Origin of the sequence: Pseudoalteromonas sp. SG45-2, from assembly GCF_014164115.1 — a bacterium.
GTDB lineage: Bacteria > Pseudomonadota > Gammaproteobacteria > Enterobacterales > Alteromonadaceae > Pseudoalteromonas > Pseudoalteromonas distincta.
Genome location: NZ_JACJEO010000015.1, coordinates 1 through 57,671, shown reverse-complemented (window position 1 = coordinate 57,671; position 57,671 = coordinate 1). Strand labels below are relative to the sequence as shown.

Genomic DNA, 57,671 nt, shown 5'->3' with positions numbered 1-57,671 from the left:
TTTATAAAATCGGTATTCGATTCAACCCTAGGTGCTTTATACCGAGCGGCGAGAGAGGGGCTAAGTGGCTTAGATTAATTCTAATCTAGCCCTCAATCTCGCTCTAACAAAATAGCACCACTTTGGTTTTCGCCTAAGTGGTCGTTTTTGTTATAAATAGGGCATTTACTCATAGATAAGCACCCACAGCCAATACATCCATCAACGCGATCGCGCAAACGCTGCATATATGCTATTCGCTCGTCCAGCTGTGCTTGCCATTGCTTTGAAAGGGCTGCCCAGTCTTTTTGCGTAGGTGTGCGCTGATCAGGTAATGTTGCCAGTGTTTGTTTAATTTCATCAAGGGTTATTCCCATTGCTTGTGCGGCTTTTATTACCGCTATACGGCGCAGTACATCTTTTTTATAGCGGCGTTGATTGCCGCCATTTCGCCAGCTACGTATTAGTCCTTTGGTTTCATAAAAATGCAGGGTTGATACTTTTACGCCGCTACGCTTTGCTACATAACCCACGGTTAGGTTGGCCTCAGTTAGTTTTTTTTGATCTATTGGCATTATTTTTAATTTCCGATTGACCTCAATATAACTTGAGGTTTTAAGCTTCTTTCAACATTAAAAAAGGAGCTAACTAAATGCAACAAAAACTTGAGCGTAGCACTGTTATTATTTATTCAAGCGCACGCAAAAATGGTAATACACAGGCGCACGTTAATGGATTTGCAGAGCAAAATGCTGTGCGTGTAATTTGCCTGGATGATTATAAAATTGCGCCATACTGCTATAACAAAAACTATAAAAATGATGATTTTTACACTGTGTTTGAATCGCTTTTAAAGTATGACCATTGGGTGTTTGCCTCGCCCGTTTATTGGTATAGCACCACGGTACAAATGAAATTATTTATCGATAGAATAACCGACTATATGGACGATGAAGTATTAAAACCTAAGCTTCGTAATTTACGCAGTAAGCATTTTTCAGTGCTTTCTAATGCGTCATCAAGTGAAGCCCCCGCCTGTTTTGTAGAGCAGTTTAAAAATACGTTTAGTTATTTAGGTATGCAGTTTATTAACCACAGCCATAAAAGTACCCAAAAGGTTGCTTAAATTGCAGCCTTTTTTGGTTGTCTCTGGTAGTTTAGTAATAATCTTAAAAAACACAGGATTGTTTTATGAAATATTTACTATTGTTAGTGCTGCTTTTTAGCCCTTTAATATATGCAACAGAGCAACCAATTAAGGGGTATGGTAATTATTACAATGTCCCCGAGCATGATGAAATTAATGACGCTACGGTATTTAAAATAGCATTTGATGTTGCTGATGGCGCTAAAGAAGGCGCGCAAAATAATTCAATAAATTCGCTAGCGCGTTTTATTAACATGCATGTGGCGCATGGCGTAAAGCCTGAAAACATACAACTTGCATTAGTTGTGCACGGTAGCGCAAGTGTTGATGTGTTAGCTAATAGCGAATATAAAAAACGCTTTAACGCTGACAATAAAAACCAAGCGTTAATTGATCAGCTACTAGCAAACAACACTAAAGTGTATGTTTGCGGGCAATCTGCTACTCACTTTAAAGTAACGCCAGCGCTTTTAATTGAGGGTGTAAAAATGTCGCTTTCGGCTATGACCGCTCACGGACAACTTCAACAACAAGGCTATACGCTCAATCCATTTTAATGACTCAAATAATAAAAAATATTCTCTGCTTTGGGGATTCAAATACATGGGGCTTAAACCCTGTAACGGGTAAACGTTTTGATGAAAATACCCGTTGGACATCACTTTTAAATAAAAACTTAGGGTGTGGTTTTAACGTAATAGAGGCAGGGCAACCTAATCGCACGTTAGTGCATAATCCCCCGTTTGACGGTGTGCTTAATGCTGTTAGCTATTTAAAACCTTATTTGGATAAGCATGATCTCGACTTTATTATTATAGCTCTTGGTACAAACGATCTTAAAAAACGTTTTAATTTAACACCTACTTTAATAGCAGATGGCTTGAATGATTTAATTAACTCAATACACATTTATTATCAGCAAGGTAGTACTTTAAAATCTCCTAAAATTATTATTGCTAGCCCACCTAAAATAAGAATTACCGAGCAGTATTCACGTATTTATGAAGAGGCTGATACTAAAGCAACAGAGCTCTCTAGTGCATTTAAAAGCGTTGCAGCTAATAATAAGTGCGCTTTTATTGATTTTAACTCGTTTATTAGCATAACAGATGGTGATGGGATTCATTTTGATGATGTCCAACATTTGGCAATAGGCTTTAAAATAGCGCAATTGGTTCAAAACTCACTCAATAATTGTTAAATCTATCTGTGTGAATTTAATGCGACTTATGCAATCATCTAATAAAGTAGTGATATAAATTAACAACTTCGAGATGCTATGAAAAAGTACCAACAAAAATCTATTATAGCCGTTCTAACCGGAGTGTTAGTTTTTATAACTGGCTGTATTATTTTACTCAATTTTGCAGCGCAGCAATTAACAGCACAAACAAAGTCAGATGCTGAGTATATTCTCACTCATGTAGAAGGTGCAATTGCAGAGCGGCGTCGAATACTTACCCCATTAAATAAGCTTGCGTTTAAACAGTGTGACAACACAACTCTTCTTGAGATGCGCCGCGCTTTATTTGACGCAAAATATGTAATTGATATAGGTTTTTTTAAAGATAATCAGCTAGTTTGTACTACGGGTGCAGGCTTATTAAGTAAACCAATTAACGACAAACAGCCTGACTTTATTCGAGATGATGAACAGGTGAGGGTCCGTTTTGAGCCAGAGCTTTATCTATTATTATTTAGTGAGCGCCCTATGGAGGTAATTATAGTCAGACAAGGGGACTATAATTTAATTATGCAGAGTACTCCCTTTACCAACATTGGCATTACTGTGCCAGATTGGGAAGTTGTTTATAAAACACCAAATACTTTGCATCATTTAGCAGGTAAAGAGGACCTCTACCTTCAAGTAAAAAACAATGTTTTCTTTCCTTACGAAACTAATTTAGTTTGCAGTTCTGCAAGTAGCCAATATTGTGTGGTAGTGCACTTACCTTGGAGTCTGTTTTTTTCTAATAACCACTTATTATTAATAATTTCGTTAATTTTAACCTGTTTAGCGGGAATATCGAGTGCGTTAATAGTTGATGCAAGAATTGCTGCACGTCGCTCTATTAATCAGCGTATTCGTAAAGGACTCAAAAAGGGATCATTTTATTGGACTTACCAGCCTATTATTTGTTTGCAAAGTGGCAAGCTGATTGGTTGCGAGGTACTTGCACGTTTTGAAGATAAGTACGGTGTTTTATTTCCAGATGAGTTTATTCCGGTTATTAGGAAAAACAATTTAACCTGGACTTTTACTGAGGCCATGATTGCCACTACAATCAAAGAGCTAACCTCTATAGAGGTATTGCCTGAAGGCTTCAAAGTGTCGCTTAATATATTTCCGTGTGATGTAGAGCTGGGTAACGTGTCGTTGCTGCCACAAATTACAGAGCTTACCAATTCACGCTTTATTATTTGTTTAGAGATAACTGAAGACGAATACCTTGATACAAGCATCGCGCATGCTCATTTTAGAACCTTGGTTGAATCGGGTTTTAGCTTATCATTAGATGACTTTGGTACGGGTTATTCGAATTTAAGAAATTTACAAAATTTGAGCTTTCATCAACTTAAAATTGATCGTACGTTTGTTCAAGATATAACAACTGAGGGCTTAAAAGCCTCTATGATCCCGAATATTATGGAACTTGTGCATAAGTTTAATTATACCTGTGTAGCAGAAGGAATTGAAACCACTGAGCAAGAAGCCATTTTAAAAACAGCGGGTGTGCATTACGGACAAGGCTGGAAGTATGGTAAACCCATGACTGCGTCTAAATTTAAAAATTATATAACTAATCAGCATTTTTAGATCTCAGCTGCCATACTAAACGTATCGGTATGAAATTTATAAATATTAGGTTTATTATGATCAAATTAACATTAAGTGCTTTTGCACTTTTACTACTTAGCGCATGTACAACACAGTACCCAAACCAGCAATTAACAGGTAAGCAGTTCCCAAGCATTAGTGGTGAAAGCTTAGAGCAAACTATGGTGACTATACCTAGTGATTTTAAAGCAGATAAAACACTACTGCTCATTGGGTACAAGCAAGACAGCCAGTTTGATATAGACCGTTGGTTAATTGGTTTAGATATGGCGGGCGTAACGCTCCCTACATACGAACTACCAACCATTGCCGGCATGGCACCACGTATGTTTAGCACATTTATAGACAGCGGTATGCGCAAAGGCATCCCTAAAGAATTATGGGGTGGGGTAATCACTATTTATAAAGATGGCGAGACAGTTCAAAAGTTTACAGGTAATCAAAGCCCAAATAACTCTCGTGTGGTACTTATAAATAGCAGCGGCGAAATTTTATATTTTTATGATCGAGGTTTTTCGGTTGATGCGTTAAATAAATTAAAAGCGAATATTGAGTAGCCTTTAAATTTATTTGTTGAGGTTAATTAAAGTGAAAGGGAGCGAATGCTCCCTTTATATTGTATTTTATTTAAAACGCGTAACTTACACTAAAGCGCGTTGTACGAGGCATAATGTAACGACCATTTGGTGCATCAGCATTACGTGGATCGCCTTCTGTAATGCCTTGCTCATCCGTTAAGTTATCTATTGCTACTTGAAGCTTGATGCCTTCCATTGGTTCTAATATTAAACCTAAATCAACTTTTTCGTAGCCATCGAGTGTTACAGTGTTTTCGTTATTGCCAAAGCGATCATCAACCGCTGAAAGTGTACCGTATAAAGTTGCATACATACCTTGTAGCTCAAAATCGTAACTTGGCGTTATACGTACTTGCCATTTTGGTTGGCGCTGCGACTGGTTACCATCGTTTGTTGGGCTCTCTGTAATTTCAGCATCTTGTAATGTCGTATTTAAATTAACAGAAAAACCAGAATCATGATTAAAGTTGTAATCAAGCTCTATACCGTATGCTTCGTTTGTTAAAATTTCTGCTGGTACGCCAGGTCGTCTTACAAATGTGTCGCCTTTAACTTCATTTACAAATACGGTTGCATAAAAGTCGGTTGATTCAGTAATTAACTTATAGCCAAGCTCGCCTTGAGTTATTTCTTTAATAAGCTTTTCGCCGCCTTCGTAAGCATCAAAGTTATCTCTAAAGTCATCAAAGTAAGGCATTTTATAACCACGGTTAACACGGGCAAACACACCCATATCATCATTAATTGAATAGTTTAACCCTGTAGTCCACGATGTTTTACTTTCATCATAGCTAACGGTTTTAGTAATAATACCGTCAAGGCCCTCATCTACACTGTATTCTACTTCGTGGTTTTCTTGACGTACGCCAACATCAAGTGTAAACGCATCAGCAAATTTGTATTCACCGGTGACATAAAACGCGTTAGTGCGCGCATCACCTGTTGAGCTTATGTCGTAGTTAAAATCACAACCATCGGTGTTTTGATTACATTCAATCCCAGCCAATGCTTCGCCACCTGATTCAAGTACATGGTATGCAGTGTTACCTAAGCTCCACCAATCTTTTGCTGAAGTACTTGCAGTGTAATATCCAAAGGTTGTTGATAGGTCGCCAAATTTTTTCGAAAAAGCTAAATCATTAGTAAATGAGCTGATTTCTTTAAGTACTACCCATCGACCAAGTTGTTGGACTGGGGTATCGCTTGCGTATTCAGTGTTTGTAACTGCTCCAAATGCAGTTTGGCCGTTATCAGCAACTGCTCCAACCGTTGTTGCTGAGCCACTAGGTACTAAACCGTAGGTATTTGCATCGCCTTTGGTAATGTTAAAGCGATCTGAAAAATGCCAACCACCTTTTAGCTCTAGCTTAATACTACCGCCCGAAACATGGCCGTCCCATCCTCGGCCATCACCTAGGTCAATATCAAGTGCTTGTGCATCGGGGCCTGTAAATATTGTTGCTTGACGATTTAGCGTACCAAGTTGCGTATATTCTGCGTCAATACCATCAACATTAAGGGGTGTTGGTAAGTACCATGCACCGTGATCGTCTGTTTGGCGGGTATAAAAGTTAAGCTCACCGTTGTCTAAATCTTTAGTAATGTTGATTGTAAATTGGCTACCCTTTTCAGAAGTAAAGCCCGCATCACGAATACCCGGTGAGCTTTTTACGTAACCGCCAACCATAAAGTATAAATCGTCAGTAATTTCACCACTCATCACAGCATCAACTCGCTGTAAGTCGTAATCAGAAGTTGTGTATTTAAATAAGCCTTCTGTTTCTTCGCCACCACGTTTTAATCTAAAATTGGTTGTTAATCCTGGTTGTCCGTTAGATAAAACAGGATTAGGTCCACCACGCAGGGCTTCTACTGTCTCAATGGTTTCATCAATACGAAACATTGATGAGTTCTCTAAAAATGACAATGTTGAAGCAGGATAAATAGGTGAGCCTTCAATACTGAGTGTTAAAAATGGGGCATCACCACCACCAGGAAAACCACGAACAAATACATTAGCGCCCGATTCACCACCTGAGCTTTCTACCCAAACACCAGGTATTGCTTTAAACAAGTCAGCGGTGCTTTTTGGAGACAGTTTAATAATTTGTTCACTATCGATATTAGTTACCGCATAGCTGGCATCAATTTTTCTAACTCCAACACCCGTAGGTGTTCCCGATACCACAATGCGCTCAACTTTCTGTTTTTCTTGTGTTTGCTCTGCTGCAAATGCGCATTGAGTGCTAAGCGCTAAAGTAATTGCACACGCTAATGTACTTTTTGCTTTATTGATTTTCATGTGTGTGATCCCGTTTTTAGTGTATTAAACAGTGTATTTCAGCAGCCTTTTTACTAAAAATCATTGTAAATAGGCTGTGTATATTGAAACCTTAGAGATAAATGCAAACGTTTGCAATATTTATTTGTAAATTATTTATGAATTTATATAGTTTATTTATTGAGCTTATTTATATGTTAAACACTTTTTAGGTCGTTGTTCGCGCCAGCAAAAAATAATAATGCTATATTGTCAGCGAGTTAGATAATTGTATTGATCAGTGGTAAGCGACTATTTAGGAAGATCATGAATAACAAAAAAATTAAATTAACTGATTTAGCGAAAATAGCAGGCGTGTCTACCTCTACAGTTTCGCGTGCGCTTAATGATAATCCGCTAATTAAGCAAGAAACCCGCGATAAACTTCAGCGCTTAGCTAAAGAGTATAATTTTAGTCTTAATACGGCTGCAAGTCGGTTGCGGACACAAAAAACCAATGTAGTTGCGGTTATAATTAACCTTGACGAACAAACAGAGCAGTCGATTAGCGATCCGTTTTTACTTAAAGTAGTGAGCGAAATTAATCTTGCACTTAATCAGCAAGGGTTAGAGCTTTTACTATCTAATTCAATCATGGCGCAAGACGATTGGGCTAATTATTTTATTAATAGCCGCCGTGCAGACGGTATTATTGTTGTAGGTCAAGGTAAAAACCAAACCAATATAGAAAATGCAGCTAACGCAGGTATTCCGCTGGTGGTATGGGGAGACCCTAAAACACCTAGCAACTACCCCATTGTAGGAAGTGACAATTACTTGGGAGGCTTGCAAGCAACAACGCATTTAATAGAGCACGGAGCTAAAAACATTGTATTTTTAGGCGACCCAGAACATGGTGAAATTAGTGAGCGTCATAGAGGGTACTCTGCCGCATTAGCATCCCATAAATTAGAGCAACATGTTGTATCTATTGATATTACAAGTAGCTCAGCATATCAATCAATTAACCAATTACTGCGTGAAAAAGGTCTTTATTTTGATGCTATAGTTGCATGTAGTGATATGGTTGCCTTAGGTGCCATGAAAGCCTTAAAAGAGCGTTATGTAAGCATTCCTAATGATGTCGCTCTAGTAGGTTTTGATAATATTGCTATGGCCGACATTAGCCACCCTTCATTATCAACTATCCGACAAAACACACAGTACGCAGCCACGCTATTAGTTCAAAAGTTGATGCAGCAACTAGCTGGTGAAAAAGTTGAATCACAAGTAATTGATATTGAACTGATTACCCGCCAATCAAGTAAAAGATAGTTTATAAATCATGTTGAGTTAATGTTAAATTTAAAATGCAAACGATTGCATTGAGGGCTATTCTAAACTAAACTCAAACCTCACTGATATAAACACACACTGTGTATGCACTCGTTATGGGCATACAATAAAGGTCGTTATAGCGTTTAAATAACGCTGTAAAGCGAGGGCAATTATGAGTAAAACAAAAGTCACACTGGCAATTGCAGCAAGTTACTTTATTTTCGCTATTTTGTTAAATAGCGTGGGCACCGTTATTTTGCAGGCAATAAATACCCTTGGGGTAAGTAAAACAGAAGCTTCAGTGCTTGAGGGGTTTAAAGATTTATCCATTGCGATAATGTCATTTGTAGTGGCTTCGTTTATTCCTCGCCTAGGCTATAAACTGGCCATGCTTGGGGCACTTACTGTTGTTGCCCTTGCTTGTGTAAGTACGGCTTTAATTAGTGACTTTTATGCGTTTAAAATTTTATTTGCCGCCATTGGTTGTGGCTTTGCTGTGGTTAAAGTGTCGGTTTACTCTATTATCGGCCAAGTGACAGATGATGCAAATAGCCACTCTTCATTGTTAAACACCATTGAGGGCATTTTCATGGTTGGTGTGTTAAGTGGCTATTGGATTTTTACTGCTTTTATAGATCCAAACGATTCAACCGCGTGGCTCAACGTTTATTACTTACTAGCAGCTCTGGCCCTAATCGTTATAGCGAGCGTAATTGCTGCGCCTATAAAGCCCGCCATTATAAGTAAAACTAAACGCTCTGGTTGGTTCGATTTTATCGCCATGCTTAAGCTAACATATCAACCGTTGGTACTCATATTTATAATTAGTGCTTTTTTATACGTATTAATTGAGCAGGGCGTCGGTACTTGGCTACCCACATTCAATAATGAAGTTTTAAAACTTCCTATAGCTATTAGTATTCAGCTGGCCAGTATTTTTGCTGCGGCACTTGCATTTGGGCGCTTAGTAGCAGGGCAAGTACTTAAACACATTCACTGGTTTGTTGTATTGAGCAGTTGTTTAATTGCGATGGCCGGCCTCATACTTATTACCCTACCGCTTACTGAGAATGTTACTGAAAATACAGTAATTAGCTTATTTGATGCACCACTTGCTGCATTTATTTTACCGTTAATTGGCTTTTTCATGGCGCCTATTTATCCGGTACTTAACTCAGTTATTCTCAGCGCTCTTGAAAAACATCGTCATGCCGCTATGACTGGCTTAATTGTAGTTTTTTCAGCACTTGGTGGAACAACAGGCTCAATAATAACTGGTTATGTATTTGAGCACTTTAGTGGCCAGCATGCGTTTTACCTTTCTTTGGTTCCCATTAGTTTGATTTTTATTAGCGTGATTTTTTTCAAAAAACGAACCGACGCTATCTCACAACACGCAACAACAGCTTAACAGTAAGGAAAGTTATGAGTTTTTTTGACAGCCAATTATTTAAAGATGTTCAAATGCAGCATGTATTTAGCGACTGTAAAACATTCGCAGATGCAATTGCGCGTGTTAATTGGCAAAGTGCATGTAAAAGCTATGAACAATTAGCGCCTTTAACTAATACGCAGCTTAGTGAGTTTGTAAACGCACACTTTATTACTTCCCCAGTGCTAGCAATGGGCACTGAGGCTGATACGTCATCGGTTAAACATTATATAGACTCGTTATGGAGTGGCCTTAGAAGAGAGGCGGATACCCCGAAGCAAGATTCATTACTAGCACTAAAGCACTGCTATATTGTGCCTGGCGGGCGCTTTCAAGAGATTTACTATTGGGATAGTTATTTTACAGCATTGGGCTTAATCGATGCAGATAAAGGTGATGTAGTTGAAGATATGCTACTTAACTTTGTAGATTTAATTAACGATTATGGTTGTATTCCAAATGGTAACCGTCGCTATTATTTATCACGCTCGCAGCCACCGGTTTTAGCACTCATGGTCGAGTTATTATGGGAACATACGCATAGCAAATCACTCAATACGCAATGGCTTGCTATGTGTGTTGCAGCACTTGAAAAAGAATATATATTTTGGATGCAAGACGCGCAGTTCCTTTCGAGTGATTTATTGGGCTCAAAGCGGGTAGTAAGAATGCCTTGTGGTGGTGTTTTAAATCGTTATTGGGACGATGTAAGTGAGCCAAGAGCAGAGTCATTGCGTGAAGATTTAGCGCTAGCGGAAGGGTTGGCGAAGGAGAAAAAATCTGATTTTTATCGTAATATTCGCGCTGCATGTGAGTCGGGTTGGGACTTTAGTTCTCGTTGGCTTGGTGAGTCTAATTTACTAAGCTCTATTCAAACAACTGATATTGTTCCTATAGATTTAAACTGCCTTATGTATAACTTAGAGAATCAATTAAGCAAATTCTTTCAATTGCTCGGCAATAGTGAACAAGCAGAGCATTACCAATTACTTGCCAGCAATCGCAAGGCACTTATTAATGCTTACCTTTGGAATGAACCAACCGGTTTTTTTGTTGATTATAACTGCCGTACAACGACTCAATCTCCAATACTTAGTGCAGCGGCAACTACTGCTTTATTTGTTAATTTAGCCAGTAATGAGCAAGCAATCAAGGTAGCTACAATATTAGCCAATGAATTTTTAAAAGAGGGTGGCATTGTTACAACTATTACTCAAACGCCTCAGCAGTGGGATAGTCCAAATGGTTGGGCTCCACTCCAATGGCTTGCGGTAAAAGGGCTTAATAACTACGGTATTACTCAATTGAGTACACATATAATGCAAAATTGGGTAAATATGGTTGAGCAAAATTTTGCAGTAAATAAGTGCTTACTCGAAAAATACAATGTGTGCACACCAGCGGTTTTAGCCGGTGGTGGTGAATATCAAGTACAGCAGGGTTTTGGTTGGACTAATGGCGTAACGACTCGATTTTATAAATTACTAAGCTACTAATCCGATCTGTTATTTATCTTACAAAAAATTGTTAAAACAAAAGTAATGCAGGTTATGTATTGATTTAATAGGTTTTTATCTGTTTTAGGATGAGAAACGATAACTTTATTTTAATACCAAAATCTCATTGTAAGTTGTATTTGATTTAGGTAATGTAGTGTAAATGTTTCAAGGACGAAATTTATGCCCCATAAAAACTCAGTATTCGTAAAAACTACATTTCAATCATCTTTTCATTCACACAACTACACAGCTATTTTAAGAACACTACAGGCCTTGTTTGGTGATATTAAAATGGACGATGTTATTCCTAAAGCTGAGCAGCGTGCAAATTATGATTTGTTTTTAATAGATGGTGCTAAAAGCAAATGGCAAGATCTCATTCCCGCAGACCTTATTTGTTTAGCTAAACACCATAGTGTTGTTATCTTTAATGTTGATAAAGAAGATGTGTGCGAGCAAAACTTATTGCTTAACCATTTTAATGGTGTTTTTTATAAATCTGATGCGCCAGAAGATATTTTTAAAGGGTTAGTTCGTGTTGATACTGGCGAGCTTTGGTTTACGCGTAAAGTGATTTCAAAAGCTTTTAACGATATTTTAGCCGTGGCATCATCATTTAATAACCTACATGACGACATTGAATTAAAGCAGGACGATTACGATCATTTAACAAAGCGAGAAAAGTCCGTTATTCATTTAATTGCACAAGGTGCGAGTAACAATACAATTGCTGATAAGCTCAATATTAGCGACCACACTGTAAAAACACATTTGTACAGTGCGTTTAAAAAAACTAACTCACGTAACAGGGTGGAGCTTGCGAATTGGGCTCAGCGCTACGTTTCTGTTTTATTACCAATGGCTAAATAAATAGCATATATAATCTCAATTTCTCCCATAAAAAAGGCTACTGTTAGTAGCCTTTTTTATTTGTTATGACGGCCTGTGTATTTAGCTCACTTTTTTAGCCCATAAGCCTTTATCAATGCCTTTTGTTATAAGGTCTGTCAGTGCTTTTTCTATTGCCTGAGTTACACAAATACTCATAGGTTCGTTGTCACTAAAGCCGGCTTCAGCTTCAGCTAGACGTTTGTAGCTTACGTATCTAAAAAAGCCTGCACGCATCTCTTGGCTTAATACTTTTTTGCTGGTGGCCACACTAAGCAACACTTGGCCTGTACGAACATCCACAGCGCGTAGATAAATTGAAATAGCATCTTCACGGTAAAGCTCAGATGCGCCTATACCAAAGTATTCCATACCTAACCCACCCGTTTTCACATTGGTGTCATAGCTTATAATACCGCCCTCTAAAATGATTTTAGCTGTGGTAAGTGGAGGTAACTCAGCCTGGTTAGGGTTATCAGTTTGGCCTGCACGAATGATTTTTCGCTCAGTTAAAATGTTTTGTAAACCTTCACGCTCAACAGGTGTAAACCAATCAGATTCATGCAGTGCTTGTACGAGTATTGAATTAGCACCTTGTGTAACGGCAGTCGAAAACGAACTAACGTTAGTTTGTGGTTTATATTGACCTGTTTGGTCTCTAAATGAGTAGACCGATACCGGAATGCTGCCAACAGGTTTTGGTAAGTTTTTTAAGTCTGCAAATAATTCAGTTGGCTCTAGGCTAATTGCTTTTTGCTGTGATGGTGGAATAAGCTTACCTAAACTTGTACAGCCGCTCAAACCCAGTAATGTTATTGTTATTAGTAGTTTATACATTATCCAAACCTCGGTACTTCAATGATCACAACAGAGTCATCTAATATGTTTGTTATTTTTACTGTAATAGAATCGGTTGTGCTGGTTATAACTTCAATTTGATAATCACCACTCATAAAAATTGAGTCCTGATTAAAAATACTATCTTCAATATCCTCACCAAAAGCCATATCTGTAATTTCTCTTACCATGCGGTTTAAGTAAGTGCGCTCTAAAGAGTCTTGAAATTGTTCAGCATAACCTTTTTCGATTACCGGAGCCTTGTGCTTATTTTGAGCCTGTGCTTTGCTCAGCAGCATATTTGCATTGAGTGGATTACCACCAAAGCTTGGATTTATTGGGGTGTAAATTATTTCAGTCGCGGAAGCTGAAAAGCTTAATATTGTTATTATTATAAGGGCTATTTTTTTCATTTTACCATCCATCTTTAGCCATATCTGGTGTTGATGCAGCCATGTTTGAGCGAGCCATTGCATCTATTACTGTATAAACAGCTTGCTCAACACGTTCATCGAGGGGTTCTAATCTGCGACCTAAATAAGTCGCGTAAACGAGTTGATTATTCATTATTAAAGAAAGTTGTGTACCCGCTTTTGGTATTACGGTTTCTTTTATTTCAATATTAAAACCAGCTGTTGAAGGAAGATCTCGCCAGTAGTTTGAAAATTCATAATAAAATTGATGACCAAAGCGGCTAATACTTCTATCAAGTAATAAGCCATCTATTTCTAGTTCATCCGCAGCATGAGTTGCCCCAGAAAAACATAGGAAAAGTGTGAGTAGGTAACGATTAAAGTTAATATTTTTTTTCATAATTTAAAAAGGGGAGAGGATCGCTCTCCCCACCTCAACAATTACATTTGAGTAATTGTTGCTGCGTTTCCATCACCAATTTGGGTAACAGATACAGTGCTGTCAAAGCCAATTACTGAGCCTTCAACAATATTGTCGTTACCAATTTGAGTAACACTAAACGATACGTTTTCACCACCAACTAAAAATGCTGATTGTTCAACGCCAGTAACCCAGTTACCTTCACCTGTTTGTGAAATATCAATGCTGTGGTTATTGCCTTCAACCATCATATCAATAAGGTTTAACGTGCCACTTTGTGCAATATCAATTTGGTTATTATTACTATCTAAAATGCCAGCAAGGGTAACAATTGCTTCATTTTGAGAGCCGTCTTGAGCAATATCGATGTCATTATCGTTAGATGTAAGCGTTACATCTGGGTATGAAGATTGAACAAGTACGGCATTTTCATCGCCAGCTTGTACTAAATCAACATCATTGCCAGAGCCGTTAAAGTTAGCTAAGTGAATCGAGTTTAAATCACCTATTTGGGCTGATGTAAATTCATTGTCTGAACCAATTACACCCATGTAGGCTTCGTTTAAATCACCGTTTTGCATTGAAGTTAGTTCGTTGTTGTCACCAATTAAATCGGCTGTCATTAAGTTTTCAGCGCCAACTTGTGTTGCTGAAACCTCATTATTAGAACCTTCAAATAAGTTTGATTCAATTGTGTTAAGTGAACCTTCTTGATCTAAATCTATTTGGTTGTCGTCCCCAATTACAGTTGCAAACGTTACCGCATTAGTTAAGCCATCTTGCTCAATTTCAATTTCATTTGCATCACCAGAAATTGCACTAAATGCTACAGCATTACGATCACCTACTTGTTCAACTTCAAGCTCGTTGTCATTGCCTTGTAAACTACTTACTTTAAAGGTACTCCAATAACCGTCTTGAACTAAATCAAGAGTATTTTCGTCGCCTGTAAGCATCGTAATTTCTGCTTCATGCCATTCACCGGTTTGCAGTGAGGTAATTTCGTTTGCGTTACCTTGCATGTCCATGTTGTAGAACCAGTGACCACCAGTGCCTTGTTCAACATCAATGATATTATCATCACCAGTTACAATATTAATCGCTTCATTATTTACAAAAAAGCCTTGGCCAAATTGTGAAACAAATAACATATTATTATTACCAGTCACTTCAGAGATAAAACCATTAGCAACGCCATCTTGGCTGTATACTTGCAGGTTGTTGTCACCTGTGGTGATTACTTCAGCATAATTACCAAATTGGCTCTGCACAACTTCAGTTTCGTTATTATTACCGGTTGTTGTTACAAGCATGGTGTTGCTATCACCATCTTGTGTAAGTAGTGCAGTATTTTCATTAAAAGTTTGGATAAGAGTCATTGAGTTTTCAACACTTGCTACAGAAACGTTGGTAGCAAGTTCTGAGCTTGATGCTGATTTGTTGTTAGTATCTGCATAAGAAGCAAAGCTAGTACCCATTGCAATTGCAACTGCGCAGCTTAAAAGTGATTTGTTCAACTTCATTATTTTCTCCTTGAAATATTAAAACCAAACACCTTAAATTTTATAGGTTTTATAAGGTATTTGCTGTGTCAGCATGCCGTGCCGATATAATGTTTTGTGATCCGCTTGAAAAGCTCTTAAAGTAAAATTTTTCGATGTAGTTAATAATTATCACTAAACGCTTTGTCATTATTTTAACTTACGTTTAATAACTGTTAATTATTAAGTACCCAATTACTGTATTCCTCAAATGTATTTTCTGAAATCATCATTTTTTACCAATTTTTTAATTTTTATTTTTCAGTGGGTTATGGTGAGGTTGTTGAGGTTTTTTATTAATTCAATCTAAAAGCAGTAAAAATCTCCGACCCTTTATTAGGTAAATGGTTTTGCGTGAATTTCATTAAAAGGTCTGTCTTTAGTGTTTTTTTTATACTTTAACTGGTCAAAATTGTTGGTTTTAACAACGTTTTTATTTTTTAACTTGTTAAATGATTAGTTTGGTTGTTTCCTTAGGGTATGCCATGTGATCCCTTGTACTCGAAATAGTGAAAGAACGTGCTTAGAGCATCTAAGCTAACCCAAAAAAAACTATGGATAGAACAATGAAAACAAAATTATCTATTATTACTCTTGCCTTACTTCCGTGCTTAGCAGCTGCAAAAGTTCCTGATGTGGGTGTAAAGCAATCTGTAACTGCTAGCAGTGATTCTATAATTGTTAAATATAAAAGTAATGCAACGAAAGAAATGCGTAAGCAGGCTCGTTCATTAGTTAAAGCTAAAATTACTGATCTAAATAAAGATGAACTTGATGACAGCTATACGTCTTTACTTTCAGGTCGCTTAGCTAAGTTTAAAGTGTCGGGAATGAGCACTAAAGACGCAATTGCGCTTTTAAAGTCTCATCAAGCTATTGAATATGTAGAGCCTGATTACCAAGTAAGCATTGCACGTACGCCAGATGATCCTCGTTTTGATGAGCTTTGGGGCTTAAATAATGATGGCCAAACGGGTGGTACAGCAGACGCTGATATTGATGCAGTAGAAGCATGGGATATTTCGACAGGTAGCCGCGATGTAGTGGTAGGTGTAATCGATACGGGTATTGATTACAGCCACAGTGATTTAGCTAGCAATATGTGGGTAAATAGCAGCGAAATACCAGGAGATGGTATTGATAATGATGGTAACGGTTTTATAGATGACGTGCATGGTATAAATGCCATTACTGACAGTGGCGACCCTATGGATGACGAAGGCCATGGTACACACGTTTCAGGTACTATTGGCGCAAGTGGTGGCAATGGTATTGGTGTTGTAGGTGTTAACCATGAAGTATCACTTGTTGGTTGTAAGTTTTTAGATGCTGCGGGTAATGGCTCAACATCAGACGCTATTAAGTGTATTGATTACATGGTTAGCCTTAAAAACTCAGGCGTTAACTTACGCGTATTAAATAATAGCTGGGGTGGTGGCGGTTACAGCCAAGCACTAGCAGATGCAATTGCATCAAGCGAAGCGGCGGATTTACTCTTTGTAGCCGCAGCTGGTAACGATACTATTGATAACGATGTTAACCCGCATTACCCATCTAACTACGAAAACGCAAGTGTATTATCGGTTGCAAGTACGGATCAAACCGATGGTATTTCATGGTTTTCACATTATGGTTTAACAAGCGTTGATATGGGCGCGCCGGGTAATGCTATTTTATCAACTACACCAGGTGAGAGCTATGCATCTTACTCAGGCACATCTATGGCAACGCCACATGTAGCAGGTGCTGCAGCGTTAGTATTGTCAATTAATCCTGAGCTTAGCACTCAAGAGCTGAAAGATTTACTAATGAACTCTGGCGATGCAAATGCTGCGCTACAAGGTGTAACGGTTGCAGGTACTCGTCTTAATGTTAACCAAGCGCTTATTGATGCAGACCCTACACCGGGCTTTAAAATATCAGCTGATCCACTTACGCAACAAATTGAAGCAGGCCAAGCTACAAACTACACATTTACAATTGGTTCAATTGCCGAATGGGATGAAGAAGTAACGCTTGAGTTATCAACAACATTAGGCGGCGCTTATTTATCATCGCTTACAGCGCGCCCAGGCGATGAAGTAATGCTAAATGTTGAAACCGATACTAACACTCAGTGGGGCGAATACGAGCTTACTGTAACAGCTACAGCTGGTGATATTGTTAAAGAGCAGTCAGTTAAATTAATGGTTCAACCTGTTGGCTTAAACGACTTTACTTACAGCAGTAACACAAGTGTTGATATTCCTGATAACTCGCCAGTAGGTGCAGTGTCAGTAATTAATGTTCCTGATGACTTAACAGTATTTGGTACTACTGCTGATGTAGATATTTCGCATACTTACTCAGGCGACTTAGTGGTTAAGTTAGTATCTGCTCAAGGCACACAAGTAACGCTACAAAGCAATGTGGGTGGTTCAAACGACGACATAGTTAGAAGCTTTACTTCTGAATCATTTAACGGCGAAGTTGCTACAGGCGATTGGACACTACAAGTAGAAGATACTGCTGCAGCCGATACCGGCACAATTAATGGCTGGTCATTAACGCTAAGCGCTATTGGCGAAGTTAGCCCACAACCACCACGTGCTAGTTTTGACGTTGAGACACAAGGCTTAACAGTTAACTTTATTGATTCAAGCACTGATTCAAATAACGATATTACACAGTGGAGCTGGAGCTTTGGCGATGGTGCAACATCATCTGATCAAAACCCTATGCATGTGTATGCAGCATCAGGTAATTACGATGTAGAACTAACGGTAACAGACAGTGAAGGCAATACAAGTACATCAACTCAAACGGTTGTTGTAAGTGATGTAGAGCTAGAAATCACCTTAAAACGTGCTAATAAGTCTCGCCTTGATACTATGCGTGTAGAGCTTAGTTGGGAAAGTGTTGGCGCTGAATCACTAAGTGTTTACCGTAATGGTGAGCTTGTAGATACTACTGCTGACCGAGGTCGTTACCGCGACTACGTACGTGGTGCTACATTACCATCGTACGATTACCAATTATGTGTAACTGAAAATGTATGTTCTAACATCATTACGGTTTCATTTAACTAACTACTCCTAAAGTGACTTTAAGCCCAGCATTACTGGGCTTTTTTATGTTTTAAAAAATATAAACTATGCTTTTTTATATGGATGGGTTTTAAGCCAGTGCTCGGCTATTTGCTCACGTGTGGCAAACCAAACCTGATCATGCGAGCGAGCATATTCTAAAAACCGTGCTAATGCTTTTATTCTTCCTGGTCTGCCAATTAGGCGGCAATGCAAACCTATCGACATCATCTTTGGGGCGTTTTCACCTTGTGGGTCGCCTTCCTCGTATAGTGTATCGAATGCATCTTTTAAGTAATTATAAAACTGATCCCCGGCATTAAAACCCTGCACGGCAGCAAAGCGCATGTCGTTTACATCAAGCGTGTAGGGCACTATTAACTGTGGTTTACCTTCTTTAATACTGTAAAAAGGTAGGTCGTCGCTGTAATCGTCGGCATCATATAAAAACGAGCCATTTTCTACCACAAGGGCTGCTGTGTTAGGGCTTGTGCGCCCTGTGTACCAGCCTTTGGGCTTTTTACCGGTAAGCGTTTGAATGATCTCAATGGCTTGTTGCATATGCTCGCGTTCGGTTTGCTTATCTATATTTTGATAATTAATCCAGCGCAGGCCATGGCTTGCAATCTCGTGGCCCGCTTTAACAAAGGCTTTAGCTACATCGGGGTGGCGCTCAAGGGCCATCGCCACTGCAAAAATGGTGACCGGTATATCGTATTTTTTAAATAAACGCAGTAGCCTCCACACGCCAGCGCGTGAGCCATATTCGTAAATAGACTCCATGCTTATATGGCGGTCTTCAACATGCGGGGCACTGACTATTTCTGATAAAAAAGTTTCGGCCGCTGCATCACCATGTAATACACAATTTTCGCCGCCTTCTTCGTAATTTAATACCACTTGCACGGCAATACGTGCTTTATTGGGCCAATTTGCATGGGGTACATCTGGACCATAACCAATTAAATTGCGCGGGTAGTTTTTAAATTGCTCGCTCATGTTATTGCTCCTTTTTAAGTGCGCTGAGCCAAGAGCCTAGCGTTTCGCGCTCTGTGTCTGTCATTTGGGTCATATTGGCCAGTGGCATATCTTTTGTTATAACCGCGCGGGTATGAATAAGCGTGCTGGATTTTTTTACATCACTAATAGAGTCGAGCTTAAAGCCTAGCGGCGCGGTTTGAAAAAGCTCAGAGGTGGGTGTTTCGCTGTGACACTGTGTACAGTGCTTGCTAATTATATCCCACGCTTGTGCGTCGGTAATACTTGTTTGTAAAGGCGCGCTTTCGCCTGCATTTGTTGGTGTACTGGGCCAAGGGGCTATGGCGAGCATAAGAGCAAAAAAAGCTGCAATACCGCTTACAAGTACTGAGGGTTTATTAATACCTTGATGTTTTAAGTTAAAATAATGGCGTATCCACATACCAATACCAAACAGCGCAATTAAAATAAGCCAGCCAAAGTTGTGGCTGTAGGTATAAGGAAAGTGATTGCTAAGCATAATAAATACCACGGGTAACGTGGCGTAGTTATTATGAATAGAACACAGCTTTGCCTTTAAACCTGGCGCTGAATCAGGGATTCTACCGGCTTCTACTTCACTTACCATATAGCGTTGCCCTGGCATAATAATGTGATACACATTGCCAACCATACAAGTACCAATAAGTGCACCTACATGAATATACACAGCGCGGTCGCTAAATAATTGATCAACCCCAAAAGTCCACAGAGCTAATAAACCAATAACTACAGCAATAAACACTTTGCCGTTTTCGACCAGTGAGGTTTTACACAATAAACGATAAACACCATAACCTAAGCCAATAAAACCAAGGGATGCGCCAATAGCTGCAAATTTACTTAGCTCACTTTTACTGTTATCAATTAAATACACATCGGCGCCAACATAATAAAGTAAGCTAAATAGTAATATACCGGTGATCCACGTTGTGTAGGCTTCCCACTTAAACCAGTGCAAAGTATGCGGCATTTGTTCAGGGCCATTTTGATACTTAGCCACTTCGTAAAAGCCACCACCATGCACGGCCCATAAATCGCCTTTTATGCCTTTATCTATTTTCCACTGCGGTGGTGTTTGTAGGTTGTTATCAAGCCATGCAAAATAAAATGAAGCGCCAATCCATGCTATACCAGCAATAACATGAAAATAACGCAGTACTAAATGAGCAAGCTCAAATAAATAGTTTTCCATAACGGTTAAGCCTCTTCTAATACCGGTGAGCGGGTGTCTGAAAATTGATTGTTATCATCGCGCTTATACACACTTTTACCCATAATGTAGGTTTGCTCAACGCAGCGGTCGTCGCCTAACATCATCATTGCAAATAATTTTTCATGCAGGGTTTTGGCATGCTGTATTCTAAATTTTAAAAATGGGGTTGCTGAACAATCCATTACAATAAAATCGGCTTCACAACCGGCTTCAAAATTACCAATTGTCCCTTCTAAATCGAGCGTTCTAGCACCGCCGAGTGTTGCTAAATACAACCCTTTAAATGCTGAAAACTTTTGACCTTGTAATTGCTGAATTTTGTACGCTTCGTTACCTGTTTGTAGCATAGAAAAGCTTGTTCCCGCGCCTACATCGGTACCCATGCCTACGTTTATGCCGTGCTCTTCACAGGCTTTTAAATTTAAAAGTCCTGATCCTAAAAATAGGTTTGAGGTAGGGCAGTGCGATATTGCCGCATTGTTATCTGCAAGGCAGCATAGCTCGCGCTCAGATAAATGAATACTATGGGCAAATACTGAGCGTTTACGTACCATTTTTGCTTGCTCGTACACGCCTAAGTAATCTTCGGCTTCTGGAAATAGTCCTTTTACCCATTCGCACTCGTCTTTGTTTTCAGATAAGTGTGTATGCAGGTAGGTGTCTGGGTATTCTTCAAGCAACTGAGTACATTTTTGAAGTTGCTCAGGGGTTGATGTGGGGGCAAAACGCGGTGTAACTGCGTAGCTTAACCTATCAATATTGTGCCATTTTTCGATGAGTTCTTTAGATTCGTCATAACTTGTTTGCGCGCAATCAGATAAGTCGTCAGGGCAGTTACGGTCCATCATTACTTTACCGGCAATCATGCGTAAATTGCGTTTTTGTGATTCTTTAAAAAACGCATCAACCGATTGCGGATGCACAGTGCCAAATACAAGGGCAGTGGTTGTGCCATTGCGCAGCAGCTCGTCTAAAAAGCGGTTAGATATCTCTTTTGAATAATGCTCACAGGTAAACTTTTTTTCGGTTGGGAAGGCGTATTCGGTGAGCCAACTTAAAAGCTGCTCGCCATACGCGCCTACCATTTCGGTTTGCGGCAAATGTATGTGTGTGTCAATCATACCAGGCATAACGAGTTTGCCATCGTGGCGGATAACACGCGCTGATTTATCAATTGTAGGCAGTATGTCTTGCTCATAGCCAAGCTTAACTACTTTGCTGTGCTTGATAACTAATGCGCCTTTTTCAAAAAAACGATGGGCGTTTTCGCCAGCAATGGCAGGGTCGTCAACAAAGTCGAGTATATCGGCACAAACTACTGTTAAGTCATTATTGTTTTGTGTGCTCATAGTTAGCTACCTCTGTATGTAGAGTAGCCAAACGGGCTAAGCAACAATGGGATATGATGATGTTTAGTATCTTGTAATCTAAACGTTATTTGCGCCTCTGGGTAAAACGCAGGGGTAGGTTGGTTTTGGTAATAACTATCTAAATCAAATACTAGCTTATAAGTTGCAAATTCTAATTCTGTATTTAGCCAGTCGGTAATACGCCCATCGGAATCTGTTTTGCCTTGGGTTAGTTGTACCCATTCGTTATTTGTAAGTTTAAATAGCTTAACAGCAACATTTGCTGCTGGTTTTCCGGTGCTTGTATCAAGTATATGGGTAGTTATAGGGCTTTTGCTCATAGCAGTGACTCCAATCTTATTTTTGTTATTTTGGCTTGTTCGCCCGCGGCTATATTTAGCTCTGTACTGCGGGTGTTGTGTATGCGCTGCTCTATGAGTTCGAGCATTTGTTCGGCCGTTTTACCGGTGGCGCACACAATAAAAATAAAGCCAAACTTGTTCAGGTACTCTTTATTGAGGGCAATCATTTTGGTAAGTACGGCTTCGTTTGCTTTGCTCATACCCGATTGCTCATGCCCCGCTTTTTGTGCGGTAGCAGCGTATTTTTTGCTAAGGGTTGATAAGTCGCCTATTTGCGGGTGGCCTTCAAAGGCAGCTAAATAGTCGCTTTCGCCAAGGCTATCCCATATGCTTTGTGCGCATTCAAACAACTGTTGAGCACTTTTAAATGGCATTGCTTTTATCATGCCCGCTACCCAGTTAGGGGCCGCGCAGCAATGCTCAAGTGCTTGTTTTACTTGTGCATCATTTAGCGTATTTATTTGTAAACTACTCATGCGTTTACTTCCTCTTGCGTGGTGCTAATTAAGGCATTTTTTAGTGTGCGCCATTGCAAGCCTTGGCGTTTTGGCTCTTGGGTTTGCATAGCCTGATAAAGGCCAATTAGCTGTCCACTAATCGAAATAGCCACTTCCATTGGTAATTTGCCCGAAATGTTATTAAGCCCAACGGGGCAGGTCATTTGCTGTATTTGATCGGCTGTAAAATCGCGATGTGCTAGGCGCTGCTTAAAGCGTTTGGCTTTAGTGTCAGAGCCAATTACACCAAGCCAATTGGCATCGGCGCGTTTAATAATGGCTTGGGTGAGTGCAAAGTCGAGCTGGTGGTTATGGGTCAATATTAAGTAGTTGTTAGCTTTAGGCGCACGTTTTACTTGCTCTGTTGGTTCTTCATCAACCACTTTTACTACGTTATTTGGAATAGCCTGTGGGAATACATCGGCGCGGCTATCTATCCAGCGTATGCGCATAGGTAGTTGTGCCAATATACCAATAAGCGCCTGTGCTACGTGGCCTGCGCCATAAATGTCTAAGGTAAAGCGCTCGCATTGCATGCATTCAAGCATAACGGTGGCAGCCCCGCCGCAGCACTGGCCTAAATTTGCACCTAGGTTAAATTGCTCAATTACTTGGGCGGCTTCGCCTTTGGAAAGTAGTTCGCGGGCTTTTTCTATTACTACATACTCAAGATGGCCACCGCCAAGGGTGTCGTAAATATGCTCGCCGCTTATTACCATTTTAGAGCCTGTGCCGCGTGGGGTTGAGCCATTGGTGCCAAGTACCGTGGCAATTACATAGTTAGTGCCGCTTTGTTCGTGCTCGTTTATAGCCTGCGCCCAATTTTGCGTATGAAAACCCTGAAACGACTCATTTAAATTAGTCATGTTGATGCTCCTTAAACCAGCTAGCGGTTTGCTCAATTGCACTCAATACTCGCTCTGGGGTTGCGGGTGTATCCAGTGGGGCGGTGTATTTATAATCAGCCACACTACTTATTGCATTACGAATAGCGCTCCATACACTAAAGGCCAGCATAAATGGCGGCTCGCCTACGGCTTTTGATCTAAACACGGTGGTTTCTGGATTTGCTGAGTTATAAAGATTGACGTTAAACTCGGCAGGGGTATCGCCAATGGCTGGTATTTTGTAGTTGGCTGGGCCAAAGCTTGCAAGCTGGCCTTTATCATTCCATTGTAAGTCTTCGGTTGTTAGCCAGCCCATACCTTGTACAAAGGCGCCTTCAATTTGCCCTATATCAAGTGCTGGGTTAATTGAGCTGCCTACATCATGCAGTATATCAACGCGAGTTACCGTGTTTTCGCCCGTAAGCGTATCTACTTCTACTTCACTCAGTGCAACGCCGTGTGCGTAGTAAAAAAATGGCCGGCCTTCACCTTTGGCTCTATCGTAATGAATTTTTGGTGTGGCGTAGTAACCGGTAGATGAAAGCGATATACGATTCATGTAAGCAAGATTCGCAAGTTCGCTAAAGCTAATTTCCCCTTTACTAAAAGTAATGAGGTTATCTTTAAATGTAATACTTTGGCTGTCTACTTCAAAGTGCTCGGTAATAAAGTTTATTAAGCGCTCTTTTATTGTGTTTACTGCATTTAGCGCCGCCATGCCGTTTAAGTCGGTACCGCTTGAGGCCGCTGTTGGTGAAGTGTTTGGTACTTTGTCGGTACGCGTAGCACTAATACTTACCGCGTTAAAATCGACCCCAAAGCCATGGGCCACAATTTGCGCAATTTTGGTGTTCAGCCCTTGGCCCATTTCGGTGCCGCCGTGGTTTAAATGTATAGAGCCATCGCTATATACATGCACTAATGCACCGGCTTGGTTTAAGTGTTGTACAGTAAACGATATACCGTATTTAACCGGCGTCATTGCAAGGCCTTTTTTTATAATAGGTGACGATACGTTAAATGCTTTAATAGCCTCTTTACGTGCCCAGTAGTCACCCGACTCCTCAAGCTGAGCAATCATATCTATTAAAATATGTTGCTCTACGGTTTGATGGTACGGCGTGGTATCGCGGCCTTTTTTGTATAAATTAAGTTTTCGGATCTCAAGCGGATCTTTACCTAATTTGGCGGCTATATCGTCCATTATTAGCTCGCCCATAATCATGCCTTGCGGGCCACCAAATCCTCTAAATGCGGTATGGCTTACGGTATTTACTTTACAGCGATTACCCTTAATTGTGGCGGCTGGGTAGTAGTAGGCGTTATCGACATGAAACATGGCGCGGTCTACAATTGCATCTGATAAATCAGGCGAGTAGCCACAAAATCCGTTTACGGTAATGTCGGCACCTTCTATTAAACCATTTTCGTCAAAACCAACATGATAGTGATTATAAAACGGGTGGCGCTTACCGGTTAATTTAAAATCGTCGCTACGGGCTAGGCGCATTTTTACTGCGCAGCCAAGGTGGTAAACCGCAAGAGCTGCAAGGCATGCCCATGGTGCGCCTTGGGTTTCTTTGCCGCCAAAAGCACCGCCCATACGGCGGGTTTCTACGTTTACAAAGCTAAATGGCTTTTTTAAAATTTTAGCAACTAAGTGCTGCACCTCAGTAGGGTGTTGCGTAGAACACTGAACATGAATGCCCCCGTCGTTATCAGGTTGCGCCAGCGCTATTTGGCCTTCTAAATAAAAGTGTTCTTGCCCGCCTATGCTTATTTCGCCTTTAAGCTGGTGGGTTGCGTTATTAATGGCGTTTTCGCTGTTACCACGGTTAAGTGAATGGGGCGGCCTTACCCAATGCTCTTTGCTAATGGCTTTTTTAATATCAAGTATTGGAGTAGTTTGCTCGCACTCTATAACCACTAAACGTGCCGCGCGGCGCGCTATTTCATAGGTGTCGGCAACGACAATTAATACAGGTTGCCCGTGGTATTGAATTTCATGGCTGGTCAGCAGTACATCACCAGGAAATACCGGGCCAATATCTAATTTACCCGGAACATCTTCGGCCGATAAAATACGTTTAACGCCTTCAACTGCCAGTGCGAGACTGGTATCTATTGATTTAATAAAGCCGCTTGTAACAGGGGCGAGCACTGGGTAGGCATGCAGGCAACCGTAAGGCTCAGGGTTATCGTCGGCAAAATTTGCACTGCCACAAACTTGTTTAATAGCGCTTTCGTGATATTTAGATTCTCCAACGCTACCGCCTTGCGCTTTTAGTTTATCCATTTCAAAGTGACGCATGTGAGATCCTCGTAATGGCAATGTTGTTATTGTTGCGTGCTTGCGGCTCACAAAACTCAATACCAATGCGTTGTAATAAGTTTTTGCTTACCGTGGTGCGATAATGCGCACTGCTTCTTACATCGCTCATGGGCGTATAGTCATCGTTAATAGCCGTTGCTGCGTCTATAAAACTACTTACTTGTAATGATTGAGATATCAGCTTTTGCTCAATATGATGCGCGCGCTTAGGAATAGCTGCCATACCGCCCATAGCGCAGCGGGCTTGAGTAATCATGTTTTGTGAATGCTCTATAGCAAGCACCAAACACACGGTAGATATATCGTCTTCAAAGCGTTTTGATATTTTATGACACGCCAGCTTTAGTGACTCTGGGCGCTTTGGAATGGTGAACTTACTAATTACTTCATCGCTTTTAAGAACCGTTTTTTTGTAATCAATGAAGTAGTCGGCAACTTTAATAGTGCGCGTACCAGCGCTGCTTAATAAATCCATTGATGCATTAAGAGCGATTAAAAGGGGAGCGGGATCGCCAATTGGTGAGGCATTCCCTATGCTGCCACCCAGTGTGCCGCTGTTTCTTACTTGGCTTGATCCTAAGCGTTCAAATAGCTCTTTTGACTCAGGGTAATGGTTATAAAATGCCTCAACAAATTGGCTATAAGGTAGTGCTGCACCAATGTGTAACTCACCGTTATTATCTGCCAAGGTACAAAGTTCCTTTACTTGGCTAAGGGAGATAATTACATCCGGTAAAAGCATGTTTTGGCTAAGCTCAATGGCAAAGTCGGTGCCACCAGCAACTAAATGTGCATAAGGATAAAGCGCTTTTAGCTCAACAAGTTGTTGGGCAGTTTGTGGTAAATAGAATTTGCGAGGGCCATTTTTTAAAAATGGAACATCGTCATCATATTGCGTATTAAGTGACGCTTTAAATTTTGCGGCCATTGTTGAGTACGGTTCAGCTTTACGTTCATAGCTATAGGCTTTTTCGGCTGCAAGTAATATAGGGCTATAACCTGTACAACGGCATAAGTTACCGCCAAGTGCATGAATAACCGCTTTTTTACCAGGGTACGTTGGCTCATTAATATAAAGAGCCAACAAACTCATTATTATACCGGGCGTGCAAAAACCACATTGCGAACCATGGCACTCTACCAGTGCACGTTGTACGGGATGTAAATCGGTTAAGTTTGGGTATAAGCCAGTAGTCACAGCCTCTACCGTTACTATATGTTTTGCATGCGCATTACCTAATAACAATAAACAGCTGTTCATTGTTTTGTATTGCCAACTAGTTTGCCCGTTTGCATTTATACGCTCTTCACCCACTAATATTGTGCACGCACCACAGTCGCCAGTTGCACACCCTTCTTTGGTGCCCACTTTCCCTTTTTTGGTGCGTAGCCAGTCCAAAATGGTGAGACTTGGCGAACATTCTTGTACTTCAATTGGCGTGTTATTTAATAAAAATTGAATCACACAGACCCCCTTAATTTTTATAAAGCCCTGATACATAAAGGCTTGGCGTATGTTTTTTCTTGTTGTTTGCGCACGGGTAAGAAAAATACTTTTTCATCTTGGTAAGTATATTGCAGTTACCATGCCATTGTTGACCGGTTGGTCAGTTGATGTTTTGAGTATGCTAAATTGCTCATTAAGTACAAATAGGCCTAATAATGAATAATAAATACCGCCTTACTATGCAGGGAATGACAAAGCAGTATCCCGGATGTATAGCCAATAATGACGTAACCTTAAAAATTAAGCATGGTGAAGTGCATGCCTTATTAGGTGAAAACGGTGCAGGTAAAAGCACATTAATGAAAATGCTTTATGGTGTGGTTAAACCTGACCAAGGGGACATGTTTTTCAACGGCCGTATAATGAATATAAAAGAGCCTGCTGATGCGCGTGATTTAGGCATCGGAATGGTGTTTCAGCATTTTTCGTTATTTGAAACACTTACGGTTGCCCAAAATATTGAACTAGCGTTAGGTGATTTAGCAGGGCATAGCAGCACGCTTGCGGGTCGAATTACAAAAACATCAACACGTTATGGTATGCCATTAGACCCCCATAGACTGGTATCAACACTTTCAACTGGAGAGCGCCAACGAGTAGAAATTGTTAGATGCTTATTATTAGATATTCAGTTACTTATTTTAGACGAACCCACTTCAGTACTTACTCCACAAGAAGTCGATGCATTATTTAAAACCCTAAAGTCACTTAAAAAAGAAGGCTGCTCTGTGCTGTTTATTAGCCATAAACTGCACGAAGTGATTGAGCTATGTGACAGTGCGACCATTTTGAGAGGCGGGAAAGTAAGCGGGCATTGTATTCCTAAAAACGAAACTAGTGAGTCAATTGCTAGGCTGATGGTAGGCGACAACACGCCAATTAGTAACCAAACTCGCAGAGCTTTGGGTACTGCGGATTTTTTAACCGTTAATAATCTAACCACCGCCGCACAAGCATTATTTGAAACACCCCTTAAAAACATTAACTTTGCAGTACAGCAAGGCGAAATAGTGGGGATTGCGGGTGTTGCTGGCAACGGACAAGAAGAGTTATTAAAAGTGCTTTCGGGGGAGCAAATTCAAGCTAGTAGTAGCGCCATTAAATTTAAAAATACCGTAGTTGATGCACTGTGCCCGCTAAAAAGGCGCCGCCTTGGGCTTGCATGTGTGCCAGAGGATAGGCTTGGGCGAGGAGCCGTGCCCACTATGGATTTGGCACAAAATGCATTACTTACTAGTTTTGATAGTGGACTAGTTAAAAATGGCTTTTTAGTAAAACAAAAAATTACTGAGCTTGCTAATAAAATCATTACAAAATACAAGGTTAAAACGCCAAGTTTTCGCACTCATGCAGCTAGCCTTTCAGGTGGTAATTTACAAAAATTTATTATTGGTCGCGAGGTAGAGCAAAGCCCAAAACTACTCGTTATGTCGCATCCTACTTGGGGAGTAGATATAGGCGCACAAGTGGCGATACATGAAGCTATTTTAAAGCTTCGTGACGAAGGGTGTGCGGTACTCGTTATTTCAGAAGATTTAGACGAACTTTATAAGATTTGCGACCGCATTGGCGCAATTTGCGATGGAAAACTGTCTCCTATTTTAAACACCGATACCGTACCGCTTGTGCAGTTAGGACAGTGGATGGCTGGCGATTTTAGTGATGTTTTTAATAACCAGCCTAAAGTACACACACCACAAGGGGAACTTGCATGATTAAGTTAGAACCACGTGTTGAGCGCTCACCGGCTTGGAGTTATCTCTCTCCTGTTTTAGCTATTTTACTCACATTAATAACCGGTTACGTGGTGTTTGCCTTATTAGGGCATGATCCTTTAAATGCCCTGTATACATTGCTTATAGCACCTGTTGCCGATTGGTATGGTGTAACTGAGCTACTTGTAATGACCATTCCTATTTTGCTATGCGCCTATGGTTTAGCGCTTTGTTATAGAGCATCGGTTTGGAATATAGGCGCAGAAGGGCAACTGCTTATTGGTGGTGTATGTGCAAGTGCTGTAGCCGTTAACTTTGTTGACTCATCAAGTGCTTTTGCAATGCCACTAACATTACTTGCGGGTATTGCTGGTGGCATGTTGTGGGCGGGGCTTGCTGCTTTTATGAAGCTGCGTTTAAACACCAATGAAATTTTAGTCACCATAATGCTCAACTACATAGCAGTAAATGTATTGCTGTGGGCTGTTCATGGGCCACTCAAAGATCCTCACGGTTATAATTTTCCTGAAAGTGCATTGTTTGGCGATAGCACGTTATTGCCTGTTTTATTCGACGGTACTCGATTGCACTTAGGCCTGGCGTTTGCGTTATTAGCGCTATGCGCCACATGGGTTTTTATTAGTAAAACCTTTATAGGCTTTCAAATACAAGTACTTGGGCTTGATGCATCCGCGGCCAAAATGGCGGGTTACAAGCGAGCATTATTAATTGCCGGAGTGCTAGTTATTAGCGGGGGCTTGGCGGGGCTCGCTGGAGCGGGCGAAGTAGCTGGGCCTATTGGACAGTTGGTTCCGCAAATATCACCCGGTTATGGCTATGCCGCCATTATTGTTGCTTTTTTAGGGCGATTGCACCCAGTAGGAATTACGTTTGCGGGCTTATTAATGGGGCTTATTTATATGGGAGGTGAACTTGCGCAAATTAACATGGGATTACCTAACGCTATAACCGGTATTTTTCAGGGGTTAATGCTGTTTTATCTACTCTCGTGCGATGTGCTTATTACTTATCGCCTTAGATTTTCGCTGCCATTTAAACAACAAAAAGCGCAGCCAATACATATTGCACAGGAGTTTTAAATCATGGAATTAGATGTAATTACTAATATTTTATACGCCACTATTCGTACAGGCACCCCCTTATTGCTGGTGGCGCTGGGTGAAATGGTATGCGAAAAAAGCGGCACCTTAAATTTAGGGCAAGAAGGCATGATGCTACTTGGCGCAGTGGCAGGGTTTATAACTATGTACCAATGCGACAACCTATTTATTGGTTTTACGGTAGCAGCTTTGGTTGGTGTTATGGCCTCACTTATTTTTGCTTTTGTAGCACTTAATTTAAATGCTAGCCAAGTGGCTGCAGGTTTGGCGCTGACTATTTTTGGTACAGGCCTTTCGGCATTTTTAGGTGCGGACTATGAGGGAAAAACCATTAACGCGTTACCTACTTTAGCAATTGCAGGGTTTGAGCATATTCCGGTTTTAGGCAAAGCGCTATTTTCGCAAGACGCCATTGTGTATTTAAGTTGGGGTTTAGTGCTTGGTGCGTATTTGTTTTTTAAATACCACAGAGCAGGGCTTGCAGTACGAGCTATTGGCGAAAACCCAAGTGTGGGTAATAACTTAGGATTACCTGTAATGCGTACACGTTATTTAGCCGTAATGTTTGGCGGCGCACTGGCTGGCATTGCGGGCGCATACTTGTCGTTGGCTTATACACCACTTTGGACTCAAAACATGACGGCAGGGCGAGGTTGGATAGCTCTTGCTTTAGTGGTGTTTGCAAGCTGGCGTATTGAGCGCGTAATGCTTGGCGCTTATTTATTTGGCTTTGCCAGCATTATGCACTTAGTGGCACAGGCTTTTGGGTGGGCTGTGGAGTCTAACTTACTGGCCATGTTGCCCTATGGTGCAACGCTTATAGTACTGATTATGCTCAGCAAAAATAAACAAAAATTAAAAATGTACGAACCCATGTGGCTAGGTAAACCTTGGCACAAGGGTCATTAAATTAATTACAAAATCAATAAGGTAAATCACCTGCTACAACAGGATATTAAAAATATAACACGGAGAATAACAATGAAAAAACTTATAATAGCACTCGGGGTTGCATTGAGCTTAGGCATAAGCGCATCTGCTATTGCAAAAGATAGCGTAAAAGTAGGCTTTGTATATGTAAGTCCAATTGGTGAGGCCGGTTGGACGTATACACACGATGTAAGCCGGCAGTATCTAGAAGACAAATTTGGCGACAAAATAGAAACTACTTTTGTTGAAAGCGTACCAGAAGGGGCGGATGCAGAGCGTGTTATTACGCAACTGGCTAAAAGCGGGCACGATTTAATATTTACCACGTCGTTTGGCTACATGAACCCAACACTTAAAGTGGCTAAACGATTCCCTAATGTAAAGTTTGAGCATGCCACAGGCTATAAACGCGCAAAAAACGTAAGCACTTACTTTGATCGCATTTACGAAGGACGCTACCTAACAGGTGTTATTGCAGGGCACATGAGTAAAACCGACAGTATTGGTTATATTGCTGCGTTTCCTATTCCGGAGGTAATACGCGGTATAAATGCATTTACGCTTGGCCTGCGCTCAGTAAAGCCTAATGCAAAAGTAAAAGTAGTGTGGGTTAATAGCTGGTTTGATCCGGGTAAAGAGCGCGAAGCTGCCGATAGCCTAATAGATCAAGGCGTTGATATTATAACTCAACATACTGATTCGCCTGCACCACTGCAAGCAGCGCAAGCCGCTGGTATTTACGCTATTGGCTACCACTCAGATATGAGCGGTTATGGTAAAAAAGCACATTTAACGGCGGCGGTTCATCATTGGGATGAATTTTACGCAGACCGTGTACAACAGGTACTTGACGATAAATGGCAATCGCAAGATATATGGAAAGGGATAGGCTCAGGGATGACTCGCTTAGCGCCGCTAAGTAAAGACATTCCAAGTGATGTTGTGACTGAAGTGAACGCGATTTCAGACAAAATTGGTAAAGGTGAATTCCATCCATTTACTGGCCCTATAAAAAATCAGCAAGGTGAGCTGGTTATTGAAGCGGGTAAAACAATAGACGACAAAACGTTGTTGGGTATGGACTTTTATGTTGAGGGCGTTGAAGGGCAGCTTAAATAAGCGGTTAACGCAATAACAATGAGTTGGTCACTTAGACAAATACAGTGGCTAACTTGCAAAACGTAGAGGTTTATATGTCAATAAATACAAGCTCGTCTGACGATATTATATATGCAGTTGATGACAAACCAGGCGTAACTGAATCATTTTTTGCCGCACTACAGCACGTACTCGCAAGCTTTGTAGGTATTATTACACCCACGCTTATTATTGGCGGTGTGCTTGGTTTAGCTGCTGAAATACCTTATTTAATTAGTATGGCATTATTTGTATCTGGTGTGGGCACGGTTATACAAGCGCGGCGTGTTGGCCCTGTGGGTTCAGGATTAATATGTGTGCAAGGTACAAGCTTTGCCTTTTTAGGGACTATTTTAGCAACAGGCTTTACCGTTAAAGCCACCGGAGGCAATAACGACGAGGTCCTTGCCACTATATTTGCAGTGTGCTTTTTGGCCGCTTTTGTTGAAGTATTTATTAGTTTTTTTATTAGTAAATTAGGCAAAATAATTAAGCCAGTGTTACTGGTGTGGTCATCACTACTATTGGTATTTACCTAATTAAAGTAGGTATGACTGATATAGGTGGCGGGCAATGGCTACTTACTAATATGCCTGAAAAATTTGCTTCAACGAGCAACTTAATTGTTGGTTTTTCGGTCGTTGCTTTAGTGGTGCTGCTTAATGCAAGTAAAAACCAATGGGTGAGGCTAACGGCTGTGGTAGTTGCAATGATACTTGGCTGGTTACTTGCGTTTGTATTAGGTATCGCTAATTTTAAATTAGGTGAATTTGACCTAATTGCTATCCCACTGCCTTTTAAATACGGCTTTAATGTTGATTTTGGTGCACTCATAGCCTTTGGTTTTTTATACCTTATTACTGCAATTGAATCGACAGGCGATATTACTGCCAATTGTGCGGTTTCTAAGTTACCTGTTAGAGGACCTAGTTACTTAGCACGTATTCGCGGCGGTATTTTAGGTGATGGTGTTAACTCGATGATTGCCGCTTTATTTAATACTTTTCCTAATACTACTTTTAGTCAAAACAACGGCGTTATTCAGCTAACTGGAGTTGCCAGCAGATATATTGGCCTGTGGATAGGCAGTATTTTAATCATTCTTGGTTTGTTTCCTGTGATTGGCGCTGTATTACAAAATATACCTAAACCTGTTTTGGGCGGTGCAACGCTTGTAATGTTTGGCACCGTAGCAGCCGCTGGGGTCAAAATACTCGCCAGCGAAAAAATAAATCGCAGAAGTTTACTTATTATTGCGGTGAGTTTGGGGCTCGGGCTAGGTGTTAGTTTTGTACCGGAGTTGTTTGCAAACGCACCTAAGTTAGTTACTGCCATATTTGGTAGTGCAGTGACGGTGTCGGGTATCACCGCAATAATAATGACGTTGGTACTACCAGAAAATTACTCAGCAAGTACGGATCATCTTAACTAAACTAATAAAAATAATAAAAGGGATTAACAATGAAAATCAAAACAATAAAAAAATTAGCATTAGTAACTGCAATTGCAATGTGCTCTACAGGTGTATCGGCTAAAGAGCTTTGGTCTGATTTTAGTATTACCGCAATGACAGGAGCCGACTACCTAGAGCCGTTTTCAGGGGAGGAAGAAGATAGAAGTGTTGTTACTATAGAGCATGCATCGGGGCATACTTGGGGCAGTACGTTCTTCTTTATGGATAGGCTAAGTAATCCCGATGAAGTGTACGGTGAGCTAAACATAAACCCTACTCTTTACAAGCCACAAAATAGCTTTGTTAAAGAGGTGTTTTTAGGCCTACAAACAGAGTATGGCTCGGGAGATACGGATCAAAATAACTATTTATTAGGGGGCGGTGTATCACTTGATGTACCTGGCTTTCAATATTTTAATGTGGCTTATTATCGTCGCTTTCAAGATGATATAGGTATTCAACGTGAAGATAATAACCAAATAACAGTCACGTGGGGCTATAACAAAGGTAACTTTAGATACGATGGCTTTTTAGATATTGTAGATAGCACCGACACAATGTTTGGTAAAAGTGAAGGTGGCTTTAACTTTACCTCGCAGATTAAATACAATATTGCCCCTATGCTCGGCTTAGATACAGGCCGCCTTGATGTGGGTATTGAGTATGTTTATTGGAAAAATAAATTTGGTGTAGATGGGCAAACCGAACATAATCCAAACTTGCTAGTTAAATGGCATTTTTAACAGCAAATTGAATGGTATTTAATTAATAATTAAAGGCTACTTTTTAGTAGCTTTTTTATTTGATTATTTTAAATAATTGAATAGCTTAAATTAATTGTGTTAAATTACTTTTTAATAACACTATATGACGGATTTTTTGCATGGATTCTGAAATTGATTTTTCTACCTACACTTTAGATGAGCTTTACTCATCAGCGAGAGCTATAGATCGCGAAGCCTACCCAGATCGAGCAAAAGAAATAGACGACTTAATTGAAACGCGAGAAGCACAGAACCCATCTGAAATTATTGTATCAAAAGTAGCAGGAGAAAAAGCAACGCGCTCAGATAGGCTAGTAGCTGCTATTGTTGATGGCGTTTTAGGTGTTGTTTGTTTTATACCTGTATTCATACTCTTAGGGTTTGATAATTTAAGCCAACCAACACTTACTTTATCTGCAGGTTTGCTAGGTTATGGCATATTAAGCACGTTAGTGCTTCATGGTTACCTCATGTACCAACGCGGACAAACAATTGGTAAATCTTTAATGTCTATCCGTATTGAAAATTTAGATGGTACACAAGCAAGCTTTACTACAATTTACTTTAAACGCATGCTTTGTATGCAACTATTATCACTTGTCCCTTCGGTAGGTCAATTTATAGCTGGTTTTGTTAATCCATTATTTATATTTGGAAAAGATAAACGATGTTTACATGATCATTTAGCGGGAACAAAAGTGAGTTATGTAGATTAATCAGGATATTAATTATGGCAGCTTTGCCTAGGCAAAAAAAACTACCCGGATTTAAAATAGTCTATAGTTTGGCTTTATCAGCATTATTTATTGTCATTTTGCTATTTTACATGGAAGTAATTAACGAAAAACCTTTATTGCATCAGTTTTTATATTTGTTTGGATTATCTTCTTTAGGAGTGGTTATTGAATGGCTATCTACAAATAATAAGCAATCACAAGCTATTGATATTGCCAATGGTGAATTTAAATTACTTGGTATAAATATAAAGGTGTCTGAGCTAGAAGAAGTACTTTACTGTCAAACGAAGCGGTTTGAGCATACCTTAAGGTTTAAATTTAGAGACGCGACTTACCGAGACATAGAAATATCAGCCCCTGACTTGATTGATGATTTACGTTTTTATCACTTTATGGTTGGTAACGGTTTACCAGTAAAAATGACAGACGATACAGGGCGTTTTTTTGAGCGAACTTAACATTACAGCAAGGAGCGAGTGATGATTAAAACCGCTTTTATGTTAGCAAGTGCGGTCTTTAGTGAATATTCACATGCAGACTCATTTGAAGGATGCTATTCAAGAACAGACAAAATAACTAGCGCGACCCCTATGCTCAACGACGATGGTAGCGAAAGTGATGAGCGTTTTAAATTAAAAACGAGCTATATAAATATATTTAAAAAAGACGATAAATATTTTACAGAAGGTCTTATCTGGGGCTTTAATTTTCATATTTGCACGATAACAGCACCGTTAGAAGGGACGACAGAACCATTACCTTTAGTACTAAAGGGTAAAAAATTGGTGTTTGAAGAGCAAGAGCCCGAATACGATATTAACTGTAAGTTTGAGCTAGAATTTGATGAGAATGGTTTGAATATTATGGATGAAAACTATCATTGCTCTAACTACATGTTTTACTGTGGAGTACACGCAAGTGTTAATAATATTCAATTAGTTAAAACGTCTAAAGGGTGCAATTAACAAAGCCATGTTTAATATTTTTTGGATTAGCTAGTTTGTATTTTAAATTGTTGGTACAGCTAAGAAGGACTTACCATGCGCAGTTTTTTATTATTTATAGGCTACTCATCTTATATTGGTAGTATGGGTGATGGTCTGCTTGGTTTATATGCCTTATGGGTTCTAATAAGTAATGAATTAGCGCTACTAAGCTTATCGCTTAATGACTTTTTAGCGCAGTATGTTGAGTTTATATTTTGGGTGAAGCGGGTCGCATTTTATGTAATGCCACAAGGCTTTGCCAAGTGGTTATTTGGCATACCAGCTGTTATTTACTTTCCTGTACGTATATTAATGAGCTTAGTAATTGGTTGGTGGGCGCTTAAAAAGGCAGCACAGTTAAAAAGCTTAAGGGTAATTAATAATTAAAGGCTACTTTTTAGTAGTTTTTTTATTTGATAATCTTAAACAATTGAATAGCTTGAATTAGTTGTGTTAGATTGCTTTTTAATAACACTATATGACGGATTTTTTTCATGGACTCTGAAATAGATTTTTCTACCTACACTTTAGATGAGCTTTACTCATCAGCGAGAGCCTAATATTTTATTGCGGATTTAATAATGTATCAAACGCTGTTTGATTAGCAAAAGTTACAAAATGGCGTATTTCACTAAATTGGTAATATAATTAAAAAACCTTACCGATTTTTTTGACTAGTAACCAAGGATGATTATGAAAAACAACACACAACTAATTTTAGCACTAGCGGCCTCTTTAATTTGTTACTCAACATATATTGTATTGATAGGTAAACCTTTTAGTTTGCAAGCGTTTAACCTGTTTTTATTTCCCGTTATTTTATATTTTGTGTTTATTCGTTCGCGCAATGTTGAGCAAAGCCCGTTAAAGGCTGTACGCGTTGAGGGGCAAATATTATACGTTTATAAGCAAGTGTTTAATATTAACGATATTAACAAAGTTGTCATCGACAAAACTAAGAGGCACGGTGTATTTGCACTACCGTATAATCAAGTTGATGGTAAAACAACTGAGTTTATTTTCAATAAAGATGCGTTTGAATCTTTAAAATCCTACCTTTTACAAAACATTCCAAATGTAAAAATTATTGAATAAAGTAAAGAAGTAACAATGAATTTAAAGAGCATATATGATTCATTGGGTTTCTTACTGCGGCGAAAATCAATGAGGTGATAAATGAGAATATTTAGGAAAACAAACGAGTTTGATAAACTGTCGAGGCGTTACGCATGTATTAAATGTGGTACTTGGGTGAGCATAAAAGCCCAAAACTGTATGCAGTGCCAGCATAGTTTTACCAATAATGATAAAAGCTCAATGCAAACACTCTATAATCAAAATAAAGAACAAAACTGGCAACATGCATTATTGCCTATTATTTTTGTAATATTGGTAATAGCTTTATTGTTCATTTAATTTCTGCTTAAAATTTAAAAGTGCTCGACTGCAACTCTGTGACAAAATCCCTCTGTACTTTCACGTGTAAAAACTACCCATAATTAAAATAATTACTCTTGTTAATCCTTCACTAAATATCACATAGCTAACGTTTTTTAATAAATGAAATAAGCTTATAAATTTCAGTCACTTAAATTATGAGTTTATTTATATTTACTCAGTTTTTTGGCACGTAAGTTGATACAACTCCTAATAAACTTTAAAAAGGAATTACCATGACTGCTGAATACTTTATGGTACTAGGGTTACTCGGTGTTGCATTTTTTGCTGTTGCAGGGGCATTGCTTGGGTATGAAAAAAACATTAGTGGCTTTGGCGTCGTAGTGGTTGCAACTGTTACAGCATTAGGGGGCGGTACCCTCAGAGATATACTTTTAAACAAACCGGTATTTTGGATTGCCACTCCAGAGTATTTATATTCGACCTACGGGGCCGTTATAGCAACAATTGCGTTTATTCGATACTTACCGCGCGTTAATAACTACTACTTTTTATTGGTAGACGCTGTTGGTATGGCGCTATTTAATATTATGGGGATAGAAAAAGCACTCATTAATGGCTCCGGCATGGTGGTCGCGATTACCATGGGTATTACTACAGGCATATTTGGTGGTTTAATACGTGATGTAATTTGCCGTGAGGTGCCAACGGTTATGCGCAGCGAACCTTACGCCTCTGCGTGTTTAGCGGGTGGTGCAGTTTATGCCGCTTTATTTAGCCTTAATGTAGATTACATTTGGTGTATTTTAGGATCATTTTTCACGACTATCTTTTTAAGATTAGGCTCTTTGCATTGGGGTTGGCATTTAACTATTTTCAGAAAAAAAGACTTCAGAGATCAAAGCGATTAATTTTAGCTACGAGTAGCCCGCGTTTGCATGTGGTACTCGTAATTATTCTCATCAGTTATAGTAAAACCCAGCCGCTTATAAAGTCCTAATGCTGGGTTGTTTTTAAGCACAGTGAGTTTAATGGGTTTTGATTGCGCACTTGTAATAACTTGTTCAATAACAGCTCTCCCATACCCTTTATTTTGATGCAATGGATGTATTTGTAATTGCATTATTTCAATGTATTGAGCGTGCGTTTGGTATTTTAAAGTACCAATTTGTACCTCATTTATAACTATAAGGTGAGAGCAATCATATTGATCATCAAGCCTTAAAACATGCTGTTGATCAGTTAAAAATAACCCGGCATTTTCTAAGTGTTCAACCATAGTCAGTTTTCTGAGGCTTAATAAGTAGTCTCGGTCTGAATATGCTGCCTTTATGAATTTAAAAACCATAATGCTCCCTTCTAACAGCCCTAATGTTTATATTTTTAGGGCTGAAGCACTTGAACTTGTTCTAAACTCAAGTGCGCAGTATTAAATGTGCAAGCCAAACTAACAAAGGCAATACTACCAATACCCAAGTGCTTTCCACCAAAGCCCGCCGATAATTCCCCATACACTTAAGTTAATAATACTCATTATAAGGCCCATTACCCACCAATCTTTTAATGATACATAGCCTGAGCCAAACACGATGGGAGATGTGCCTGTTGCGTAATGCGTTAACGACATCATGAGTGATGAAGCGCCAGCTAACAGTAAACCTAAAAATAAAGGTGGAGCGCCAAGCGCTAAGCCTGCGGCGTAAAATGCGGCAAACATAGCAGTAATATGTGCTGTAGTACTGGCAAAGAAGTAATGAGCGTAAAAATACACCGCTACCAATATAATGGCCGATACAATCCAGTCAAAGCCCAGTTGCGCAATATTGCTCTCAACAAGTGTTGAAAACCACGTTACCAAACCTAGTTTATTTAAAAAAGTGGCCATCATTACTAATGCTGAAAACCAAACAACGGTATCCCACGCAGACTTTTCTTTAAGTACATCGTCCCAGCTTAATACACCCGTTACTAATAAAACCGACAAACCTAAAAAAGCCACTGCGGTAGTATTGACCGCGTACTCAGCTCCTAAAATCATTGCGGGTACGCCGGCCCATAAAACAAGCAGCATAGCAAAAACACCCACCATTATTTTTTCGCCATAACTCATTGGGCCCATTTCAGTTAATTTAGATTCTGCGTAGGTTTTAGCATCGGGTGTACTTTTCACTTCAGGTGGGTAAATGGCATAAACAACCAAAGGGACAAGGGCAATACATAGCAAACCAGGAACAAGCGCTGCCAGCGCCCATGTACTCCAAGTAATACTAATATTTGCACCGGTAGCATCAGCAATCAGCTTTACAATTAGAGGGTTAGGAGCCGTGGCGGTAATAAACATAGCTGATGTAATAGGGTTTATATGGTAGCTAACTAAAGCAAGGTAGTGCCCAATTTTACGAGATGTGCCTTCCTCAGGAGACGAGCCAAAGCTTGTTGCTATCGACTTCATAATTGGGTGAATAATAGCGCCGCCTCGCGCGGTATTACTTGGCGTCACAGGCGCTATAACAAGTTCAGACAGCGCGAGGGCATAGCCAATACCAATAGTTTTTTTACCAAAAAAAGAAATAAAATTATAGCCAATACGATTTCCCAAACCGGTTTTAGCTAACCCCCGAGATATAATAATAGCAATACCAATCAGCCAAATTAATGAGTTAGAAAAACCACTTAATGCATCTTTAATAGCACCAGATGGACTGTCATTAGTTACGCCAGTTAACGCAACAGAGGTTATAGCTAAAATAGCAATGGCGCCGATAGGCATTGCTTTACCAATAATGGCAACTACAGTACCAACAAATAAAGCGAGCAAATGCCATGCGTTTTCGGTAACACCTTGCGGAGGCGGTACAGCAAACCAAAGTAATAAAACAATGGCTATAGAAATCAGTCCAGAGGTAATTCGAATATCAGTACCTTTCATTAAAATGTCCCTAAGTTTTAGAAATGCATGCATTCAGTGTATTGAAAAGGCAACGTTATTCTACTTCATTTAATAATAAAAAAGATGACGCACATCATATGAAAATTAAACTTATTTAATTTTATTAATAAAGAGGTAATAAACCATAAACTAAATGAATAATTAAGTTACCCGATGAGAGCTTACGTTGTGCTTAATCAACTCTTATTTTTTAAGAGTTAGCTTGAATTGTTTTATAGGTTCGTAAGGTCTTTGTAAGTCTTAACGAATACTTGGAAATACAATGAACTTAAAACTAACCAACAACGTGATTACTTTTTTATTAGCGAGTAGCTTTTTGTTACTTGGCTTGTCGTTTGCGTTAGGAGCAAACCCTAATACGTTAACGGCTACGTTTAGTTTTTACGGCGTTGATTCGCTAATGTCTGTATCTGCGTTAGGTTTAATTAGTGGCTCATTTATGATTGCTTTAGCGTTTGCCACCGTGCTCGCTCGTTTTAAACTAATGAAACCTACGCCAGCACTTTTACTTGCAGCAATTATAAGTTTAGTTGCATTACTTACCTTATTTGCCAGCAACCGTTGGATGGCGCAACTAGGCGGCTTTCCAATCATTGGTAGCGGGCAGGGCATAATTAAATACTTTGCTGTAGTGCCTTTATATTTGTTTTTATTTTATAAAGACAAACTTACCGACAAACAACACGTACTTTTAAACTTTATACCGGTTGCTATGGTTTTACTGTGGATCGGCGGCATGAAGTTTTACGAGTTTGAAGCAAAAGGCATTGTAAGTTTAGTAGAAACCTCACCGTTTATGTCGTGGTTATACACGGTATTTAGCGTACAAGGTACATCTAACGTGATTGGCGGGTTTGATGTATTATTTGCTGTGTTATTGGGCTTAGGGCTATTTTTAAAGAATAAAAAGCTAATTATTGTAAGTGGCTTAGCGTGTTTAAGCGTATTTATGATGACCCAAACATTCTTAATTACCGCAACCGGTGCATTTAGTTCTTCCACTTTATTGGAGCGCCTAGGGCAGTTTGTAATTAAAGATCTTTGGTATATAGCCAACCTTGTTGTTATTGCTTTTTTAATGCTATTTAAACCGACTAAATAAAGAGGACGTTATGATCAGTTGCAACCAATACGATTACATCGAAATTGCCTGTATGCACCATTTAAGCATTGAGCTTATATTAAAAAATGGCGATGGTGTATGCGGGATAGCAACTGACACAAAACGCAATGCTAATAGAGACGAGTGCATAGTTGTTAACGTAAATAGCGAGCTGCAACTCATTGTGCTCACTACAATTAGTATACTTAAAGCGCGTGAGAAAAATCCATACTTTGACCACGTGAACTTTGATGTAAAGTAAACACCTCACTCATTCGTTTTTATCATAAATAAAGCTCTATTTTTGTTTTGTCCAATAACATTATTAAACACCGTTTTGGTGAAAAATTACAAAGATTTTTTTGTAACATATTTAATTACTTGTTTACACTGAAGTTGTTTAGTGGAATTATTGAACACTGTAATATACGCCGTTTTGGGGTGCTATAAATCCCCAAAGTGGTGCTCAATAAGCTGTTAGGTGTTTAAGGATAAGCATGAAAAAGTATCTACCTTTAATCATATTAATAATCTCTGGTTGTGTTGGTATGAAAACTTATAAAGGTGTCATAGTCCAATATAGCGATGTAAGCAAAAACTCTGATGGGACGTATTCAATTGAGGTTCTTGGTCATACCGATCTTAATGAAACAGATATGGTCGAATTGGTAGAGCTCAAAGGAAAAGAGTTATGCAAATCTAGTGATATATACGTAAAAAAATATAAAATGGGTACTTATGGCTCGCATAGTCAGTTTGGTTCTGTCTACCCACCAAAGATTAACGCAACAATTGACTGTAGTGTAAACAATGCATAACAGGCTGTTAAACAAGGATAAAAATAGTTGGCTTTGTTCCTTTGTTGCTAATTTAACTAACTATTTTCTGCCTGTTAACAGGCTCTTTATATAACTACGTGAGGAGAGATGATGAACAAGGAAACTATAGGGAAATACGTCGCAGTTCTGGGATTATTGCTTTTCTGGGCACCTCTTTGGGGAATTGTTGATTCGTATTTAATTATGTCCTCTTCATTTCAAGAGATAACGCTGTTTGGAAGTAATGAACCTAAAATATCACAAGAAGAAATGTCATCAACAGCTTTGTCTACAGTAACAGGGTTCATCTTATTTTTAGTTGCACTTTGCTTTTTAACATTTTCCGTTGTGGGCTTAAACTATCGAACTAAGTGGCTTTTTTGGGCACTAATAATATATTCAACATTGTTACTCTTCATGTTCCCTGTTGGTACAGTGTTAGGAGTAACTGTGCTGGCAGCGCTAGTTTTGAACAGAAAAAAATTTGGACTTGACGGTGACCTTACATAACAAAGCCATTAACCGGATTTGTGCAAGAGCGCCACAAATCGGTTATGGCAGGCGTTAGCTTTCTAAGAAGGTTTCGAGTTGAGAACAATATTTAGCTTTATTTTAGCCTCTTTAATTGTTGCATTTTTAGCGCCAATGGCAATTGAAAGGAAATTTACTATTATGCCTTTTGGTATATTTATTTGGACGTTAATAGTTGTTCTAATTTTGGTTCCAGTAACAGCATTTCCCATTTATAAATTTATCACTAAAAGCTGTGGTTATTCGCTAAATACAGTGCTCAAATCTTCAGTTATATCTACTTGCTTAGTTTCTTTCTTTTTTGTTTTCCCTTCAGGTTTAGATAGCTCAATTATTAATGGTAAGGTATTGGTCGAAAATGGTTCAATTACGTTAATAGGTTATGGATATAGCTTTTTACAATTGTTTTTATTTTCTATAGTAGGCCTTGTTGCTGGTATTGTATTTTACGTTTCAAAAATAGAGTTAAACAAAAGCTAAAGAATTAGGATGAAATTCATTCTAACTTTTACATAAATAATAAATTAAAGTAGCGGGTTAAGTGAGTTTTATAAAAATGAATCACGCAAAAAGCTGAGCTGAAATGAAAGAAAGAGTAAAAAGACACTCACACTAAATTATCCAGTAATACCCTCCAAAACATCAATTAAAACAACAGTTAACAATTTTTTTATATTCCACGTGAAATACAGTAATAGATTGAACCAAAATAGGAACTCAGCTATGGTTTGTTTATCAATAAAAAATTAAAAAACGAGTTAATCTACAGGCTTGTTATATTTCACGGAGGATTTAGGTTGTCATTTCCAACTTTAGAGACAAATCGCTTAAGGTTAGATCAATTATCAAAAGAAGATTCAAATAGTTTGTTTGAGTTGTTCTCGGACAATTCAGTTGTAGAATATTATGATTTAGAGGCGTTTACTGAACTGTCACAAGCCAGCCATTTAATTGAGTTTTTTAACGCTCGTTTTAAAGAAAACTCAGGTATTCGTTGGGCTATTCGCCTAAAAGAAACAGATCAACTTATAGGTACTTGCGGCTTTAATACTTGGAGTCCTAAAATGAAAAATGCTGTTATTGGATATGATTTACTACCTAAATATTGGGGTAAGGGTTTTTCCACTGAAGCAGTTCATCGAATAGTTAAAGCCGCATTTTCAGGTGACTTATCTTGCGGTAAACTTAATCGTATTCAAGGCGATACTGTTCTTGGAAACTCTGCATCTGAGTCACTCCTTTTAAAAGTTGGGTTCAAAGAGGAAGGTATAAGGCGTCAAAGTGGTTACTGGAAAAATCAGTTTCACGATCTTAAATGCTTTGGGTTAATTCAGTCCGAGTACTCTGAAATACGGCAAGTTAGGATAATAACAAACAGTTAGCATACTAAATTTCCAGTAATACCTTCCAAAACGTCAATTAAAACAACACCTAGTCCTCTTTTTATATTCCACGTGAAATGCAATAACGATTGAACCAAAATAGGAACTCAGCTATGGTTTGTTTATCAATAAAAACAAATAAAAAACGAGTTAATCTACAAGCTCGTTAGCAGTATTAGTTCTATATGGAATGTGTATTATGGATAGAGGTCAAAAAAACAAAATTAAACAGCCATATCTGCTTGAGCAAATATTACCGACTGAAATGGGATTAATGCAATCATTAGGTGAATCCAAAACGCTGATTATAATGTTGGTGGTATTTTTAACTTTATTCGGCGGGTTAGGCTTGTTTTTATTAAAAATTTCTACGTGAGGTTAGTGGTATAAACTACTAACAAGCGACTACTAACTGTTTGCTTAGTTCTCTTTGCTACACATTTCGACAAGTTATTATCAGCCCCTCATGTAAGCATTGAGATTGTAGAATTACTTTTTTAAGAAAACAGCTTTTTAATGGGTAATACATTTATTACACATTGCATTAAAATGCTTAGAGTTAATTAAAGAAACTAATTAATTGAATTTGGCTGTTAGGGCTATTCTACAGCCTCGTTGTATTGCCTACCATTCTTGGCGTTTTATTTGGTGGCATTATAAGCGAGAAAAGCGGTTTTTTAGAAAGCTTTAAAGCATACGGTTTTATTTGCTTACCTATAGCTGCGGTAACCCATTTTGCAGGTTTGCGTGCAAATCAACGTGAAGCTAAATATGAAGTTAACAATAAGTTGACCAAGAACAAAAAGTAGTTCGCTTTGCTGTCACAATGCTTATTTTACAAATATATTTTGCCTATTTAAGGCGGCACTAGATATAAAAATACAAGGATGCATAATTGAATTATTTAAATTGGTTACACAAGACATACCCAGAGCTAAATGAGATATCAAATGAAACTATTAACTCTCATATCGACAAAGCAAAGTCTGATACAGAGCTTTTTAGGGAATTCATTAAAGTAATAGGTAGCTTATTTTTTATTATCCCGTTCAACTTATACCTTTATATTTCGGGTATTCAGGCATCCAATAGCTCTTTATATTGGTTGTTGGTTATGGCTTCAATTGCTGTTGGTGGTTTTATCGGGCTTTATTGCGAGCAAAAGGTCATTAAAAAACGTCTTAAAAAAATAATACAGTTAAAGGCGTTTTAAATGACTAATGATGAAGTGGTTTCAAAGCTACGCAGTGCAAAAGTTAAAGTTGTACTTTATGTCTCGGGCTTATTTTTACTTTTGACCTATGTTGATTTTTACTTGGCCGCCACTTCAGAAAAAACAACACAAAGTATGCTATCAAGTTCACCGTTCTCCATTATTATTTTTGTTTGCCTACAATTAGCGATAATGCTTATTTTTACTTATTTGGAGAAAATCCTTATTGGTATAAATCAAACAAAAGATAATGCCGATATATTGAATTGAGATGACAGGCTTTTGGATAATTACCAGAGCCGCTTTTGAAAATTTATGCATAACTGAGTAAATCATTGAACAAAATAGGAACTCAGCTATGGTTTATTTATTAATAAAAACAAATAAAAAACGGGTTAACCTAGAGACTTGTTATATTTTTATTCAATTTCGGAGTCACTTTGAAAAATAGTCATTATCAAATTCTAAAATATATTTATGACAATGATGATGCGGGTATTAAAGAAATATCATCAATTATGATTCGTACACATAATGACCATCGTGATTTTTACTCACTCGCTGCCTTGTTGGACTCTGAATATATCGGCTTTACAGGGCCTGTATACTTTGATAACAATGGTAAACTTGAAACTTATAAGCAAGTTAGAATGTTTCAGGCATATTCTCAGGGAGATGGAAGTCAAACATATGATGGGGTAACTATCAAGGGTAACAAAGATGATTCATATTTATATATTGGCTCTAAATCAATCGAGTATTTTAATACAAGAAATGAGACTAGAAAAGGTTGGTATTTAGTCGCTGCATTAGCATTAGTTACATCAATAATTTCAGGTGTTATTGTTAGTGCATTAACCAATGGCTGATTTGCATATAAAATATAACAACATGCCCTGAGGTGGACGACTAGTAAAATTCAGCCATTAATTGCAAGTTTTAAAAGTGGTGAGCCTCTTCGTTTTCCACCACCTAAATACAACCCTTATCCATTTGAATACCAGCGATCTAATAATAAATTGGGCTATCCCACTTATTTTCACTTCAGCGATATCATCAAACGCGCGCAATATCCCTTAAAACCAATACCTAAAAAAATAACTATGGGAGGTCCTGTAGTCAAATAACTATATTTTAGTAAACACTAGTTCATATTACGTCACGTAATATCCATACAGAACTTTAAGTTAAACATACGTTCGTGCAGCGTTCCCATTTTTATTTGACTCAATTTATTGGACATTCTTTTTATGAAATTAAAGTTATTTATCGCAATTATTTTTAGCACTTCGATGTCGTCTTACGCGACAGAAGCAGTAGATAAAACGGAGTTTTCATTCGAAGACTTAAAAGCCCTAGCAAAAGCCTCAGCCGAAAAGCCCTATACGCCAACTAAGGTGCCAGCGCCGGAGTTAATCGATAAAATTACGTATGACGAACACTGGAAAATACGCTTTAAAGAAGATGAAACCTTATACCCAAGTGGAAAAAAGGCGCCCGTACAATTATTTTACCCTGGCCGATATTTTCCTGAGCCAGTAAGTATTTACATCAGAGATGATAAAAATCAGGTTCAAAATGTACCTTTTAGTAATGACGTTTTTGATATGCCCGATAATAGCCCAGCTCACGATCTCCCAGAAGGGTTTGGATTTGCAGGCTTTAGAATAATGCGCCCAGATATGAAACCCGATTGGATATCTTTTTTAGGCGCGTCTTATTTTCGTACCGACGGCCCAGAGGGGCAATATGGACTCTCGGCCCGAGGTATCGCGATTAATACGGGCATGAATCAGCCAGAAGAATTTCCGCGTTTTTCTGCATTTTGGATTGGCCCCGCAGAGAAAAAAGGTGAAAGTGTGTCTGTTTGGGCATTGCTTGAAGGGCCTTCTATCACTGGTGCTTATCGATTTGGTTTAAGTAAAGATAACAAAGAAGCCAAAGGCCATATTACCTCTGTAACGGCTAATTTGTATATGCGCGCCGATGTTGAGCGTTTAGGTATAGCGCCATTAACCAGTATGTATTGGTACTCACAAAAAGATAAAACAGAAGCTAAAGATTGGCGCCCAGAAATTCACGATAGCGATGGCCTGGCGATTCACACAGGATCGGGTCAATACGTTTGGCGCCCATTAAATAACCCTCAGTCGGTGTCGACCAATAGCTTTATTGATGAGAACCCAAAAGGGTTTGGTTTAATCCAAAGAGATCGTGACTTTAATAACTACCAAGACGACGGCGTATTTTACAATAAGCGTTCATCAGCGTGGATAAAACCTACTGACGATTGGGGCAAAGGCGCAGTACAGTTAATCGAAATTCCTACAAAAGATGAAACGTTCGACAATATTGTTGCCTACTGGGTGCCCGAAAAAGAGGCGCGCAAAGGTGATGAGTTTACCTTTTCTTATGATATTGAGTGGCGTCCACTCGATCCAAAATCAAAAACGCTTGCAAGCGTTGTAAATACTCGACAAGGCTTAGGCGGAATTCCCGGCCAGCCAATTCCTGAAGGCGTTAACAAAATGGTGATTGATTTTGAAGGTCCAGTGTTTAAAGGCTTAGATAACAAAAGTGGTATAAAGCCGATTGTTGAAGCCAGCAACGGTGAAATACTAGAACCTATTGGAGTTTATCCGGTAGTTGGTACAAACCAATGGCGATTAGCATTTGACTACAAACAAGCTAACAACAATCCGGTGAACATACGGGCGTATTTAGTTGATAAAAATGATGAAGCTATAACTGAAACATGGGTAAGTGATGCAAAGGTAACGATTAAATAAGCTTTAAATAAGCATTAAAGTAAAACGGGTGGCTATATTTTGATTTGCTAGGTAATTATAGCCACCATAATGTCTTTTAAAACGCCAATCAAAACACCATTAAAACTCTCTTTTATATCCCACGTAAAATACAATAATCGATTGAATCAAAATATGAACTCGGCTATGGTTTGTTTATCAATAAAAATAAAAAAACGAGTTAACCTGCAGCTTATTAGCTGTTTCGAGGGATTGTATGTTTTTTTTGAGTAAATTATTTTGTTGGGAGCGAGGCCGACAAAAATCAGGCTACGATAAAATGTTGATTTGTGGTGCTACGTGGCCAATTAAATTTGATACATATTTGCTTAAATTCCCACAAGGAAGTGAAATAGCACCACACACAGACAAAGTTGAATCTGGTAAACACTATCGATTGAATATAGTACTGAAAAAAGCAGATTTGGGTGGTGAGTTTATTTGCAGTAATCCGATATTTGAAACAAAGCGGGTTAAGCTATTCCGCCCTGATGTAAGTGAGCATCAGGTATCAAAAGTTATAAAAGGTAATCGATATTTACTCAGCATTGGGTGGATAAAAGGGAGCTCTAAATGCTAGATTTAAGACCTAATTGTGAATGTTGTGATAAGAATCTACCTGCACAGTCCACAGAGGCTTTTATTTGTTCATTTGAATGCACATTTTGTTCTGGCTGTGCTCAAACAGTATTAAATAACGTGTGCCCAAACTGCTCAGGTAATTTGGTTCAGCGGCCAATTCGCCCTTTGGCTGCACTAAAAAATTACCCAGCATCGACTAAACGGGTATTAAAAGAAAGTGCTTGTTCGCCAAGCACATAAAAACATAAAGTATAATAATTACATTTCTGGGTATGGAGATCTGATGAGAAAATCCTTTGAATTTACTGTTAAGTCAATCAAAGTTAAAATAATTAACACTTGGTTTAGTGGTGCTAAATTATATGTGAATGGTGACTTACGAGATACTGACAAAACTTTGTTAGCTATTAGAAATAATACTTTACTATCTGCAAATTTAGGTGAGTTGGGTGTTCTAGAAATCAAGCCATTATCGGGTTTAATTACCGTCGAAATGGATGCATATTTGGTTAATGGTACAAACATTCAACATGTATATAGCTCACATAAACGCCTTAGCCTAAAAGAGCAAAGGGCAGCCCGATAAAGCTACTTTAAATAACGTATATTCCTGCATTTACCTGCCTTCAGTAATAACCTCCAAATGACTTTGAGGAGGTTTAAGCCCCTAAGCATACCAAGTTAATATACTTGGTTTACTCGATTACCTTAAATCACTCACACTCTTTCACATAAAGTAAAAGCGCGCTGTACATTACACTGAGTGCCTTTGTTACATCGCTGTCGATAACCGCTTCTGCTGGGTGATGGCTTATACCGCCAGGGCTGCGTATAAACAACATGCCAACGGGGCAAATTGGAGCGATTGCCATTGCATCGTGCCCTGCGCCTGAGGCAAGTGAAGGCGATGCTTGGTTATTGAGTTTACATGCGCTTGAAAACAAATGCTGAATAGTGGTGTCGCACGCTACGGCATCGGCGGCATGCGTCCATTGCCAATCAAGCGTTAAATTGCGTTTGCTTGCTATAGATTGAGCGCTGTTTTGTATGACGCTTAGTAAGTTAGCGAGATCGGTGTCGCTTTGTGCGCGTGCGTCTAGGCTTATGGTTGTTTTGCCTGCAATCACGTTTGTAGCCCCAGGGCGAGACTGTATTTGCCCTACGGTGGCTACTTCGCCATTACTCGCACTTTTTGCTAGTTTTTCAATTTCGGTTACTAATTCAGCGCAGCCTGCTAGTGAATCCTGACGTAAATTCATAGGGGTTGTACCCGCATGACCGCTTTGGCCTGTTAGGGTAAGCATGGCGCGTTTTGCCCCTGCAATAGCCGTTACAACCCCTAACGCCTGATTAACCGATTCGAGCACCGGACCTTGTTCAATATGAGTTTCCCAGTAACCTAGTAATTCGTTTTTGTTTAGTGCGGCCTTTGCGTAGTTGTTGGGATTTAAGCCAAAGTCGAGCATGGCTTGGCGCATAGTTATGCCGTTTGTATCTTCAATGTTTAGCCACTGCGGGTCAAATTCGTTAGCGAGGGCTTTTGAGCCAATTAAAGTTGTGGCAAAGCGGGTGCCTTCTTCATCGCAAAAGCCCACTACATCTAAATGAAAGGGCAGGTCGAGCGTTAACTTATGTGCAAGCGCTGCAATTTCTATCCCCAGCAGTACACCTAAAATACCATCAAACGCACCTGCGTTTGGTACTGTGTCGAGGTGCGATCCTATAATTAAACGTTTAGCATGTGGGTTTGATGATGTTAGTCGCCCCCAAAGGTTGCCCACTTCGTCTTGCCACGATTGCATGCCTGCCTCAACCATCCACGATGCAGTAACAGCGTTACAGTCTTTGTGCTCTTTTGATAAGTACACGCGGTGAATACCGCCTTGCATTTGCGATAGTGCGCTGAGGGTTTTACAGCGAGATAAAGCGCGTGTTGCGTATTCATCAGCAAGTTCTTTATCTAATAAAGGGCTGTGTTGTGGGCTTACAATCGTCATGCTAAATCCTTTTTTTATTTATAGTGAGCAAGGGCGGCAATGGCGGCTTCGCCTTTAGGGCCTTTGTAACCGTTGGCATGTAAGCAGGCATCTAGGCTTGCCAATGTTTGTAATACGGCATCTTTACGGGCGTTGTAACCCATGGTGCCAATACGCCAAATTTTGCCATGCAGCGGGCCAAACGAGGTGCCAATTTCTATTCCAAAATCGGTTAGCATTTGCCCGCGTACGTGATCGGCATTAATGCCCTCGGGTATATACACACCCAGTACGTTGTTCATTTTATGTGTTAAATCACCAAATACATTTAAGCCCAGTGCTTGAATGCCTGTTAGCATGGCATCGCCGTGTAATTTGTGACGCGCTACGCAGTTATCTACGCCTTCTTCAATAACTATGCGGGCGCATTCTGAGGCGCAGTACAACATGCTGGTGGCTTCGGTATGATGATTTAGGCGCTCCTCGCCCCAGTAATTCATTATCATACCTAAATCAAAGTAGTTAGAGCGCACAAAGGGCTCTGTACCGTCGGTATGATCGGCAGTGCGAATGCCTGCTTCTACTTTTTTACGTTTTTGGATCCAATCGGCGCATTTGTCGCTCAGTGTTAATGGCGCAGAGCCAGACGGACCGCCTAAACATTTTTGCAGGCCAACAGAAAGTGCATCGAGTTTCCACTCATCGGCGGGTAAATCGTTACCTACAATCGATGCGGTGGCATCGCAATAAAATAGTACATCGTGCTTTTGACAAATATCACCAATGTGTTCAAGCGGTTGGTTCATGGTTGTGGATGTATCGCCTTGTACCATAGCAAGTACATGGGGTTTTACATCAACAATGGCTTTTTCGATTTGTTCAGGCGTAAACACTTCGCCCCACGGCACTTCTATTGTGTGCACCTTTGCGCCAACGCGTTCTGCTATTTCAGCAAGTAGGTGGCCAAAGCGCCCCATAATTGGCACAAGGACTTTATCGCCTGGGCGTAAAATTGAGCATAATACGGCTTCAATCCCTGCGCGCGATGTGCCATCTATTAGCATGGTCCATTCGTTTTTGGTTTTAAAAATTTCGCGGTAACGTGCCATGGTTTCGTTCATAAAACCGGTCATTACTGGGTCGTATTGGCCTATAAGCTGCGCCGACATAGCACGTAAAACACGAGGGTCGGCATTAATTGGGCCTGGTCCCATTAATAAACGCTGTGGTGGGTTTAAGGTTTGAACTTGCGTGTTATTAAACATATTTTAGGCTCCCAGAGTCTGAATAAGCATGCGTATGCCGGTTATCATTAAGACAACGGCAAAGGCGCGTTTTAGTTGTTTTTGATCCAGCTTGCTACCAATTTTTACGCCAATAGGCGCAAATAAAATAGTCAACGGAATAATAAGAAAAAAGGCAGGGAGGTTAACCAACCCCCACGTACCTAGGGGAGCATCGGTTGGCGTTGTGCCAATACTTAATAAGGTAATAACGCCAGGTAGTGCAATCAATAAACCAAAAACGGCCGCAGTACCTACTGCAACATGGGCGCGTACATTAAATGCGTTTAGCATAGGTACGCCAATAGTGCCGCCACCTATGCCAATCATTACCGACAAACCACCTACAATACTTGCCATAACCCCTTGACCAAATTTTCCTGGCAGTTGTTTTACAAGCGCGGGTGCGCCGGCTCTAAATAGCATGTTTAAACTGACTAAAATAGCAATACAGGCAAACATAAGTACCAGTGCATTACCGCGTATTGAGTGCGCTAAGTAGCTGCCTACAACGGCCATAACTAAAATAAATGGTGCCCAGTATTTTATTAGCGCAAGGTCAATATTCCCTTTGCTATGATGCGAGCGAATAGATGAAAGCGAAGTAGGTACTATGGTTGCAAGTGATGTAGCGGTGGCTATCATCATTGCCGACTCTGGGCTTACGCCAAAACCTTGCAGTAAAAAATACAGCACAGGGACGATAACAATACCGCCGCCTACACCAAAAAGTCCTGCTAAAATACCGGCAAAAATACCGGTTGCTATTAAGGCTACTATAATTGGCCATTGATTTATTATTTCTGACATTGTGTTCCTGCTGTAGTTACTGTTGCACGTCCATCTGAACGAGGATCTGTTGCAGCTTCAAGGCTTGTAGGTGTATCTAAAATAGCCCCAGCGTGCCCCATCATTTCGTTATTATTATCAACGCTTACCCAATCGTGGTCACGTTGATTTAATTCATGTTCTATATGAAAAACTAACTCTTTTTCAATTTTTAAATTTGTACTCGTATCGCCCCATGTTCGTCCAAGTAACCAACGAGGGTCGCTAATTGCTTGTTTTATAGATTTATTTCTCCACGCGTAGCCTGCAAAAACAGCGGCTTGAGTTTGTGGCTGCCCTTCACCGCCCATTGTTCCGTAAGCAAGTCGACGACCATCGCTAAACTTTGCTAGTGCTGGGTTAAGTGTATGAGCGGGCTTTTTATTTGGAGCAAGGGCGTTGGTATCTTGATTGTTTAAACTAAAGCTTAAACCACGGTTATTCCACACAAAGCCGCCTTCACTCATTAATATTCCGCTGCCAAATTCCCAGTAAATGCTTTGAATAAAGCTGACTAATTGCCCGTTTTTATCTCTGGCTGCCATCCACACAGTATCGCCAGGCTCTGCGTTAAATGGCCATTTTTTGGCTTTGGCCATATCAATATTGTTAGCAAGTTCGCTTAAGCGATTATCGGTTAGTGCGTTTTTATAATCGTCTCCTAATGCTTCAGGGTCAGCCCAAAGGGTAGGGCGATGGGTAAAGCTTTGTTTAGTTGCCTCAACAATTAAATGTGTCCAGTCGGCATCGGTTTTAGCTAAATGCTTTAACTTATTTACGGCACCAATTATTTGTAGTGAATGCACGCCCTGTGTTGGCGCGGGTAAGTTGTAGCAATCAATACCACTGAGGTTTGCATTTAGCGCAGTAACTACCTCGGCTTTAGTATTTGCAATGTCACCTGCGGTAATTGAGCTGCCTGCTTTTGCTAAGTCGGCGGCAAATGAGTTGGCAAGTGCGCCTTCATAAAATGCGTTTAAGCCATGTTTTGCTAGGTATTCAAACGTTGCTGCAAGTTTAGGGTTTTTAAAATGCTGGCCTTCTTGTAAGGGCTTGCCATTGGGTATGTAGAGGCTTTTAAACGCCTCATTGGTATTGTTAGCAGTGGCTAGTTTTTCGCAGCCTGCTTGCAAGCTTTTTGTAACTGTAAAGCCCTCGCGCGCAAGCTCAATAGCGGGTGCTAAAATTTGTGACAGTGGTAGTGCTGCGTGCTCATCTAGTTCAAGCGCCTTTTGCCAACCGCGAATTGTACCCGCTTGAGTCAGTGCGCTTAACCCGCCGCGCTCTGGTATTTGCGCGAGCGAGTTATAGGGCGTTGTATTAGTTGCTGCACGGCCGCAGGCGTCAATAGCGGTAGGCGTTTTTTGGTTTGGGTTATCGATAAGCCAAAAGCTGTCGCCACCAATTGAGTTCATATGTGGATATACAACGCTAATAGCAGCGGCAGCCGCTACCATAGCCTCGGTAGCTGTACCGCCTTGTTTTAGTATATTTATACCCGCCTCAGTGGCCGAAAAATGAGACGCGGTAAATGCAATGTTGTGTGTGGTCATGCCGGTGTGTCCTGTTTAAAGTGTGCAGCTAGGTGCTTAACGCAAGCAAGTAGGCTTTTATCGTTACCGTGGCTCATCATTAAAGAAAAACCATACGGATGATCATTTGCTAAATCAGCCAGCGGTAAATGCACTTGCGCTGAGCCACTAAGCCCTGCAATTGCCGAAAGCGTAATAATTTGCATGCGTAAGGCGCTTGTGTCGGCGCCTAATTTAGGTGCGGTTGTGGGGGTGGTTGGCAAAAATAAACAGCTGTTTGTATTTAGGTTTTTAGCTATTAGTGTTTGCCATTGGGTTTGTACTTTTAGTGCTTCTTGTTCTTCTTGAACAGTTAGGGCAAGCGCCATATTAAAACGTGCCGCAATTGCTGGAGCAAACTGGGGAAGTTGCCCCGGCAATTGAAGCCAGTCTTTATGCGTTTTTGCGATTGCTCGCCCTTGCAGTACTCTAAAACTATCAGCAAGTTCATTTAATAAGCTGCTGTTAGGTAGTTCAAATTCTTTATGGTGCTTAAAATTAGGCTTGGTTTTTTCAAGCAATTGTTTAAGTGGGGCTTGTAAAACAGGGTCAACGAGTTCAAATAACGGCTCGCAAATAACTAAGGTATCAACGTTATTAATAGTTTGATTTGGTAGCAGTACATTACCTACATCGCTTAATAGCTCGGCGCTTTGGGTAAGCCAACCTATGGTATCAAAAGGCGGAGCCAACGGTATTAGGCCGTCTTTTTCAATCACGTTATGGCTTGGCCTTATGCCATATAAACCACAATAGCTGGCGGGTATTCTAATTGAGCCGCCGGTGTCGGTGCCTAAGCCAATATCAGCTAAGTTAGCAGCAACTGCAGCAGCAGACCCCATACTCGAACCACCGCAAGCATGCCCTTTTAATTTAGGATTTTGCGCAGCGCCATAATGTATATTATTACCCTCTAAGCTATAAGCCAGCTCGTCAGTATGGGTAAAGCCTATAAAGTTACAACCAGCGGTCATGAGCTTATTAACCGAGCTTGCCGTATTTTGAGCCGGTTTAGCTGTTTTAAACCAGTGTGGGTTGCCTGCGCTGTTACGCTCGCCCTTTACTGCAAATACATCTTTTACAGCTAAGCGATTGTTTGCAAGCACTCCAGAGTGGTTTGTTTGCCACAGGGTAGGACCGTGATTGCAAAATATACCTTTGTTGTTTTTTTTATCACTCATTTGCAGCTCATTATTATAAAACTGACCAAGTACTTACTTATTAAGTTAAGAGTGATTAAAAAGCGGGCTGGTTATTATTATTATGAATACCAATTTTATTAAATCATGATCATTTTATCGGATTAAATAGCGCACTCACTGCGTCATTTTCTTCGCGTTATAATAGATCACTTATTTAATGCAATTGCTAAAGCTCCGCTTTTTAATCGGTAGTTTTGATTTTATAGTACTTAGACTAAGCAAGAGGAATGCCATAAATTAAAATCCTGTCCAACTGGTCAGGTTTTGTTGGGTTGTATGAGATTTGCAAATGTGGGCTGTAGAAATAGTGAGATTAAAATGAGCTAAAACAAACCAACTTGGTGCGTAGGTGCACCAAGTTGGTCTCTATTTATATGGTTTTGAGTGCTAAATAAGGGGCGTTTTACTGATGATTAAACCATTAATATCGGCGTAAACCCAATCGTTAGGTTCTATGGTGGTGCTAAGCATGGTAATAGCTTGGTTTTTATCACCAAAGCCGCGCTTTAAGGTACTACGCGGTGTAGAGCCAAGCGCCATTACAGGTAAGTTCATCGTGGCAAGTATTTCTATATCTCGGCAACAGCCATTTATTATTACGCCTTCCCAGCCATTATTTAGGGCACGCTCAGCCATAATATCGCCTATAAACGCAAAGCGTTTGCTCGCAAACCCGTTTATAACCAATACTTTACCTTCACCATTTTCATGCAATATATCGGCGGCAAAAGAGTTGTCTTCTGGGCAGGTAACGGTAACTACTTTGCCATAAAACGTGGTTTTTTTACCAAAGTGATAAAGGCCGCTGTCTGCTACTTGCACGTTATCGCGATGATCGTCAAATAAATCGGGTGTAGTAAAGGATGTCATGGGTTAAGTCTCACTTTGCTCAGGTATTTTAAGACCAATACCTTTTAAAATTATGTGGGCAATTGATTGCGTAATTTGTGCCACATCGGTTTCGTCGTACTCTAATTTGTTCATTACGAGTAAAACCTCAGCCTGAAAGTCGGCGTAATATTGCGTGGTAGACCAAATAGTAAAGAGCAAATGGTAGGGATCAACCTTATCCATTTTATCAGCGTCCATCCATGCTTGAAGTACATCAACCTTTTGTTTAACCCAAGGGCGGGTATTGGTTCTAAAGTAGTTTTGTAAATAGGGTGCACCGCGCAGTATTTCACTGGCAAATAAGCGAGATTGCATTGGCTGATTTACGGCCAGTATTACTTTGCTTTTAATATAGTTATAAAGCACGGTAGCTGGATCGTCGTTAATTGTGACGTTATCGAGCCCTAAGTTCCAATTAGCTATTATGCGGTCAATCACAGACTCGTACAGACCATCCTTACTTTTAAAGTAATACAAAATATTAGCTTTTGGCACCTGCGCTTCTTTAGCAACCATGCTCATACTTGCTCCGTCGTAACCTAATTGCGAAAACAATTGCTCGGCGGCATCTAAAATTAGTTTTTGGTTTTTCTCGCGTGTGACTTCTTTTTTATTTGGCTTTATTTGTGTGGTCATTATAAAGTTTGCGTGTTTAACGTATTGATTGATTGTAGCTTTACTGACCAAAAGGTCAATTACTAAAAAGGGTGAATGCTAAAAACAAATGAGAGGTTTAAGCTATTAACTTTAGGGTCTGTTGATCTATGCGGATTAAAATTTGTTCAAACTAGGGGCTATTTAATCGCGGCGCGAGATTTGTAACCTAGTGGGCTAAGTAAAAACCGAGCAAAGCTTCCGCGTCCTGCTCACGCCCCTTACCTACATCCATG

The 57,671-nt window shown here is 39.7% G+C and carries 59 protein-coding genes and 1 pseudogene (1 of these 60 running past the window's edge); 37 read left to right on the top strand and 23 right to left on the bottom strand.

Annotated elements, in window-relative coordinates; all coding sequences use genetic code 11:
- On the top strand, positions 1-78 hold the final stretch of the coding sequence (locus H5116_RS12295) for a lipase family protein (RefSeq protein ID WP_064387120.1). It extends 1,089 nt beyond the left edge of the window; the window shows 78 of its 1,167 coding nt (coding positions 1,090-1,167); its start codon lies beyond the left edge, outside the window; it ends in the stop codon at positions 76-78.
- A gap of 14 nt (positions 79-92) precedes the next feature.
- On the opposite strand, the gene soxR is transcribed toward H5116_RS12295, so the two are convergent.
- Positions 93-554: a redox-sensitive transcriptional activator SoxR gene (gene soxR / locus H5116_RS12290; protein WP_024595605.1), complete on the bottom strand. Its 462-nt coding sequence runs from the start codon at positions 552-554 to the stop codon at positions 93-95.
- Positions 555-631: 77 nt separating this feature from the next.
- Here soxR and H5116_RS12285 point away from each other — a divergent pair, with 77 nt between their 5' ends.
- From H5116_RS12285 to H5116_RS12265, 5 genes are all read left to right on the top strand, one after another.
- Positions 632-1,105 carry a flavodoxin family protein gene (locus H5116_RS12285; RefSeq protein ID WP_182716254.1) on the top strand — a complete coding sequence of 158 codons (474 nt, stop codon included), beginning with the start codon at positions 632-634 and terminating at the stop codon, positions 1,103-1,105.
- A 65-nt stretch (positions 1,106-1,170) separates the two neighbouring features.
- Positions 1,171-1,683 carry a DsrE family protein gene (locus tag H5116_RS12280; RefSeq protein ID WP_182716253.1) on the top strand — a complete coding sequence of 171 codons (513 nt, stop codon included), beginning with the start codon at positions 1,171-1,173 and terminating at the stop codon, positions 1,681-1,683.
- A gap of 8 nt (positions 1,684-1,691) precedes the next feature.
- Positions 1,692-2,327 carry an SGNH/GDSL hydrolase family protein gene (locus H5116_RS12275; RefSeq protein WP_182716287.1) on the top strand — a complete coding sequence of 212 codons (636 nt, stop codon included), beginning with the start codon at positions 1,692-1,694 and terminating at the stop codon, positions 2,325-2,327.
- Positions 2,328-2,405: 78 nt separating this feature from the next.
- The gene (locus tag H5116_RS12270) at positions 2,406-3,944 is read left to right on the top strand and encodes an EAL domain-containing protein (protein WP_182716252.1); all 1,539 of its coding nucleotides are present in this window, start codon (positions 2,406-2,408) and stop codon (positions 3,942-3,944) included.
- Between the two features lie 56 nt (positions 3,945-4,000).
- Positions 4,001-4,522, top strand: a complete 522-nt coding sequence (locus H5116_RS12265) for a hypothetical protein (protein ID WP_182716251.1) — start codon at positions 4,001-4,003, stop codon at positions 4,520-4,522.
- A gap of 70 nt (positions 4,523-4,592) precedes the next feature.
- On the opposite strand, the gene H5116_RS12260 is transcribed toward H5116_RS12265, so the two are convergent.
- Positions 4,593-6,845 carry a TonB-dependent receptor gene (locus tag H5116_RS12260; RefSeq protein ID WP_182716250.1) on the bottom strand — a complete coding sequence of 751 codons (2,253 nt, stop codon included), beginning with the start codon at positions 6,843-6,845 and terminating at the stop codon, positions 4,593-4,595.
- A gap of 285 nt (positions 6,846-7,130) precedes the next feature.
- On the opposite strand from H5116_RS12260, the gene H5116_RS12255 reads away from it, so the two are divergent.
- From H5116_RS12255 to H5116_RS12240, 4 genes are all read left to right on the top strand, one after another.
- Positions 7,131-8,138, top strand: coding sequence for a LacI family DNA-binding transcriptional regulator (locus tag H5116_RS12255; protein ID WP_182716249.1), 1,008 nt, complete (start codon positions 7,131-7,133; stop codon positions 8,136-8,138).
- A gap of 175 nt (positions 8,139-8,313) precedes the next feature.
- On the top strand, positions 8,314-9,552 hold the full coding sequence (locus H5116_RS12250; RefSeq protein WP_182693046.1) for a sugar MFS transporter: 1,239 nt from the start codon (positions 8,314-8,316) through the stop codon (positions 9,550-9,552).
- 14 nt (positions 9,553-9,566) lie between these two features.
- A complete protein-coding gene (locus H5116_RS12245) occupies positions 9,567-11,069 on the top strand; it encodes a trehalase family glycosidase (protein WP_182716248.1) in 1,503 nt (500 codons plus the stop codon).
- A gap of 183 nt (positions 11,070-11,252) precedes the next feature.
- A complete protein-coding gene (locus tag H5116_RS12240; RefSeq protein ID WP_024595599.1) occupies positions 11,253-11,942 on the top strand; it encodes a LuxR C-terminal-related transcriptional regulator in 690 nt (229 codons plus the stop codon).
- 81 nt (positions 11,943-12,023) lie between these two features.
- Here the strand turns inward: H5116_RS12240 and H5116_RS12235 are convergent, their stop codons facing one another.
- Genes H5116_RS12235 through H5116_RS12220 form a run of 4 tightly spaced genes read right to left on the bottom strand, consistent with a single transcriptional unit; the run spans position 12,024 to position 15,154 of the window.
- Positions 12,024-12,797, bottom strand: a complete 774-nt coding sequence (locus H5116_RS12235; RefSeq protein WP_182197166.1) for a CsgG/HfaB family protein — start codon at positions 12,795-12,797, stop codon at positions 12,024-12,026.
- Complete coding sequence (locus H5116_RS12230) at positions 12,797-13,222, bottom strand: curli assembly protein CsgF (RefSeq protein WP_024595597.1); 426 nt, start codon at positions 13,220-13,222, stop codon at positions 12,797-12,799. The genes H5116_RS12235 and H5116_RS12230 overlap by 1 nt, the downstream gene beginning before the upstream one ends.
- Positions 13,212-13,610: a curli production assembly/transport protein CsgE gene (locus H5116_RS12225; RefSeq protein ID WP_024595596.1), complete on the bottom strand. Its 399-nt coding sequence runs from the start codon at positions 13,608-13,610 to the stop codon at positions 13,212-13,214. Before H5116_RS12225 ends, H5116_RS12230 begins: the two co-directional genes overlap by 11 nt.
- A gap of 41 nt (positions 13,611-13,651) precedes the next feature.
- Entirely contained in the window at positions 13,652-15,154 is a 1,503-nt protein-coding gene (locus H5116_RS12220) for a curlin (protein ID WP_024595595.1), read from the bottom strand.
- Between the two features lie 584 nt (positions 15,155-15,738).
- Between H5116_RS12220 and H5116_RS12215 the strand changes: the two genes are divergently transcribed.
- Positions 15,739-18,240, top strand: a complete 2,502-nt coding sequence (locus H5116_RS12215) for a S8 family serine peptidase (protein ID WP_182716247.1) — start codon at positions 15,739-15,741, stop codon at positions 18,238-18,240.
- A gap of 63 nt (positions 18,241-18,303) precedes the next feature.
- On the opposite strand, the gene puuE is transcribed toward H5116_RS12215, so the two are convergent.
- The 8 genes from puuE to xdhA are packed head-to-tail and all read right to left on the bottom strand — an operon-like array spanning position 18,304 to position 27,362.
- Positions 18,304-19,236 carry an allantoinase PuuE gene (puuE, locus tag H5116_RS12210; protein WP_182716246.1) on the bottom strand — a complete coding sequence of 311 codons (933 nt, stop codon included), beginning with the start codon at positions 19,234-19,236 and terminating at the stop codon, positions 18,304-18,306.
- Position 19,237: 1 nt separating this feature from the next.
- Positions 19,238-20,449 (bottom strand): urate hydroxylase PuuD, encoded by a 1,212-nt coding sequence (locus tag H5116_RS12205; protein ID WP_182716245.1) that lies wholly within the window; start codon positions 20,447-20,449, stop codon positions 19,238-19,240.
- 5 nt (positions 20,450-20,454) lie between these two features.
- Positions 20,455-21,819 carry a guanine deaminase gene (guaD, locus tag H5116_RS12200; RefSeq protein ID WP_182716244.1) on the bottom strand — a complete coding sequence of 455 codons (1,365 nt, stop codon included), beginning with the start codon at positions 21,817-21,819 and terminating at the stop codon, positions 20,455-20,457.
- Positions 21,820-21,821: 2 nt separating this feature from the next.
- Entirely contained in the window at positions 21,822-22,160 is a 339-nt protein-coding gene (gene uraH / locus H5116_RS12195) for a hydroxyisourate hydrolase (protein WP_165723395.1), read from the bottom strand.
- On the bottom strand, positions 22,157-22,657 hold the full coding sequence (gene uraD / locus H5116_RS12190) for a 2-oxo-4-hydroxy-4-carboxy-5-ureidoimidazoline decarboxylase (protein ID WP_182716243.1): 501 nt from the start codon (positions 22,655-22,657) through the stop codon (positions 22,157-22,159). Before uraD ends, uraH begins: the two co-directional genes overlap by 4 nt.
- Complete coding sequence (gene xdhC / locus H5116_RS12185; RefSeq protein ID WP_182711751.1) at positions 22,654-23,544, bottom strand: xanthine dehydrogenase accessory protein XdhC; 891 nt, start codon at positions 23,542-23,544, stop codon at positions 22,654-22,656. Before xdhC ends, uraD begins: the two co-directional genes overlap by 4 nt.
- Positions 23,537-25,876 carry a xanthine dehydrogenase molybdopterin binding subunit gene (gene xdhB / locus H5116_RS12180; protein WP_182716242.1) on the bottom strand — a complete coding sequence of 780 codons (2,340 nt, stop codon included), beginning with the start codon at positions 25,874-25,876 and terminating at the stop codon, positions 23,537-23,539. Before xdhB ends, xdhC begins: the two co-directional genes overlap by 8 nt.
- Positions 25,863-27,362, bottom strand: coding sequence for a xanthine dehydrogenase small subunit (xdhA, locus tag H5116_RS12175; protein ID WP_182716241.1), 1,500 nt, complete (start codon positions 27,360-27,362; stop codon positions 25,863-25,865). Before xdhA ends, xdhB begins: the two co-directional genes overlap by 14 nt.
- 197 nt (positions 27,363-27,559) lie before the next feature.
- Between xdhA and H5116_RS12170 the strand changes: the two genes are divergently transcribed.
- From H5116_RS12170 to H5116_RS12115, 12 genes and pseudogenes are all read left to right on the top strand, one after another.
- Positions 27,560-29,119 carry an ABC transporter ATP-binding protein gene (locus H5116_RS12170; protein ID WP_182716240.1) on the top strand — a complete coding sequence of 520 codons (1,560 nt, stop codon included), beginning with the start codon at positions 27,560-27,562 and terminating at the stop codon, positions 29,117-29,119.
- Positions 29,116-30,219, top strand: a complete 1,104-nt coding sequence (locus H5116_RS12165; protein ID WP_182716239.1) for an ABC transporter permease — start codon at positions 29,116-29,118, stop codon at positions 30,217-30,219. Before H5116_RS12170 ends, H5116_RS12165 begins: the two co-directional genes overlap by 4 nt.
- 3 nt (positions 30,220-30,222) lie before the next feature.
- On the top strand, positions 30,223-31,149 hold the full coding sequence (locus H5116_RS12160) for an ABC transporter permease (RefSeq protein WP_024591976.1): 927 nt from the start codon (positions 30,223-30,225) through the stop codon (positions 31,147-31,149).
- A 72-nt stretch (positions 31,150-31,221) separates the two neighbouring features.
- Positions 31,222-32,289 carry a BMP family ABC transporter substrate-binding protein gene (locus H5116_RS12155; protein WP_182716238.1) on the top strand — a complete coding sequence of 356 codons (1,068 nt, stop codon included), beginning with the start codon at positions 31,222-31,224 and terminating at the stop codon, positions 32,287-32,289.
- Between the two features lie 74 nt (positions 32,290-32,363).
- Positions 32,364-33,739: pseudogene (locus tag H5116_RS20365) on the top strand (uracil-xanthine permease family protein).
- Positions 33,740-33,768: 29 nt separating this feature from the next.
- Positions 33,769-34,503: a DUF5020 family protein gene (locus tag H5116_RS12145; RefSeq protein ID WP_182716237.1), complete on the top strand. Its 735-nt coding sequence runs from the start codon at positions 33,769-33,771 to the stop codon at positions 34,501-34,503.
- 140 nt (positions 34,504-34,643) lie between these two features.
- Complete coding sequence (locus H5116_RS12140; RefSeq protein ID WP_182716236.1) at positions 34,644-35,240, top strand: RDD family protein; 597 nt, start codon at positions 34,644-34,646, stop codon at positions 35,238-35,240.
- Positions 35,241-35,254: 14 nt separating this feature from the next.
- Positions 35,255-35,719, top strand: coding sequence for a hypothetical protein (locus H5116_RS12135; protein WP_007584380.1), 465 nt, complete (start codon positions 35,255-35,257; stop codon positions 35,717-35,719).
- Positions 35,720-35,740: 21 nt separating this feature from the next.
- Positions 35,741-36,226, top strand: coding sequence for a hypothetical protein (locus H5116_RS12130; protein ID WP_259398817.1), 486 nt, complete (start codon positions 35,741-35,743; stop codon positions 36,224-36,226).
- 75 nt (positions 36,227-36,301) lie between these two features.
- Entirely contained in the window at positions 36,302-36,634 is a 333-nt protein-coding gene (locus tag H5116_RS12125) for a hypothetical protein (protein WP_182716235.1), read from the top strand.
- A 306-nt stretch (positions 36,635-36,940) separates the two neighbouring features.
- On the top strand, positions 36,941-37,342 hold the full coding sequence (locus H5116_RS12120; RefSeq protein ID WP_182716234.1) for a hypothetical protein: 402 nt from the start codon (positions 36,941-36,943) through the stop codon (positions 37,340-37,342).
- A 578-nt stretch (positions 37,343-37,920) separates the two neighbouring features.
- Positions 37,921-38,556, top strand: a complete 636-nt coding sequence (locus tag H5116_RS12115) for a trimeric intracellular cation channel family protein (protein ID WP_004334621.1) — start codon at positions 37,921-37,923, stop codon at positions 38,554-38,556.
- 2 nt (positions 38,557-38,558) lie between these two features.
- On the opposite strand, the gene H5116_RS12110 is transcribed toward H5116_RS12115, so the two are convergent.
- Positions 38,559-38,993 carry an N-acetyltransferase gene (locus H5116_RS12110; protein ID WP_182716233.1) on the bottom strand — a complete coding sequence of 145 codons (435 nt, stop codon included), beginning with the start codon at positions 38,991-38,993 and terminating at the stop codon, positions 38,559-38,561.
- A gap of 114 nt (positions 38,994-39,107) precedes the next feature.
- Positions 39,108-40,574 (bottom strand): DASS family sodium-coupled anion symporter, encoded by a 1,467-nt coding sequence (locus H5116_RS12105; RefSeq protein WP_182716232.1) that lies wholly within the window; start codon positions 40,572-40,574, stop codon positions 39,108-39,110.
- A gap of 283 nt (positions 40,575-40,857) precedes the next feature.
- On the opposite strand from H5116_RS12105, the gene H5116_RS12100 reads away from it, so the two are divergent.
- The 14 genes from H5116_RS12100 to H5116_RS12035 all read left to right on the top strand — a co-directional run bounded on the left by H5116_RS12100 (position 40,858) and on the right by H5116_RS12035 (position 49,616).
- Positions 40,858-41,697, top strand: a complete 840-nt coding sequence (locus tag H5116_RS12100; RefSeq protein ID WP_182716231.1) for a DUF417 family protein — start codon at positions 40,858-40,860, stop codon at positions 41,695-41,697.
- A gap of 10 nt (positions 41,698-41,707) precedes the next feature.
- Positions 41,708-41,959: a Rho-binding antiterminator gene (locus H5116_RS12095; RefSeq protein ID WP_182716230.1), complete on the top strand. Its 252-nt coding sequence runs from the start codon at positions 41,708-41,710 to the stop codon at positions 41,957-41,959.
- A 235-nt stretch (positions 41,960-42,194) separates the two neighbouring features.
- On the top strand, positions 42,195-42,515 hold the full coding sequence (locus H5116_RS12090) for a hypothetical protein (protein ID WP_024596161.1): 321 nt from the start codon (positions 42,195-42,197) through the stop codon (positions 42,513-42,515).
- Between the two features lie 111 nt (positions 42,516-42,626).
- Positions 42,627-43,025 carry a hypothetical protein gene (locus H5116_RS12085; RefSeq protein ID WP_182716229.1) on the top strand — a complete coding sequence of 133 codons (399 nt, stop codon included), beginning with the start codon at positions 42,627-42,629 and terminating at the stop codon, positions 43,023-43,025.
- Positions 43,026-43,103: 78 nt separating this feature from the next.
- The gene (locus H5116_RS12080; protein WP_024596160.1) at positions 43,104-43,526 is read left to right on the top strand and encodes a hypothetical protein; all 423 of its coding nucleotides are present in this window, start codon (positions 43,104-43,106) and stop codon (positions 43,524-43,526) included.
- 317 nt (positions 43,527-43,843) lie between these two features.
- A complete protein-coding gene (locus tag H5116_RS12075; protein ID WP_024596159.1) occupies positions 43,844-44,428 on the top strand; it encodes a GNAT family N-acetyltransferase in 585 nt (194 codons plus the stop codon).
- Positions 44,429-44,627: 199 nt separating this feature from the next.
- Entirely contained in the window at positions 44,628-44,804 is a 177-nt protein-coding gene (locus tag H5116_RS12070) for a hypothetical protein (RefSeq protein WP_182716228.1), read from the top strand.
- 519 nt (positions 44,805-45,323) lie between these two features.
- The gene (locus H5116_RS12065; protein WP_182716227.1) at positions 45,324-45,641 is read left to right on the top strand and encodes a hypothetical protein; all 318 of its coding nucleotides are present in this window, start codon (positions 45,324-45,326) and stop codon (positions 45,639-45,641) included.
- A complete protein-coding gene (locus tag H5116_RS12060; protein WP_076924291.1) occupies positions 45,642-45,911 on the top strand; it encodes a hypothetical protein in 270 nt (89 codons plus the stop codon). It begins immediately after the preceding gene.
- A 170-nt stretch (positions 45,912-46,081) separates the two neighbouring features.
- The gene (locus H5116_RS12055) at positions 46,082-46,510 is read left to right on the top strand and encodes a hypothetical protein (protein ID WP_182716226.1); all 429 of its coding nucleotides are present in this window, start codon (positions 46,082-46,084) and stop codon (positions 46,508-46,510) included.
- A 381-nt stretch (positions 46,511-46,891) separates the two neighbouring features.
- Entirely contained in the window at positions 46,892-48,430 is a 1,539-nt protein-coding gene (locus H5116_RS12050; RefSeq protein ID WP_182716225.1) for a glucan biosynthesis protein, read from the top strand.
- A 235-nt stretch (positions 48,431-48,665) separates the two neighbouring features.
- Positions 48,666-49,028, top strand: coding sequence for a 2OG-Fe(II) oxygenase (locus H5116_RS12045; protein WP_010553586.1), 363 nt, complete (start codon positions 48,666-48,668; stop codon positions 49,026-49,028).
- Positions 49,022-49,270, top strand: a complete 249-nt coding sequence (locus H5116_RS12040) for a DUF1272 domain-containing protein (protein ID WP_169060733.1) — start codon at positions 49,022-49,024, stop codon at positions 49,268-49,270. Before H5116_RS12045 ends, H5116_RS12040 begins: the two co-directional genes overlap by 7 nt.
- A 43-nt stretch (positions 49,271-49,313) precedes the next feature.
- Entirely contained in the window at positions 49,314-49,616 is a 303-nt protein-coding gene (locus H5116_RS12035; protein WP_024596154.1) for a hypothetical protein, read from the top strand.
- A gap of 127 nt (positions 49,617-49,743) precedes the next feature.
- Here the strand turns inward: H5116_RS12035 and H5116_RS12030 are convergent, their stop codons facing one another.
- The 7 genes from H5116_RS12030 to H5116_RS12000 all read right to left on the bottom strand — a co-directional run bounded on the left by H5116_RS12030 (position 49,744) and on the right by H5116_RS12000 (position 57,417).
- On the bottom strand, positions 49,744-51,027 hold the full coding sequence (locus tag H5116_RS12030; RefSeq protein WP_182716224.1) for an allantoate amidohydrolase: 1,284 nt from the start codon (positions 51,025-51,027) through the stop codon (positions 49,744-49,746).
- A 14-nt stretch (positions 51,028-51,041) separates the two neighbouring features.
- On the bottom strand, positions 51,042-52,271 hold the full coding sequence (locus tag H5116_RS12025) for an alanine--glyoxylate aminotransferase family protein (RefSeq protein WP_182716223.1): 1,230 nt from the start codon (positions 52,269-52,271) through the stop codon (positions 51,042-51,044).
- 3 nt (positions 52,272-52,274) lie between these two features.
- Positions 52,275-53,099: a sulfite exporter TauE/SafE family protein gene (locus H5116_RS12020; protein WP_007378545.1), complete on the bottom strand. Its 825-nt coding sequence runs from the start codon at positions 53,097-53,099 to the stop codon at positions 52,275-52,277.
- Entirely contained in the window at positions 53,087-54,670 is a 1,584-nt protein-coding gene (locus H5116_RS12015; protein WP_182716222.1) for a gamma-glutamyltransferase family protein, read from the bottom strand. Before H5116_RS12015 ends, H5116_RS12020 begins: the two co-directional genes overlap by 13 nt.
- Entirely contained in the window at positions 54,667-55,869 is a 1,203-nt protein-coding gene (locus H5116_RS12010) for an amidase family protein (RefSeq protein WP_182716221.1), read from the bottom strand. Before H5116_RS12010 ends, H5116_RS12015 begins: the two co-directional genes overlap by 4 nt.
- Positions 55,870-56,277: 408 nt before the next feature.
- Complete coding sequence (locus H5116_RS12005; RefSeq protein ID WP_166377441.1) at positions 56,278-56,760, bottom strand: putative 4-hydroxy-4-methyl-2-oxoglutarate aldolase; 483 nt, start codon at positions 56,758-56,760, stop codon at positions 56,278-56,280.
- Between the two features lie 3 nt (positions 56,761-56,763).
- Entirely contained in the window at positions 56,764-57,417 is a 654-nt protein-coding gene (locus H5116_RS12000; RefSeq protein WP_004334664.1) for a TetR/AcrR family transcriptional regulator, read from the bottom strand.
- Between the last annotated feature and the right edge of the window lie 254 nt (positions 57,418-57,671).

Bases quoted from the DNA above. Each gene is read 5' to 3' on its own strand.
- H5116_RS12100 (WP_182716231.1), top strand. From the start codon at position 40,858: ATGAACTTAAAACTAACCAACAACGTGATTACTTTTTTATTAGCGAGT.
- guaD (WP_182716244.1), bottom strand. From the start codon at position 21,819: ATGAGCACACAAAACAATAATGACTTAACAGTAGTTTGTGCCGATATA.
- H5116_RS12230 (WP_024595597.1), bottom strand. From the start codon at position 13,222: ATGGATGGTAAAATGAAAAAAATAGCCCTTATAATAATAACAATATTA.
- H5116_RS12170 (WP_182716240.1), top strand. From the start codon at position 27,560: ATGAATAATAAATACCGCCTTACTATGCAGGGAATGACAAAGCAGTAT.
- H5116_RS12245 (WP_182716248.1), top strand. From the start codon at position 9,567: ATGAGTTTTTTTGACAGCCAATTATTTAAAGATGTTCAAATGCAGCAT.
- H5116_RS12115 (WP_004334621.1), top strand. From the start codon at position 37,921: ATGACTGCTGAATACTTTATGGTACTAGGGTTACTCGGTGTTGCATTT.
- H5116_RS12095 (WP_182716230.1), top strand. From the start codon at position 41,708: ATGATCAGTTGCAACCAATACGATTACATCGAAATTGCCTGTATGCAC.
- H5116_RS12260 (WP_182716250.1), bottom strand. From the start codon at position 6,845: ATGAAAATCAATAAAGCAAAAAGTACATTAGCGTGTGCAATTACTTTA.
- H5116_RS12085 (WP_182716229.1), top strand. From the start codon at position 42,627: ATGAACAAGGAAACTATAGGGAAATACGTCGCAGTTCTGGGATTATTG.
- H5116_RS12205 (WP_182716245.1), bottom strand. From the start codon at position 20,449: ATGGAAAACTATTTATTTGAGCTTGCTCATTTAGTACTGCGTTATTTT.
- H5116_RS12035 (WP_024596154.1), top strand. From the start codon at position 49,314: ATGAGAAAATCCTTTGAATTTACTGTTAAGTCAATCAAAGTTAAAATA.
- H5116_RS12045 (WP_010553586.1), top strand. From the start codon at position 48,666: ATGTTTTTTTTGAGTAAATTATTTTGTTGGGAGCGAGGCCGACAAAAA.
- H5116_RS12255 (WP_182716249.1), top strand. From the start codon at position 7,131: ATGAATAACAAAAAAATTAAATTAACTGATTTAGCGAAAATAGCAGGC.
- H5116_RS12270 (WP_182716252.1), top strand. From the start codon at position 2,406: ATGAAAAAGTACCAACAAAAATCTATTATAGCCGTTCTAACCGGAGTG.
- xdhB (WP_182716242.1), bottom strand. From the start codon at position 25,876: ATGCGTCACTTTGAAATGGATAAACTAAAAGCGCAAGGCGGTAGCGTT.
- H5116_RS12120 (WP_182716234.1), top strand. From the start codon at position 36,941: ATGAAAAACAACACACAACTAATTTTAGCACTAGCGGCCTCTTTAATT.
- H5116_RS12140 (WP_182716236.1), top strand. From the start codon at position 34,644: ATGGATTCTGAAATTGATTTTTCTACCTACACTTTAGATGAGCTTTAC.
- H5116_RS12155 (WP_182716238.1), top strand. From the start codon at position 31,222: ATGAAAAAACTTATAATAGCACTCGGGGTTGCATTGAGCTTAGGCATA.
- H5116_RS12165 (WP_182716239.1), top strand. From the start codon at position 29,116: ATGATTAAGTTAGAACCACGTGTTGAGCGCTCACCGGCTTGGAGTTAT.
- H5116_RS12110 (WP_182716233.1), bottom strand. From the start codon at position 38,993: ATGGTTTTTAAATTCATAAAGGCAGCATATTCAGACCGAGACTACTTA.
- H5116_RS12250 (WP_182693046.1), top strand. From the start codon at position 8,314: ATGAGTAAAACAAAAGTCACACTGGCAATTGCAGCAAGTTACTTTATT.
- H5116_RS12145 (WP_182716237.1), top strand. From the start codon at position 33,769: ATGAAAATCAAAACAATAAAAAAATTAGCATTAGTAACTGCAATTGCA.
- H5116_RS12020 (WP_007378545.1), bottom strand. From the start codon at position 53,099: ATGTCAGAAATAATAAATCAATGGCCAATTATAGTAGCCTTAATAGCA.
- H5116_RS12010 (WP_182716221.1), bottom strand. From the start codon at position 55,869: ATGAGTGATAAAAAAAACAACAAAGGTATATTTTGCAATCACGGTCCT.
- H5116_RS12105 (WP_182716232.1), bottom strand. From the start codon at position 40,574: ATGAAAGGTACTGATATTCGAATTACCTCTGGACTGATTTCTATAGCC.
- H5116_RS12040 (WP_169060733.1), top strand. From the start codon at position 49,022: ATGCTAGATTTAAGACCTAATTGTGAATGTTGTGATAAGAATCTACCT.
- H5116_RS12030 (WP_182716224.1), bottom strand. From the start codon at position 51,027: ATGACGATTGTAAGCCCACAACACAGCCCTTTATTAGATAAAGAACTT.
- H5116_RS12070 (WP_182716228.1), top strand. From the start codon at position 44,628: ATGGATAGAGGTCAAAAAAACAAAATTAAACAGCCATATCTGCTTGAG.
- soxR (WP_024595605.1), bottom strand. From the start codon at position 554: ATGCCAATAGATCAAAAAAAACTAACTGAGGCCAACCTAACCGTGGGT.
- H5116_RS12050 (WP_182716225.1), top strand. From the start codon at position 46,892: ATGAAATTAAAGTTATTTATCGCAATTATTTTTAGCACTTCGATGTCG.
- uraD (WP_182716243.1), bottom strand. From the start codon at position 22,657: ATGAGTAGTTTACAAATAAATACGCTAAATGATGCACAAGTAAAACAA.
- H5116_RS12125 (WP_182716235.1), top strand. From the start codon at position 36,302: ATGCGCAGTTTTTTATTATTTATAGGCTACTCATCTTATATTGGTAGT.
- H5116_RS12160 (WP_024591976.1), top strand. From the start codon at position 30,223: ATGGAATTAGATGTAATTACTAATATTTTATACGCCACTATTCGTACA.
- H5116_RS12000 (WP_004334664.1), bottom strand. From the start codon at position 57,417: ATGACCACACAAATAAAGCCAAATAAAAAAGAAGTCACACGCGAGAAA.
- H5116_RS12005 (WP_166377441.1), bottom strand. From the start codon at position 56,760: ATGACATCCTTTACTACACCCGATTTATTTGACGATCATCGCGATAAC.
- puuE (WP_182716246.1), bottom strand. From the start codon at position 19,236: ATGAGCGAGCAATTTAAAAACTACCCGCGCAATTTAATTGGTTATGGT.
- H5116_RS12235 (WP_182197166.1), bottom strand. From the start codon at position 12,797: ATGTATAAACTACTAATAACAATAACATTACTGGGTTTGAGCGGCTGT.
- H5116_RS12025 (WP_182716223.1), bottom strand. From the start codon at position 52,271: ATGTTTAATAACACGCAAGTTCAAACCTTAAACCCACCACAGCGTTTA.
- H5116_RS12225 (WP_024595596.1), bottom strand. From the start codon at position 13,610: ATGAAAAAAAATATTAACTTTAATCGTTACCTACTCACACTTTTCCTA.
- H5116_RS12060 (WP_076924291.1), top strand. From the start codon at position 45,642: ATGACTAATGATGAAGTGGTTTCAAAGCTACGCAGTGCAAAAGTTAAA.
- H5116_RS12280 (WP_182716253.1), top strand. From the start codon at position 1,171: ATGAAATATTTACTATTGTTAGTGCTGCTTTTTAGCCCTTTAATATAT.
- H5116_RS12285 (WP_182716254.1), top strand. From the start codon at position 632: ATGCAACAAAAACTTGAGCGTAGCACTGTTATTATTTATTCAAGCGCA.
- xdhC (WP_182711751.1), bottom strand. From the start codon at position 23,544: ATGACTAATTTAAATGAGTCGTTTCAGGGTTTTCATACGCAAAATTGG.
- H5116_RS12215 (WP_182716247.1), top strand. From the start codon at position 15,739: ATGAAAACAAAATTATCTATTATTACTCTTGCCTTACTTCCGTGCTTA.
- uraH (WP_165723395.1), bottom strand. From the start codon at position 22,160: ATGAGCAAAAGCCCTATAACTACCCATATACTTGATACAAGCACCGGA.
- H5116_RS12220 (WP_024595595.1), bottom strand. From the start codon at position 15,154: ATGAAGTTGAACAAATCACTTTTAAGCTGCGCAGTTGCAATTGCAATG.
- H5116_RS12135 (WP_007584380.1), top strand. From the start codon at position 35,255: ATGGCAGCTTTGCCTAGGCAAAAAAAACTACCCGGATTTAAAATAGTC.
- H5116_RS12130 (WP_259398817.1), top strand. From the start codon at position 35,741: ATGATTAAAACCGCTTTTATGTTAGCAAGTGCGGTCTTTAGTGAATAT.
- H5116_RS12240 (WP_024595599.1), top strand. From the start codon at position 11,253: ATGCCCCATAAAAACTCAGTATTCGTAAAAACTACATTTCAATCATCT.
- H5116_RS12015 (WP_182716222.1), bottom strand. From the start codon at position 54,670: ATGACCACACACAACATTGCATTTACCGCGTCTCATTTTTCGGCCACT.
- H5116_RS12265 (WP_182716251.1), top strand. From the start codon at position 4,001: ATGATCAAATTAACATTAAGTGCTTTTGCACTTTTACTACTTAGCGCA.
- H5116_RS12090 (WP_024596161.1), top strand. From the start codon at position 42,195: ATGAAAAAGTATCTACCTTTAATCATATTAATAATCTCTGGTTGTGTT.